Annotated in this window: 49 protein-coding genes and 1 riboswitch (1 of these 50 running past the window's edge); of the genes, 38 read left to right on the top strand and 11 right to left on the bottom strand. The window is 45.5% G+C overall.

The window, feature by feature from the left end:
* On the top strand, window positions 1–546 hold the final stretch of the coding sequence (locus AC58QO_RS28810; RefSeq protein ID WP_497271671.1) for an RtcB family protein. The gene continues 681 nt to the left of window position 1, outside the view; 546 of the gene's 1,227 nt are visible here — the last part of the coding sequence; its start codon lies beyond the left edge, outside the window; it ends in the stop codon at window positions 544–546.
* Between the two features lie 269 nt (window positions 547–815).
* Here AC58QO_RS28810 and AC58QO_RS28805 read toward each other — a convergent pair whose 3' ends face one another.
* Both AC58QO_RS28805 and AC58QO_RS28800 read right to left on the bottom strand, forming a co-directional pair.
* Complete coding sequence (locus AC58QO_RS28805) at window positions 816–1,238, bottom strand: hypothetical protein (protein ID WP_497271669.1); 423 nt, start codon at window positions 1,236–1,238, stop codon at window positions 816–818.
* A gap of 12 nt (window positions 1,239–1,250) precedes the next feature.
* Complete coding sequence (locus tag AC58QO_RS28800) at window positions 1,251–2,288, bottom strand: eCIS core domain-containing protein (RefSeq protein WP_497271667.1); 1,038 nt, start codon at window positions 2,286–2,288, stop codon at window positions 1,251–1,253.
* A gap of 316 nt (window positions 2,289–2,604) precedes the next feature.
* Here AC58QO_RS28800 and AC58QO_RS28795 point away from each other — a divergent pair, with 316 nt between their 5' ends.
* The 12 genes from AC58QO_RS28795 to AC58QO_RS28740 all read left to right on the top strand — a co-directional run bounded on the left by AC58QO_RS28795 (window position 2,605) and on the right by AC58QO_RS28740 (window position 21,362).
* The gene (locus tag AC58QO_RS28795) at window positions 2,605–4,182 is read left to right on the top strand and encodes an ABC transporter substrate-binding protein (protein ID WP_497271665.1); all 1,578 of its coding nucleotides are present in this window, start codon (window positions 2,605–2,607) and stop codon (window positions 4,180–4,182) included.
* Window positions 4,183–4,265: 83 nt separating this feature from the next.
* Window positions 4,266–5,222, top strand: a complete 957-nt coding sequence (locus AC58QO_RS28790) for an ABC transporter permease (protein WP_497271664.1) — start codon at window positions 4,266–4,268, stop codon at window positions 5,220–5,222.
* 23 nt (window positions 5,223–5,245) lie between these two features.
* Entirely contained in the window at window positions 5,246–6,127 is an 882-nt protein-coding gene (locus AC58QO_RS28785; RefSeq protein ID WP_497271662.1) for a carbohydrate ABC transporter permease, read from the top strand.
* 26 nt (window positions 6,128–6,153) lie between these two features.
* Window positions 6,154–8,502, top strand: a complete 2,349-nt coding sequence (locus tag AC58QO_RS28780) for a family 78 glycoside hydrolase catalytic domain (protein WP_497271660.1) — start codon at window positions 6,154–6,156, stop codon at window positions 8,500–8,502.
* Window positions 8,503–8,517: 15 nt separating this feature from the next.
* A complete protein-coding gene (locus AC58QO_RS28775; RefSeq protein ID WP_497271658.1) occupies window positions 8,518–9,648 on the top strand; it encodes a glycoside hydrolase family 88 protein in 1,131 nt (376 codons plus the stop codon).
* The gene (locus AC58QO_RS28770) at window positions 9,645–11,465 is read left to right on the top strand and encodes a heparinase II/III domain-containing protein (RefSeq protein WP_497271657.1); all 1,821 of its coding nucleotides are present in this window, start codon (window positions 9,645–9,647) and stop codon (window positions 11,463–11,465) included. Before AC58QO_RS28775 ends, AC58QO_RS28770 begins: the two co-directional genes overlap by 4 nt.
* A 192-nt stretch (window positions 11,466–11,657) precedes the next feature.
* On the top strand, window positions 11,658–13,235 hold the full coding sequence (locus tag AC58QO_RS28765) for a response regulator transcription factor (RefSeq protein ID WP_497271655.1): 1,578 nt from the start codon (window positions 11,658–11,660) through the stop codon (window positions 13,233–13,235).
* A gap of 1 nt (window position 13,236) precedes the next feature.
* Window positions 13,237–15,018 (top strand): sensor histidine kinase, encoded by a 1,782-nt coding sequence (locus AC58QO_RS28760; RefSeq protein WP_497271653.1) that lies wholly within the window; start codon window positions 13,237–13,239, stop codon window positions 15,016–15,018.
* Window positions 15,019–15,322: 304 nt separating this feature from the next.
* Entirely contained in the window at window positions 15,323–16,627 is a 1,305-nt protein-coding gene (locus AC58QO_RS28755) for a plastocyanin/azurin family copper-binding protein (RefSeq protein ID WP_497271651.1), read from the top strand.
* Window positions 16,628–16,688: 61 nt separating this feature from the next.
* A complete protein-coding gene (locus AC58QO_RS28750; RefSeq protein WP_497271649.1) occupies window positions 16,689–18,431 on the top strand; it encodes a stalk domain-containing protein in 1,743 nt (580 codons plus the stop codon).
* Between the two features lie 32 nt (window positions 18,432–18,463).
* Window positions 18,464–19,522: a DUF4198 domain-containing protein gene (locus tag AC58QO_RS28745; RefSeq protein ID WP_497271647.1), complete on the top strand. Its 1,059-nt coding sequence runs from the start codon at window positions 18,464–18,466 to the stop codon at window positions 19,520–19,522.
* A gap of 67 nt (window positions 19,523–19,589) precedes the next feature.
* Window positions 19,590–21,362 carry a copper resistance protein CopC gene (locus AC58QO_RS28740; protein WP_497271646.1) on the top strand — a complete coding sequence of 591 codons (1,773 nt, stop codon included), beginning with the start codon at window positions 19,590–19,592 and terminating at the stop codon, window positions 21,360–21,362.
* Between the two features lie 50 nt (window positions 21,363–21,412).
* Here AC58QO_RS28740 and AC58QO_RS28735 read toward each other — a convergent pair whose 3' ends face one another.
* Window positions 21,413–21,562: a hypothetical protein gene (locus AC58QO_RS28735; protein WP_497271644.1), complete on the bottom strand. Its 150-nt coding sequence runs from the start codon at window positions 21,560–21,562 to the stop codon at window positions 21,413–21,415.
* Window positions 21,563–21,897: 335 nt separating this feature from the next.
* Here AC58QO_RS28735 and AC58QO_RS28730 point away from each other — a divergent pair, with 335 nt between their 5' ends.
* The 8 genes from AC58QO_RS28730 (at window position 21,898) to ade (ending at window position 29,116) form a co-directional block, all read left to right on the top strand.
* Window positions 21,898–23,157 carry a glycosyltransferase family 39 protein gene (locus tag AC58QO_RS28730; RefSeq protein WP_497271642.1) on the top strand — a complete coding sequence of 420 codons (1,260 nt, stop codon included), beginning with the start codon at window positions 21,898–21,900 and terminating at the stop codon, window positions 23,155–23,157.
* Window positions 23,130–23,849: a glycosyltransferase family 2 protein gene (locus tag AC58QO_RS28725; protein WP_497271640.1), complete on the top strand. Its 720-nt coding sequence runs from the start codon at window positions 23,130–23,132 to the stop codon at window positions 23,847–23,849. Before AC58QO_RS28730 ends, AC58QO_RS28725 begins: the two co-directional genes overlap by 28 nt.
* A gap of 5 nt (window positions 23,850–23,854) precedes the next feature.
* Complete coding sequence (locus tag AC58QO_RS28720) at window positions 23,855–24,256, top strand: DUF2304 domain-containing protein (protein WP_497271638.1); 402 nt, start codon at window positions 23,855–23,857, stop codon at window positions 24,254–24,256.
* A gap of 35 nt (window positions 24,257–24,291) precedes the next feature.
* Window positions 24,292–24,588 carry an EamA family transporter gene (locus tag AC58QO_RS28715; RefSeq protein ID WP_497271636.1) on the top strand — a complete coding sequence of 99 codons (297 nt, stop codon included), beginning with the start codon at window positions 24,292–24,294 and terminating at the stop codon, window positions 24,586–24,588.
* Between the two features lie 5 nt (window positions 24,589–24,593).
* On the top strand, window positions 24,594–25,673 hold the full coding sequence (locus AC58QO_RS28710) for a GNAT family N-acetyltransferase (protein WP_497271634.1): 1,080 nt from the start codon (window positions 24,594–24,596) through the stop codon (window positions 25,671–25,673).
* 42 nt (window positions 25,674–25,715) lie between these two features.
* Window positions 25,716–26,381, top strand: coding sequence for a class I SAM-dependent methyltransferase (locus AC58QO_RS28705; protein ID WP_497271632.1), 666 nt, complete (start codon window positions 25,716–25,718; stop codon window positions 26,379–26,381).
* Window positions 26,374–27,222 carry a DUF3473 domain-containing protein gene (locus AC58QO_RS28700; RefSeq protein WP_497271631.1) on the top strand — a complete coding sequence of 283 codons (849 nt, stop codon included), beginning with the start codon at window positions 26,374–26,376 and terminating at the stop codon, window positions 27,220–27,222. The genes AC58QO_RS28705 and AC58QO_RS28700 overlap by 8 nt, the downstream gene beginning before the upstream one ends.
* A gap of 97 nt (window positions 27,223–27,319) precedes the next feature.
* Window positions 27,320–29,116 (top strand): adenine deaminase, encoded by a 1,797-nt coding sequence (ade, locus tag AC58QO_RS28695; RefSeq protein ID WP_497271630.1) that lies wholly within the window; start codon window positions 27,320–27,322, stop codon window positions 29,114–29,116.
* A gap of 310 nt (window positions 29,117–29,426) precedes the next feature.
* On the opposite strand, the gene AC58QO_RS28690 is transcribed toward ade, so the two are convergent.
* Complete coding sequence (locus AC58QO_RS28690; protein WP_497271628.1) at window positions 29,427–29,756, bottom strand: helix-turn-helix domain-containing protein; 330 nt, start codon at window positions 29,754–29,756, stop codon at window positions 29,427–29,429.
* Window positions 29,757–30,015: 259 nt separating this feature from the next.
* Here AC58QO_RS28690 and sinI point away from each other — a divergent pair, with 259 nt between their 5' ends.
* Window positions 30,016–30,222, top strand: a complete 207-nt coding sequence (sinI, locus tag AC58QO_RS28685) for a DNA-binding anti-repressor SinI (protein WP_497271800.1) — start codon at window positions 30,016–30,018, stop codon at window positions 30,220–30,222.
* A gap of 129 nt (window positions 30,223–30,351) precedes the next feature.
* Here sinI and AC58QO_RS28680 read toward each other — a convergent pair whose 3' ends face one another.
* From AC58QO_RS28680 to AC58QO_RS28660, 5 genes are all read right to left on the bottom strand, one after another.
* Window positions 30,352–30,681 carry a helix-turn-helix domain-containing protein gene (locus tag AC58QO_RS28680; protein WP_497271626.1) on the bottom strand — a complete coding sequence of 110 codons (330 nt, stop codon included), beginning with the start codon at window positions 30,679–30,681 and terminating at the stop codon, window positions 30,352–30,354.
* A gap of 79 nt (window positions 30,682–30,760) precedes the next feature.
* Complete coding sequence (locus tag AC58QO_RS28675) at window positions 30,761–31,759, bottom strand: TasA family protein (RefSeq protein WP_497271624.1); 999 nt, start codon at window positions 31,757–31,759, stop codon at window positions 30,761–30,763.
* Window positions 31,760–31,855: 96 nt separating this feature from the next.
* Window positions 31,856–32,419 carry a signal peptidase I SipW gene (gene sipW, locus AC58QO_RS28670; protein WP_497271622.1) on the bottom strand — a complete coding sequence of 188 codons (564 nt, stop codon included), beginning with the start codon at window positions 32,417–32,419 and terminating at the stop codon, window positions 31,856–31,858.
* The gene (locus AC58QO_RS28665; protein WP_497271620.1) at window positions 32,406–32,828 is read right to left on the bottom strand and encodes a hypothetical protein; all 423 of its coding nucleotides are present in this window, start codon (window positions 32,826–32,828) and stop codon (window positions 32,406–32,408) included. Before AC58QO_RS28665 ends, sipW begins: the two co-directional genes overlap by 14 nt.
* A gap of 433 nt (window positions 32,829–33,261) precedes the next feature.
* A complete protein-coding gene (locus AC58QO_RS28660) occupies window positions 33,262–35,142 on the bottom strand; it encodes a PP2C family protein-serine/threonine phosphatase (protein ID WP_497271618.1) in 1,881 nt (626 codons plus the stop codon).
* 170 nt (window positions 35,143–35,312) lie between these two features.
* Between AC58QO_RS28660 and AC58QO_RS28655 the strand changes: the two genes are divergently transcribed.
* The 6 genes from AC58QO_RS28655 to AC58QO_RS28630 all read left to right on the top strand — a co-directional run bounded on the left by AC58QO_RS28655 (window position 35,313) and on the right by AC58QO_RS28630 (window position 42,258).
* Complete coding sequence (locus tag AC58QO_RS28655; protein WP_497271616.1) at window positions 35,313–36,998, top strand: AfsR/SARP family transcriptional regulator; 1,686 nt, start codon at window positions 35,313–35,315, stop codon at window positions 36,996–36,998.
* A gap of 64 nt (window positions 36,999–37,062) precedes the next feature.
* The gene (locus AC58QO_RS28650) at window positions 37,063–37,557 is read left to right on the top strand and encodes an ATP-binding protein (RefSeq protein ID WP_497271614.1); all 495 of its coding nucleotides are present in this window, start codon (window positions 37,063–37,065) and stop codon (window positions 37,555–37,557) included.
* Window positions 37,517–37,885, top strand: a complete 369-nt coding sequence (locus AC58QO_RS28645; RefSeq protein ID WP_497271613.1) for an STAS domain-containing protein — start codon at window positions 37,517–37,519, stop codon at window positions 37,883–37,885. The genes AC58QO_RS28650 and AC58QO_RS28645 overlap by 41 nt, the downstream gene beginning before the upstream one ends.
* 163 nt (window positions 37,886–38,048) lie before the next feature.
* Window positions 38,049–38,309 carry a hypothetical protein gene (locus AC58QO_RS28640; protein ID WP_497271611.1) on the top strand — a complete coding sequence of 87 codons (261 nt, stop codon included), beginning with the start codon at window positions 38,049–38,051 and terminating at the stop codon, window positions 38,307–38,309.
* Window positions 38,310–38,452: 143 nt separating this feature from the next.
* Window positions 38,453–40,279 (top strand): APC family permease, encoded by a 1,827-nt coding sequence (locus AC58QO_RS28635; RefSeq protein WP_497271609.1) that lies wholly within the window; start codon window positions 38,453–38,455, stop codon window positions 40,277–40,279.
* Between the two features lie 152 nt (window positions 40,280–40,431).
* A complete protein-coding gene (locus tag AC58QO_RS28630; RefSeq protein ID WP_497271607.1) occupies window positions 40,432–42,258 on the top strand; it encodes an APC family permease in 1,827 nt (608 codons plus the stop codon).
* Window positions 42,259–42,272: 14 nt separating this feature from the next.
* On the opposite strand, the gene AC58QO_RS28625 is transcribed toward AC58QO_RS28630, so the two are convergent.
* Entirely contained in the window at window positions 42,273–42,797 is a 525-nt protein-coding gene (locus tag AC58QO_RS28625) for a hypothetical protein (RefSeq protein ID WP_497271606.1), read from the bottom strand.
* A gap of 345 nt (window positions 42,798–43,142) precedes the next feature.
* Window positions 43,143–43,312, top strand: a riboswitch (cyclic di-AMP (ydaO/yuaA leader).
* A 117-nt stretch (window positions 43,313–43,429) separates the two neighbouring features.
* Here AC58QO_RS28625 and AC58QO_RS28620 point away from each other — a divergent pair.
* Entirely contained in the window at window positions 43,430–43,900 is a 471-nt protein-coding gene (locus AC58QO_RS28620; RefSeq protein WP_497271604.1) for a hypothetical protein, read from the top strand.
* A 70-nt stretch (window positions 43,901–43,970) separates the two neighbouring features.
* Here the strand turns inward: AC58QO_RS28620 and AC58QO_RS28615 are convergent, their stop codons facing one another.
* Window positions 43,971–44,756 (bottom strand): alpha/beta fold hydrolase, encoded by a 786-nt coding sequence (locus tag AC58QO_RS28615; protein ID WP_497271798.1) that lies wholly within the window; start codon window positions 44,754–44,756, stop codon window positions 43,971–43,973.
* Between the two features lie 282 nt (window positions 44,757–45,038).
* On the opposite strand from AC58QO_RS28615, the gene AC58QO_RS28610 reads away from it, so the two are divergent.
* The 9 genes from AC58QO_RS28610 to AC58QO_RS28570 form a co-directional block, all read left to right on the top strand.
* On the top strand, window positions 45,039–45,464 hold the full coding sequence (locus AC58QO_RS28610; RefSeq protein WP_497271602.1) for a hypothetical protein: 426 nt from the start codon (window positions 45,039–45,041) through the stop codon (window positions 45,462–45,464).
* Window positions 45,465–45,628: 164 nt separating this feature from the next.
* Complete coding sequence (locus AC58QO_RS28605; protein WP_171631218.1) at window positions 45,629–45,706, top strand: potassium-transporting ATPase subunit F; 78 nt, start codon at window positions 45,629–45,631, stop codon at window positions 45,704–45,706.
* Window positions 45,707–45,753: 47 nt separating this feature from the next.
* Entirely contained in the window at window positions 45,754–47,424 is a 1,671-nt protein-coding gene (kdpA, locus tag AC58QO_RS28600; protein ID WP_497271796.1) for a potassium-transporting ATPase subunit KdpA, read from the top strand.
* A gap of 68 nt (window positions 47,425–47,492) precedes the next feature.
* Window positions 47,493–49,535, top strand: a complete 2,043-nt coding sequence (gene kdpB, locus AC58QO_RS28595) for a potassium-transporting ATPase subunit KdpB (RefSeq protein ID WP_497271600.1) — start codon at window positions 47,493–47,495, stop codon at window positions 49,533–49,535.
* Window positions 49,536–49,563: 28 nt separating this feature from the next.
* Window positions 49,564–50,127: a potassium-transporting ATPase subunit KdpC gene (gene kdpC, locus AC58QO_RS28590; RefSeq protein ID WP_497271598.1), complete on the top strand. Its 564-nt coding sequence runs from the start codon at window positions 49,564–49,566 to the stop codon at window positions 50,125–50,127.
* Between the two features lie 72 nt (window positions 50,128–50,199).
* Window positions 50,200–52,506, top strand: a complete 2,307-nt coding sequence (locus AC58QO_RS28585; protein WP_497271596.1) for a histidine kinase — start codon at window positions 50,200–50,202, stop codon at window positions 52,504–52,506.
* A 4-nt stretch (window positions 52,507–52,510) separates the two neighbouring features.
* Window positions 52,511–54,079, top strand: a complete 1,569-nt coding sequence (locus tag AC58QO_RS28580) for a DUF4118 domain-containing protein (protein ID WP_497271594.1) — start codon at window positions 52,511–52,513, stop codon at window positions 54,077–54,079.
* The gene (locus tag AC58QO_RS28575) at window positions 54,045–54,740 is read left to right on the top strand and encodes a response regulator (RefSeq protein ID WP_497271593.1); all 696 of its coding nucleotides are present in this window, start codon (window positions 54,045–54,047) and stop codon (window positions 54,738–54,740) included. The genes AC58QO_RS28580 and AC58QO_RS28575 overlap by 35 nt, the downstream gene beginning before the upstream one ends.
* 496 nt (window positions 54,741–55,236) lie before the next feature.
* Window positions 55,237–57,671 (top strand): immunoglobulin-like domain-containing protein (locus AC58QO_RS28570; RefSeq protein WP_497271591.1); only part of this gene is annotated, 2,435 nt, incomplete at its 3' end.

Genomic DNA, 57,671 nt, shown 5'->3' with positions numbered 1-57,671 from the left:
TATGCTTATGCAGGGCGAGATTATGTGATGGAGCAAGTGTTGACGATTTTAGGAGCAGAAGCGGACTTTGCGGTGCATAATCACCATAATTTTGCTTGGAAAGAAGAGCATGATGGTCATGAGACAATAGTAGTCCGTAAAGGGGCTACGCCTTCTGCGCCAGGACAACTAGGCTTTATCGGGGGCAGCATGTGCGATATTTCCGTGATTGTGAGAGGGAAAGATACCGACGAGAATCGAGACGCTTTCTACAGCACCGTGCATGGCGCCGGCAGGGTTATGAGTCGGACGCAGGCAGCAGGCAAAATGAACTGGAGAACCCGCACCCGAAGCGGCGGGCAAATCTCACCAGATCGCATGATAGATGCGGTCAAGGATTACGGCGTTGAGCTTCGCGGAGCAGGAACGGACGAAAGTCCTTTTGTCTATCGGAAGCTGGAAGATGTGCTGAATGCGCATGCGGAGACGATTGAGGTTCTGCATGTGTTGAAGCCGATCGGTGTTTGTATGGCTGGGGCGGATGAGTTTGATCCGTATAAGGATTAGGAGGGGGAGGCTGTAACGGTGAAAAACATCACTACAGCTGTGGAAAAGCGCAAAGTGATAGCTGTAGTGATGAAAAACACGCTTACAGAGGGAACTGAGGGCGGAATCGTCTGAAACGTAAGCTGTAACGGTGAAAAACATCACTACAGTGGCGGAAAAGCGAAAAGCGTTCTCTGTAGTGATGAAAAACATCACTACAGCAGCCACACAAACCAAAAAAGGCAATCCCCCAAGTAGAAATCTACTTCAGGGACTGCCTTTTCCTCTTTTTACTCATTCAACGCATCCTCTAATTCCCACGTATCACCAATGCCGCTCACCTTGTAGCATGAACCCTCCAATGAAATACAAGCTTCCAACTGGAGCTGCGGAAAGGTTAGCAGCCAGCTCTCTTCATTGTTCACGTATTGGATCGGGAGCACGTCATGCAAGTGACGGATGAAATCGAAAACATGCGTATCATCGCCGGAATCCCGCTTGAAATCGACCCAATGACCTGTGACCTTTCTATCGTTCACCGCGGTGAGGAGATCAATCAGCCAAGAAGGAGCAGCACCTGCTTCATCAAGCTCGTTCTCCGCAATGTGCTCCGCCAAAGCTTGTTTGTCAATCCTCTGCGACTGACCATCAGTTAGCGCAACTGCCAGCTCATCTAAGAGCAGACTCAATTTGTTCCGTTCAGATGAACCCATTCCCTTATCCTCCTAGCTTACTGGAAACATCGTATTGATCTTCAATTTGCCATTGTCAGGCTGGATATCTAATTGAACTTGATCGCAAGTGACCTCTGTGCCGTCGCGGAGATAGCCGACGCCTGCACCAGGTACACTGATCACGGTACCCATGCCGACGAGCTTTTGCTTCGGTGCATTTTTGGTCACCAAAGTGCTGTAAGCACTGGTGAAGGCTGCCTTATGCTTATCATCCGAAACGAATTTCGATGCGGCTTTGCCTGTTGGCACTTTACTCACCCGACCTGAGGGTGCGGTACCGCTTTTCAACCGCTCGCGTTGTTGCTCTTCCGTGGTATGCGCCCCGTGATCGGCATAAGAATGCCCACCACCAACATCATATGTACTTGGATCATTGGCATCCAATCCATCATACAGGGTGGCAGCCACCCTTTGAATCGTATCCGAAGAGGCTGATGTGTCTCCACTTACTAAACTATCGTTGTCCGATCGCTGCATTTGCATACGTTCTCCGCCCAAATCAGATGCTTTCGCTCCCATATGATCGGCTTCGGATTCTAATCCGTGATCATCATTAATGGCCACTCCGCCAGCTTGCAGCGTAGGTGCTACTCGGCCTTGACGCTGTTGGACTACGTGCCACGCTTCATGCGGCAAATGCTGCTCTTGCCCAGGTCCGACATGGATGTCATTCCCCTGCGCATAAGCTAAAGCCTGCAAGCCAGCAGGTTTGTCCGAATTATAATGCACCTTAACGGAATCCAAGGACATACCGGAGAGGCTTTCAACACCTGATTTGAGGTTATCGGGCATGCCTGTTTTGTTTTCTTTTTTCTGAATCGGCTTTTCGGCTTGTGATTGTGTTTGAGATCTAAATAATTGAGCGACGGCGCGATTTCCGATGGTTCTCTGTAGTTGTGCGATATGAGAAGTGGAAAAAGGGGACATGCGATCCGCTGTTCCAGTTTGTTTAGCTGAGTTGTTAGATTTGGTCTGTTTGTCGAGTTGATCTGATGAATGGTTGGTTCTCATTTGTGATTGATAACTCATGAATAAAATTCACCGCCAATAATAAATTGCCTAACTTTCAACAAATTCCCTTTAGTTTCCTTTTTATTGTAAGGTAAAAATTACCACTCGACAACAGTTCTAAAGTTGTGTTTATTCCTCCTGATTCACAAGGTAATATCAAGATAAGAGAACAAAACAAAAATTGTGATCCTTATCCAGTTTTCACAAGTGATGCAAATAAGTGAGCAAAGTCAATTATTTGGAGCGGAAAGCGCGAAGGCGAACGTTTACAATTAGTTCAAGGGATAGCGAAAGCGGCAATCTCAAATTTGGTAGATAAGCGGGGGCGATACAAATGATCAAAAGCAGAAAATGGCTAAACACAACGGCAGTACTCTGCATGACATCGCTTATGATGTTAAGCGCTTGCACCAGCGGGACGAAGGATACCCAGACTCCAGCAACCAACACACCAACCGCAGCGGCAGCCACGCCGGCGGCAACGGAAGCAGCGAAGCCAGTTACGCTGAAATGGGTCTTATACGCAGTGAATAAAACCGAAGAATTCGACAAGGTGTTTGCCGAGTTCAACAAGCAATTACAGAAGTATTTGCCGAATACGACGGTGGAGTTCAATGTAATTTTGAACACCGAGTATCAGCAAAAATGGAATTTAATCGCAGCATCAGGCGAACAAGTTGACCTCGCGTGGACGGGCTTCTACATCCCGTATGGGGATGAAGTCGCGAAAGGCTCTTACATTCAGCTTGATGAGCTGCTTAAGAAATATGGGCAGGATTACTTAAAGGAAGTTCCGTCATGGGTGCTTGATCTAGCGAAGGTAGATGGCAAGCTTTACTCCATTCCTTCCTATAAAGACATGATCGACTTGAAGCTTGGTATGCGCACACCGAAGGAATTGGCAGACAAATATATGGACCGTACGCAATTTGAGAATACGTTAACTTCCCGACCAGGCAAAGCACTCCGAACGGAAGATTACAAACTGATCGAAGATTACATGGCAAAATTGAAAGAGAACAATGTCCTCAATAAAGGGATTAGTGACGCGATTTTCTCAGCCGAAAATAAAGGGATCCAGCTTACGCCGAACTTCACGATTCCTTTCGATGACAAAACTTATACAGTTCAATTAACGCCTGAAATTCCGGCTATGAAGCAGTACTATGGCGTGATGGCGGATTGGTTCAAAAAAGGTTACATCCGCAAGGACGTGGCCAGCAACGCGAACCGCAGACAAGATGAAGCGAAGAAAGACGGCTATTCCCTCTGGTTCCACACGAACTGGATCGGTCAAGCGCAAGCAGAAACGGTCAAAGCGGGCTTCCCAGTGGATGTTGTGAATATGGACAAAAACTTCACGATCAGCGTGCTGGACAGCAGCTCAAGCACAGCAATCGCAAGAACGTCGAAAAACCCAGAACGCGCTATGCAGCTTATTGATCTTATGAATACGAAAAAAGGTAAAGATTTATACAACTTGCTCGTCTACGGTATTGAAGGTCAGCACTACAAGAAGGTTGGCGATAACCGCATCGAGGTTATTAATGGAGCTGACAACAAACCGAAGTACAGTATTGGTAAATTCGTTGTAGGCAATCAATTCAATGCATGGGAAACGACTGCAGATTCACCTGGTATCAATGAGTGGGTTGAAAAAGAAGCGAACGGCAAAGCGGTTATTCACCCAATCGTAGGCTTTAAACCGAACGTTTCAAGCATTAAAAATGAATTGGCACAAATCGCAGCGATCGCCAAAGAGTACACAGTTCTTGAGCTTGGCGCGATGGAGAACTGGGAGCAGCTTTACAACGATATGATCGCGAAGATGAAGACAGCAGGCTCTGAAAAAGTGAAAGCGGAGCTTCAGAAGCAAGTGGATGCTTATATGAAAGCCAAAGGCGCGAAATAAGTAAACGCTCTTGATGTAGATAAATGGCTGGGATTTTCCCAGCCATTTGCTCATAAAGGCAGAAATCAGAGGGAGGCAATGCGATGCTTGCAACGAATAGGCGTAAAGAATTGGCTGTAACTGTGCCTCGTAGACGCAGCAAAGCGTTTGTGAAGGATAACTGGATACTGCTAAGTCTAGCGCTTCCTGCCATCATTTATTTTATTCTATTTCAATATTGGCCGATGTTTGGGCTTGTCATTGCGTTCAAAGATTACTCTTACGCCAAAGGTATTCTAGGCAGCGACTGGGTCTGGTTCAAGAACTTTGAGTTTTTTTTCAAGTCGCAAGACTTTTGGAGATTAACCCGCAATACCTTGGGCTATGGGGTTGGCTTCATTGTTGTAGGAAATATCTTTTACATGGGGGCTGCGCTGCTGCTTTATGAGGTGCGAAATAAGTTTTCGCTCAAATATTATCAAACGACGATGATGTTCCCGTATTTCTTATCGTGGGTTCTGATTAGCTATATTACGTACACGCTATTTCAACCAGAGCAAGGCGCTATCACACAAATCACCGAGTTTTTTAGCGGAAAATCCATTGATTTATATGCCCATCCTTCCTATTGGCCTGTTATTCTGACGATCACGAACATTTGGCGCTACATTGGGTTTTACAGCTTAATTTATTACGCTGCATTGATCAGCATTGATCCGGAAATATTTGAGGCAGCCAAAATTGATGGGGCCAGCCGCTGGCAGCAATCTTGGCATATTTCGATTCCATCCCTAATGCCAGTGCTGTCCATTCTCGTCTTACTTGCGATCGGCGATATATTCCGAGGGGAATTCGGACTGTTCTACCAAATCCCACGCGATGTCGGTACGTTGTATCCAACGACAGATGTCATTGACACTTACGTATTCCGTGGGCTGCGCTCCGGTGATTTTAGTATCGGCACAGCAGTAGGCCTGATACAATCGGTTGTCGGATTGTTCTTCTTCCTTTTCGTCAATAAAATCATCAAGAAAATAAATAGTGATTCCGCATTGTTTTAATCCGGGAAAGGGGAGTATCCGCGATGACTCGAAGCAAAGACCCCATACTTGTCCATGTCCTGCTCGCACTCATCTCATTAGCATTCGTTTTACCGATCCTGCTCGTTATTTCCGTTTCGTTCTCCAATGAAGGTTTAATTCAAAGCCATGGCTACAAATTATTTCCCGAGCAATGGGATTTGACGGCGTACAAAATTGTGTTTTCAAACATGGAGAAAATCATGCGTGCCTACGGGGTTACGATACTCCAATCAGTTATCGGGACTTTACTGAGCGTCTTGATCATGTCGATGTGCGGCTATGCGATTGCTCGGCCGAATTTCACACTTCGTAAACCGGTCACGTTCTTGATCGTATTTACGACGATTTTTGGCGGCGGATTGATCCCTTCGTACATTATTAACACGCAATATTTACATCTAGGCGATACGATCTGGGTGTATATCCTACTTAATCTCTGTGCTCCGCTGTACATTGTCATTTTCCGCACTTTTTTTCAAGAACTTCCTGGTGCATTGATCGAATCGGCGAAGGTCGATGGTGCGAACGAATACCACATCTACTGGCGAATTATTATCCCGTTATCGACACCTGTCTTTGCAACGATGGCACTCATTAGCGTACTGGTAAAATGGAACGATTGGCAGACGGCATTATACTATATCCGCAACGAAAATTTGTACGTCCTGCAGTATTTCCTGCAACGGGTGTTGGCGCAAGCCGAATTCATCAGACAGATGGCGCAGGATTTCCCGAGTGAATTCGATCTGTCCGCTATGACGGTACCTACGGAAACGATGCGATTTGCCTTAGCGATTGTGGCTGCAGGCCCGTTGTTAGCTGTGTTTCCTTTTTTCCAGAAATACTTCGTTCGCGGACTCACGATTGGAAGCTTAAAAGGTTAATTTGAAGCGAAAGCAGGGAATGTGATATGTCAGCAACCTTTGAGTGGAAAGCCAAATGGATCGGGGCAGGTTCTCAGGTGGATGCAACAACAGCAGGTGATTCGGAAGGCGCTCTGCCGTTGTTCAGACGAGCATTTACGGTCGATCGACCTCTTGCAAGTGCGTGGGCGTACGTCTGTGGATTAGGCCACTTTGAGATGCGAGTGAATGGCAACAACGTAACGGATTGTGTTCTGGAACCCGGCTGGACGGATTATAACAAGACCATCTTGTACACGAAGTATGAGGTGACCTCCTATCTGCAGGAGGGAGAAAATGCAGTTGGTGTGATGCTGGGGAATGGGTTTTATCGCGTAAAGGGTGAGAGGTACGCCAAGTATGTTGGGGGTTTTGGGGATCCGAAGCTCATTCTGCAAATGGAACTGACCTATGCGGATGGAACGACTCAGACGCTTATGAGCGATGAGAATTGGGTCACGGCCAAGGGGCCGATAATCTTCTCCTGTATCTATGGTGGAGAAGACTATGATGCTACCAAGGAGCAGCAAGGGTGGGATTGCCCGGGATTTGCGGAGGCAGGATGGCAAAGGGCAGCGCTTGCCTCGGTCCCGACAGGCCAACTACGAGCCCAGAACTTCCGGCCCAATAAAGTGATGGAGCGGCTGTCAGCTGTCAGCATCGTGGCATGGAAAGCGGGCATGCTCGTTTGCGATTTCGGCAGCAACGTTTCCGGTTGGGCGCGGCTGCGCGTCCAGGGACCAGTTGGTTCGACCGTAAAATTAATCCCCGGCGAGCTGCTAAATCCCGATGGCACTGTCTCCCAGCAGTGGACAGGATCCCCTACCTCGTATTCGTATACGTTGAAAGGGGAAGGCGTGGAGGAATGGCATCCGCGATTTACGTACACGGGATTTCGATATGTGCAAGTGGAAGGTGCCGTCTGGCAGGCGACATCGACCCATCTTCCACAACTGCTAGATATACAAGCTGAAATGATTTATCCCGATATAAGTGTGACCGGGAGCTTCGCGTGTTCGAATACCCTACTGAATGGGATTCATGCCATCATCAATCGGGCCATTTTAAGCAACATGAAAAGTGTCATGACCGATTGTCCTCACCGGGAAAAGCTGGGTTGGCTGGAAGAGGTCCATCTGATGGGGCCTTCTATTATGTACAACTATGACGTAAGCGAGCTTTATAGCAAAATTACCGACGATATGGGGCACGCACAGTTGGACAACGGGCTTGTGCCCGATATTGCTCCCGAATACGTCGTATTCGAGAACGGGTTCCGAGATTCACCAGAATGGGGAAGCGCGTATATTCTGGCCACTTGGTATACCTACAAATGGTACCGCAATCCCTCCTTGTTGGAGCGGCATTACGAGGGCATGGGGCGATACGTAAACTATTTACGCGATCGAGCAGCTAACGGCCTCTTTACCGAAGGACTCGGTGACTGGTGCGATGTGGGGCCCAAATCAAGGGACGGCTTCCCGCAAAATACACCGATCTCCCTAACAGCGACTGCCATCTATTATTATGATGTCACCACCATGCAAGCCATCGCCAAAGTGCTTGGGCGTGAGGAAGACGCGAATGCTTTCGCGAAGCTCGCGACGACGATCCACGCGGATTTTAACAGCCAGTTCTATGATGCGTCTGCTGGCACCTACGCAACAGGCAGCCAAACCTCGCTCGCCATGCCGCTTGCGGTAGGGCTTGTGCCAGCGCATTTGCAGGAGCAAACGCTGAGTCAGCTCGTGCAAGATATTCGCGCACGCGGCAACAGCATGACCGGAGGCGATGTTGGCTTCCGCTTCTTATTAATGGCGCTGACCCGCTTCCATCGGTCAGAGGTTGTGATGGCGATGCTGTCGAGGGAAGAGCACCCAAGCTACGGATATCAGATCGCGCATGGCGCGACGACGCTGACAGAGCTGTGGAACGGCCCGACAGAAGGGCTGTCTCAGAACCATTTTATGCTAGGGCATGCGGAAGAGTGGTTATATGCAGGGCTGGCGGGCATTCGTATCCATTACGATTCGCCAGGTACAGATTGGCTGGAGCTTAGACCTGGGCCGGTAGATGGAGTGGACTGGGTGAAGGCGCATCATGATCTTCCAGAGGGACGGACAACGATCCATTGGAGGAAGACAGGACCTTATTTGCACGTGGATGTGACCGTACCCGCCAACCTATCCGCTACCCTTGCCTTACCTTCCGCCAGCAGACAGGATGTTTCAGAATCAGGTACAGCAGAATCGCATTGGACGGCCATCACATATCTGCGCGAGGACGAAGCTGGTTATCATCTCTATAAGGTCGGCTCGGGCTCGTATTCATTTACCATAAAGCTTCGAACTCCGTGAAAGGTGTGAACTTGTATGACGACGATATGGAAGCAAGCGATTGAAGATGCCATTGATAAAACAAGACGCAATATCCCCGCTTACGGTGGACTGTTCCCAGAAGTAACGGACGGCGGACCTCGCTTTAAGCTGATTCCAAATAACTGCTGGATCAATGGTTTTTGGTCAGGTATTCTTTGGCATTGCTACGAATACAGCGGTGACGAGACGTTTCGTACCGAAGCGGCACGCACTGTTGACTCTTTCCGTGAACGTTTGGATCAACATATCAAGCTCGATCATCACGATATCGGCTTCTTATATTCACTTTCGGCTAAAGCCCAATGGATCATCGAAAAGAATGAAAAAGCACGCCAATTAACGCTCGAAGCTGCGGACATACTCCTCAAGCGCTGGCGGCCCCAGACTCAGCTCATTCAAGCTTGGGGCTTGGAGAACGATCCGATCAACGGCGGGCGCATCATAATTGATTGCATGTTGAACTTACCGCTCCTTTACTGGGCCTATGAACAGACAGGAGATAGGAAATATTATGATGTTGCGGTCACGCATGCGGAGAAGAGTCGGCGATTCCTCGTTCGCGGTGATGGCTCCTCCTATCACACCTTCTTCTTCAACCAAGAGACGGGCGATGCGATCGGCGGAGGCACGCACCAAGGATATCGGGACGGTTCCACTTGGACGAGGGGACAGGCGTGGGGCATTTACGGGTTCGTACTTTCTTATACCTATACGAAAAATAAGGCCTATCTCGATACAGCCAAGCAACTGGCTGTCCATTTCATCGAGCGGCTGCCCGAGGACGCCGTCGCGTACTGGGACTTCGATGTGCCCGTTGAACCGGGCACTAAGCGTGACAGCTCCGCTTCAGCGATTGCTGCCTGCGGGATCTTGGAAATCCTCGAGCATCTGCCTGCGGATGACCCGCAGCGCGCGATGCTGAATGACGGAGTGATCCGCTCCATGCAGTCGTTGATCGAGAACTATCGACCAACGAACGAGGAGGTTCAAGGCTTCCTTGAACACGGCTCGTACGGCGTGTTAGGCAACTCATCACCCGATGATTGCATGATTTGGGGCGATTATTTTTACCTTGAAGCGCTGATCCGTTTGGAGCATGGACGCAAGGGGTACTGGTACGAATGATGGATAAAGAGCAGCTCTATCAAGCCTTAACATACGGAACAGAAGCGGGCGGAGAGCGCTTGTTGCTGCCAGAAGCTCGAAACGCCTTCCACTGGCATGAGAGGCAAGCATTGCCTTTTTATCAGTCGATGCTGGATGAAATAACCCAAGCAGAGAAGCTATTCCCGTCGTATACGCCCGCGATATCTTTTTCCAGCTATCGGCTTTATGACGACACGGGTACTCGCTTAGCCTATGAAAAGGAATACTTCCACCGAAGGCAGAAGCTTTCTGCTTATGCCATCTTATCGCTCGCCTATGGCGAAGAGCGGCATATTAGAGCGCTTGAAGATATCATCTGGGCGATCTGTGATGAGTTCACGTGGAGCTTGCCCGCGCATTTGGAGGGGAAATCGCTCGTAGGCGTCAATGTGGCAGAACATCGTTATATGGTGGAGCTGTTTGCGGCGGAAACGGCTTTCTATCTTGCGGAGATCGCGAGTTTACTGCAAGATAAATTGGCTGAAGCCGTCATTCATCGCATCTCGCATGAGGTGGAGGATCGTGTGTTTTCCGCCTATGCGAAGCGCTCCTATTACTGGGAGACGGAAGGCTCCAACTGGACGGCCGTCTGCTCAGGTGCGATTGGCATGGCGGCTATGTACTTGATCAAAGATGAGGCTAAACTGGCTGCGATCCTCCAACGGACCTCGGCTGGCATGGAATGCTTTATTAGCGGCTATCTCGATGATGGTGCCTGCTGCGAGGGTGTCATGTATTGGAATTACGGCTTCGGCTATTACGTCATGTATGCGGAACTGCTCAAAGAAAGATCAGCGGGTACAATCAACCTGATGCAGGCTGAGAAAATTCGCCGTATTGCCCTATTTCAGCAGAAAAGCTACTTAAGCCGCGATCAGGTCGTTAATTTTGCCGACTGCATACCGGGTTACAAATTCAGTCTTGGTTTGACACATCGCCTTCACCGCAGTTATCCAGAAGTCCAAACACCTTCTCCTCACTTCGCGATGCGTTTTCACGACGACCACTGTTATAGGTGGGGGCCAATCGTTCGCGCTTTTGTCTGGAGCCATCCGCAGCTCGGCGAAACGCTGGCTCAAGAAGCTTTCAGCTTTTTCCCAGAGACGCAGGTGATGGTAAGCAGGGCGGGAAGCGGTGTGGACACGGTTGGTTTTGCGGCTAAAGGCGGTCATAACGGGGAGTTTCATAATCATAATGATCTGGGGCATTTTGTCCTCCATGTAAATGGGGAAACGCTGCTTGCCGATCTCGGAGCAGGTGAATACACCAAAGAATACGGTGTGACGTCTCGTTATCAATTTATGGGAACCACGTCGCGTGGCCACTCGGTTCCGATCGTGAATGGCCAGTACCAGTCTGCTGGCAAGGGGTTTTCCGCGCAAGTAATAGAAGCCAAATCAACGGCTGAGCAGGACGTTTTCGAGCTAGAGCTTGCTGGCGCCTACGAGTTGCCTGAGCTGCTCAGCTTGCGGCGCCGATTCCTTTTTCATAAAGAGGGGGTAATCTCCCTTTGTATCAAGGATTCCTACTCCTGCACACAAGTACTCGAAAGTTTTGTTGAAAGATTCGTAACCTTCCATACACCGCTGGTGGTTGAGCATGGTAGAATTCGGGTCCAGGGTGCCCATACGCATGCCGATCTGATTTACGATGCTGCCCAGCTTGCTGCCACAATTTCCAAAGATGTGTTCGTGAATCATAAAGGCGAGTCGAAGGATGTTTACCTCATCGATCTGACCTTGCAGCATGCAGGCAGGGAAGGGGAAATAACGATCTGGCTTCTCACCTCCGAATAGGAAGTTAATTTTCGAAACTAAAAGTAAAGATTGTGATCTATAGTCCCCCCAGCAGTCATGATATAGTTGTTATAGGACAGAAGCTATCCTAGCTATCAATAGGGATGGCTTTTTTCATCTTCAGCAGAAGGGTTATGGCAGTTGCTGTTGAAACTACAATGTGTTAGAGATAGAGCCAGAGGGGGATGCGTCATGTACAAATTAATCATTCTGGACGATGAAGAAATCATACGCAAGGGGCTTGTGGACTTCATACCATGGCGAGAAATCGGATTTGAGATGATGGCTGATTTCGAGGACGGGCAGGATGGCATGGATTATTTGAAACACAATGACGTCGATGTTGTGCTGACAGATATCATCATGGCGGAGGTCACGGGGCTCCAATTAGCGCAATATATACACGAAAACAAGCCAAAGACAAAGGTCGTAATTGTAAGCGGATACAAAGAATTTGCTTTTGCTCAGCAGGCGATTCAATACAATGTTCAACATTATTTGCTGAAGCCCGCTCAATTGGAACAGATCCAAAACGTATTCGAAGGCATTAAGCAGAAGCTAGACGAAGAGCAAGCCGAAAAGCGCGAGCAAATGATGGATAAACAGCTGTCCCAGGCACTGATTCCGCTCTTCAGGGACCAATTCTGGACTGACCTGCTCATGGGGGCGCTTCGGAATCCAGATGAGATCAAACGTCGCATTGAGCTGCTCTCGCTGCCAATTACGTTATCTAACCACTGCGGTCTCATTGATATTGACATCAAGCTGCACGGTCAAACAGACTTTGGTTCGAATAGCAGCAAGGAGCGTGTTCAGCAAGCGATCGGCGGCATGTTCCTGAAACAGCAGCCTGTCATTCAGTACTTTCCTCTCAACATCGCTTCTCATGGCTTCAAGGTTGTAGCCGTATGGGATCAGGGTATGGAGGAGGAAGCCGTAACATGGTTGATTAGTCAGCAGTTGGGCAAAATCAAAGCCTCCATCGAGGCTATCTTTCATTTATCCTTTGATGCGAGCATCGAATCTAGATATGAGAACTTACTGGATTTAGCCGCCTACACGGGGCAAATGAAGCTAGTCCGTAAAGATGCGAATGGGAAGCTGCAGCTGGACAAAAATGAACAGGATCAGCTCGTTGAGCGGTATAAGCTGTTTATGTCCAATATTTTGGAGGGAAATGCGCTTGAGGCGGAGAGTCTGCTTGACCATTTTATGGAGGAATTCGAAGGATTACCGAGCAGCTTCACGCACCGATTAATCAAAGATTTATTCGCCGTCGTTGGACGTACCTTCGCGCAAGAAGGCATCGACGTGAAAGAACTCACAGGTAAAATTACTGGTCACGATATGAACAAGAGCGATATGGATGAAATCCTGAGTCTAAGCAAGAATACGTTGGATGAAGTCATGAAAACAACCGCGCCGCACAAAATCAGCTCATCGAACAGCATCATTGCCAAAGCGCAGCAATATATTCGTGACCACTACCATCAAGATTTGTCGTTGGATAGCGTGGCTGATTTCGTCTTTCTGAATCCGGTGTATTTCTGCCGTTTATTTAAGCAATATACCGGTCTTAACTTCACAGACTATTTGACTCAGATACGTGTGGAAGAAGCGATCGAACTTCTGCGTACGAACAAATATAAGATTTATGAGGTCGGCGAAAAGGTTGGTTACCCCAATAGCAAATATTTTAATCGTGTCTTTAAAAAAATGACAGGCAGCACGCCGAAAGAATATTGCCGTAATTTCCTGATAGGTACCTGACATGAGCAAGACGGGGCTTCTCTATTACATACGCAATTATAAATTTCAAAGCTTGTTTATTAAAAATCTCCTCCTGATCTTCATGCTGACAGTCGTTCCATTCGTCGGGATGGGGCTCGCGGTTTACCATCAAATGAACAGCATCGTTCGGGAGGAAATAAGCGCCGTGAACCTTAACTCGCTCTCCCGTTTGCGCGATGTGGTTGATACGGTGTTCGAACAAACCGACCGAATGGCCACCATGCTGACGCTGCAGGATGATGCGGTACAGTTCGTTTTTGCCGCTGATCCTGGGAAGATCGCCAATACTTTGTACACGCGACTGAATAACTACATTATCAATTTAAGCAGCACGTACAATTACATTGATTCGATCTATATTTACTCCGAACGCAACAAATATTTGATTTCGAATAATTATCAAACCGGGCCATTGGATACGATCGACGACAAGTCCTGGTATGCAAGCTATGTGAAAAGGTCAGACAACAATCCCTCTGTGATGGCGAGGAGAAGGGCGAACAGCTTTCCCTACTACATCTCACTCATAAGACCGATGTACATCTATTATCAAGAGAAATTCGGCGCGGTCGTCGTCAATATTGACGTGGAGAAGCTTGGGGAAGTGATTGGTCGCAAACGTTCCAATTTGGCAGAAAGACTGTTTATTGTTGATGAGTCTGGTCAAATTGTTTTCAGTGACAAGCGCGCGGAGCTCTTTACGGATGCGAAGAAGAATCAGCTTCTAGCCAACATTTCGCTGGAGAATTCGGCCCCGCAATCAACCATTCAGACCATTGAAGGCAGCCAGTATGTCGTCTCCATCGCCAAATCTGAGCAGTATGATTGGCGCTATGTGCTGTTGCTGCCGATCCATCATTACAATGAGAAGATGATCGCGTTGCGCAACTTTATGACGATTTTTGCTGCTGTCGGCATGGTTGTTATTACCGTTGTGTCTTTCCTGATTTCAAGGCGCACATTCTCCCCTGTGAAAGAGATTATGTCGGTCTTTGACGTCTCGTCAGCAGCTCTAGGCAATACGTTGCGAGATCGCAATGAGCTTCGATTCATTCTTTCCAACATCACGAAGAACATCAATTCTCAGCATGAGCTGGAGGGGGAGCTCGAGCGACGGATGGCGCTGCTCAGTAAAGCGAGGTCCTTGGCACTGCAGGCACAGATAAATCCTCATTTCTTATTCAATACGCTGGATACGATCAAATGGATGGCTATTCGATTAACAGGCGGCAGCAATGAAGTGTCGGACATGCTAGCTTCCCTATCAGATCTAATGCGGTTGAGTACGGATTCCGACAGTCATCTGATCCCCATTGAAAGTGAAATCGAGCATGCTCGCAAGTATCTGGCTATTATCGATTATCGGTACAAGAACAAAATCACTGTCGAATGGGACATAGATGACGAGCTCTACCCCTACAGAATCGTGCAGCTTTGTCTACAGCCATTGTTGGAGAATGCCGTCCTTCATGGTATGAAGCCTAAACGATATAACGGGACGATTCGGATTGTAGGCAGAAGCAACGGCGATGATTTGGTAATTGAGGTGAGCGATAACGGGGTTGGTATGGATGCTGATAAAATGAAGCAATTAAACGAAGGCTTTTCTCAGGAGCATGACCTTGTTGGCAAACATATTGGCTTACCGAATGTGAACCAGCGAATTAAGCTTATTTTCGGAAACGATTACGGCCTGCAAATCAGAAATGGAGAGATATCTGGGACGACAGTTACCATTCATTTGCCGAAGGTAAGCGAATGAGGTGTCAATTTTGGAGACGAATACGACGGCATGTATCTAACGAAAAGAGGCTTCTTCTATGGGTCGAAAAGACCTTTCGGAAAAGGTCTCTTTTTGTCGTAAAATAAGCTCATTTGTGGGCTAGCGATATGTCAAATGCTTAATAAAAATTTAATGGAGAAATTGTAAGTTTTACCATACAAAACTATTGATTGCGTTGCGCCTGGTTTGATACAATACGTATCGGATAGTGCTTGTAGGAGTTTAGTCGGTGTTGTCCGCTCATGGATTACATACAAATTCACTTGGCGAGGAGAATTGTTGAATGCGCAAAAAGGTATTGGCTTTGCTATTATCATCAGCTTTAATGCTCACTTCGTTCGGAACAGCTTTTGCGGCAGACACTGCCGCTCCACAATCGTGGAATGTTTCCGTAGGAAAGGAGCAAGATCAAACATCTCTGGATTCGATGTTTCCGAAAGTCATTTACATTCATGAAGGGGATACCGTTAAATTTACGGATGGTGCGCAGTTTACACCGCACACGGTAACTTTTCTTGCAGGGTCAGCCCCACTCAGCCCGCAAGATCCCAAAGCCTTCGCACCTTCTGTTACAAGCGGAAGTAAATGGGATGGAAAAAGCTTAATCAATTCTGGTTTGCTCCAGCCAGGGGACGCTTACTCGATTACGTTTACGGCAGCAGGGGCCTATTCTTATGCTTGTATTTTGCATCCGCTCATGACAGGGACGGTTGTTGTTCTCCCAGCAGGTGCAGCTATACCTAATCTTGTCGAACAAATGGCAGGGGTTAAGTCCGACGTAGATGATTTATTGGCGCAAGTGGAGGCACTTAAACATACCAGTATGGATGGAAATTACATGAAGAACGCAGATGGCAGTACCATGTACATGGTGGACGCAGGGATGGGGCATCGCGGTTTTACTTTGAATACAATGATGCCGGAAACGTTGTACATCAATGAAGGCGACTCCGTGGAATGGATGAATAATAATTTGTACGAACCCCATTTCATTACTTTCAATAAACCAGCTGATCTTAGCTTTTTCGGTCCGATGGGGGATATGAACCCGGCATTTTTGGCTCCTGCTGGAACAGATAAGTTCGATGGCAATGGGTTCACCAATTCGGGCATGCTCCTGGCGCAAAAGTCATACACACTGACATTTACCAAAGCGGGCAGCTATGTCTATGAATGTTACCTGCACTCTGGCAGCAAAATGACAGGGACAATTGTTGTTGCGCCCAAGGGTGCAGTTAAGCTTATGGTGAACGGCAAGCCATTCACCACGGCATCTGCACAGCTTTATCATAATCATGCGTATGCGGCAATTGTCCCCGTGATCGAAGCATTAGGCGGAACAACGGTATGGAACGATGCGCTGCATGCTGTGGTTGTTAACATTGGTGGCAAACATGACCTGCCTGCACAGCTATTACCTGCACCAGGCGTTAAGCTGATCATCAATGGCAAACAGTTCTTCTCCGATCTTGCGCCACAAATCATTGATGGCCGTAGCTATGCTGCGATTGAAGATATGGTTAGCCTGCTTGGCGGCAGCTATAGCTGGAACGAAGCTTTGAAATTGGCCACAGTTACAATTAATTAATGAGGACATGAGAGAAGCGTGGGTGCTTCTCTCATGCTTTTTACCAGGAGGACTGCACGCGATGAATACGATAGGTTCGAATAGATGGCTGCGCCTTGCGTGTCATCCCTTCCTTTTCGCAGCAATTATTATGTTAACTGGCATTCTATATGTTCAATCACAGTTCGCTAGAGCTGAGGGTGCTGTGACAGTCAAGAAGTTCCATTTGTATGCGACAGATGGCTATTTAACGTTACCTGATCAAACACAGGTGTATGTCTGGGGATACAGTCTAAAGAACGAACAAGGAACTGCCGTATATCCTGCGCCAACTTTAATTGTGAACGAAGGGGATCAAGTAGAAGTCACGTTAACGAACATCGGGCCGAAAAAAACGGGCATAAAACGGTTAGCCCATACGATCCACTTCCATGGACTCGACACGGATCAAGCCAATGACGGGGTACCGCATACCTCCACAGATATTTTGGTAGGTGATAGTTTTACTTATCATTTTACGGCAGACCATGCAGGTACATATTTTTATCACTGTCATGTGGATACCGTGGAACATTTGCAGATGGGCATGCATGGAGCATTTATTGTGAAGGCAAAAGACGGAGCCAATCAAGCATGGACGGGCGGTCCAGCCTATGACAAAGAGTATACGTATGTCATGAACGAAATTGATCCTGTGTGGCATAAAGCTGTTGAAACAGGCACGGCCTACGACCGTACTGATTTCCATCCTCGTTACTGGACAATTAACGGAAAAGCTTTTCCAGATACAGAAGCGGATCCAACAACCTTAATTGAGGGCAAAGTTGGCGAAACGATCCTAGTTCGTGTGATTAACTCGGGCTATCAGGCACATGCTTTGCATTTGCATGGTCATCATTTTCAGGTCATTGCTTCGGATGGGCGGCCGTTACCAGCTTATTTTGATAAGGATACGATTAATATCGGCCCAGCGGAAAGGTATGACTTGCTAGTTACCTTCACACAGGACGGGGATTTCCCCTTCCACAGTCATAACATCGTAGATAATACGAATAATGGCGTGTATCCTGGCGGATTGCATACGATGGTCAGCATCGCTTCTGCTGCGAGTACATCGATCGTTTTGCATGCTGGAGATACAAATGTTCAGGTGAACGGACAACGGATACCATTGGATGTTCCACCGCAGTTGATTGACGATACGACATATGTTCCGCTCCGCTTTATTGGGAATCAGCTGGGAGCCGAGATTCGCTGGATCGATGAGGAGAAATCGGTTGTCTATACGACCAAACATACCCAAATCCAGCTTTGGATTAATCGCACCAAAGTCATCATAAATGGTAAAGAATTTACCCTGGATCAGCCGCCAATAAACCAAAACGGATTCAGTATGGTTCCACTCAGATTTGTCTCTGAGAACCTTGGGGCTAAGGTTAGATATGATCCAACAACGGGAAATGTCACTCTCTTGTATGATCCGGATAAACATGAGATGAATATGCATGCGGGTATGAACATGGATATGGGGACAAAGACACCGACGACGGAGGATTCATCCTCTACGACACAAGCAGGGGAGCAACTCGTGACGATTAATCAAGCGGCTTTTTCGATCAAGGAGATTAAGATCAAAGCAGGCACCAAAGTGACCTGGATCAACAAGGATACGCAAATTCATACGGTTACAGATCTTAATGTTCAATTTGATAGCCGAAATATTTTTCCTGGTGATAAATGGAGTTTTACCTTTACTCGGGCCGGCACCTATACGTATTATTGTTCCACTCATCCAAGCATGCAAGCAACAGTGGTCGTTGAATAACACTTTCTAACGTAATGGAGGATATACTACGCATGCGTATGAAAAAAATAGGAGTCATCGCGCTTACCGCAGCGCTCACATTCATTTTGGCAGCACACGCGTATGCCCATGATGGTTGGTCTCAAACTAACGCTCCCATTATGGCTCAAGGCGAAGTATCTTATGTGGAGCTGCTGCTTGGCAATCACTCGAATGAGCATAAGAGTTATCGGATTGCTGGTCAGTGGAGCCCAGATACCTCCAAGGTTTATGTCACTACGCCTGCAGGTAAAAAGGTAGATATTACGGCTACACGCTTCTACACGGGCGAAGCAGCAACGGACAAAGAGCCTGCGGTTAACAATGGCTTTATCGCTACCTTCACGTCATCTGTGCCCGGTGCCTATATTGTTACGGCTGAAGCGGACAGCATCAACACGACAACGGCTAGTCGGTCCCTCCGCAGCGCCAAATCATTTGTGGCCATAAGCGACATTCCAACGCTCGACCGAGTGCAAGCATTGCGCGGATTCGCGAAGCCCGTCAATCTGGACCGTGCCGAATTCGTCCCCCAATTCAACCCGGCAGCTGTTACGCCGAATGAAAGGGTTGCCGTTCAGCTTCTTCTGAAGGGCAACCCTGTAGCGAATACGGAAGTATCTCTCATTCGTCGAAGCAATTCGGAGGCAGAAACTTTTCAATCAGATGCCAATGGTCTGATTACTTTCCAAACAGGGCCGGCAGATGACTATTTATTGAGAGCCTCCATGTCAACGGACGAGAGCAAGGCGGGCGAGTACGCCAAAGTCAATTATTCGTTAACGATGACATATAGGGTGCAGAAGGGTTCTGTTCATTTGCCCTTGGGTCAGGTAAATCCGATTCCGCATGTTTATGTAAATGGGAAATTAGTGGAAGGGGACAACGTTTTCACTCAAGACGGTGTAACCAATGTTGATGCGTCGTTTCTGCAAAAACATGTGGACTCAGCCTATAACAAAGTAGGATTAGTCGGACTTCGTACCGCTGCGGAGAGCTTGGGTGCGATCGTCGAGTATTTGCCTGCTGTTGGGGAATCGCGTGCAGCCGTCATGATTTATACCAAGCTGTAGAACCATACAAACAGGGCCCATTATTCCTATCCTGGGGCTCTGTTTGTTTTAAAAGGATGTGATTCTATTGAGGTTCCCCTGGATGGGACTTGCTGTATACCTGTTCGTTGTGTTATTTGGGCTGCCCTCTCAAGTAAGTGCTCATGCCAATATGGAGCGATCTACCCCGCTGCAGAATGCCGTTCTGAAGGAATCACCTCCTGAAATCCGTATTCAGTTTACGGAAGCGGTTGACTCGAAACTGAGCCGAATTACAGTTGAAGATCGGAATGCGAACATCATTGGCGGCAAGTTAAGTGCTGCAGATGATAGATGGTTGATCTATACAATTCCGAAGCTGGATGATGGTATTTATAAGGTGAAATGGCAGGTGCTGTCTGCCGATACGCATGTGACCGAAGGCTCATTCCGCTTCTCTGTTGCGATCCCAATAAGCAAAGAGAAGCCGAGTGAAACGATTTCACTTGAGGTGGTCGTGCCCTCATTAGAGCCAAGTGCAGCGCCTATTAAGGCGGAGTCAACGCCAGAGATAAAGCCTGAAACAAAGGCAGAAACAAAACCCGAAACGAAAGCCGAAGCAAAGCTTGAAACAAAACCAGAAACAAAACCAGAAACAAAGCCAGAAACAAAGTCCGAAACGAAATCCCAGATTGGAAAGACCGCTCTTCCATCACCTCAACCAGAATCGACGCCCAAACAATCGCCATCGCCTTTGCACAACGAAGATCAGGAAAAGAAAGAGGAGATCAATAACGGGACTACTGCTTCTAACACAGCGAATCCCACTCCATTAGACAATGGTCAGTATTCAAAGCCAATTATGGAGAAGTCACTGGAATCCGAAGCAGGAAAGATGAAGGAGACTCCAGTGAGTGAAGTAGTAGGGGAGTCAAACGTACAGCAACCTGAAAACTGGCGAACTAACAGCTATCATCTGCTGCGGATTGTAGAAGTACTGGCAACGATCGGGATATCTGGCGCACTTTTTTTTACATTTATTAGTTGGGATTTTCCTCAAATGGGAACAAGGGACTTGCGTTCACAAAGCAATGAGCGTCGAATATATGTCATCGCATTCGTCATTTTGATTTTGTCGGGGGCTTTGCATGATTGGATATTGGCGGATCAATTGAGCGGAGGCGGCTTGAAAAGTGTTTGGGATAACTTGCAAACCATCATCGCCTCAACGATGATCGGTATGACTTCGTGGATTCGACCTGCTTTAGTAGGTTGGATGCTTGTGTTAACCTTTGTCCCGACAAGGGATAAGCACAGAGTATTCTTTTTAAAAGCGACATTAGCCATTCTACTCATTGTCACATTTCCGTTAACTGGGCATGCTTATGCGTCTGTATCCGGTGTTTGGTACGGCGTTACGACACACGGACTACATATGATTGCCGCAGCAATTTGGTTTGGAGGATTAACGAAAGTATGGATAGCAACAAGTAAAAGAGAGCATACGCTCGAAAATTTAACATCATTGAACAGACTGATTGGCCGATTTTCCTCATTTGCATTGCCGGCCATGGGTCTTGTTTCCATTAGCGGAGTTATACTTTCTTTGTATCGGCTAAAAAGTTGGGAAGCACTATTTCAGAGCGAATATGGCCAATTCGTGCTGGCCAAATCATCGGCTTTTGTCGTCATTATAATGATTGCTGGATTCCACCGACGGGTACTGATGCCCCGAATGAAAGCTATGATACAGGGGAATACGGTTATTTTCACGATTGTATTTACAAGATTTGTATGGGGAGTTCGCCTGGAAATGGGGCTAGCTATCGTAACATTACTGCTTGCTGGCATGCTGTCAACAACAGCCCCGCCTGTCATGTGAAGGAGGGGCGCATGCTTATCCTTAAATATAGGGTGCTAAGCTAAATCTTTTTACTGGTAGGGAAAGTAAGGGATCTGAATGTGCTCGATTTTCACACCTACGGGTTTAATAATGATATCCTTGGAATCTGACGTTTTCTGGGGTAATTGAATCGTACCGCTTCCATTATAATACAAAGGTTTTTCTAGTTCATTTTTCATCCTTACACTCTCCTGTAAAGTATATCTTACAAAAACAAGCGTACCATTTTTCAGGAGGATTCACAATAAGTAAATAGCGGGTTTCTAGGCGCCAAATGAGACGCTTCAGCAATAATAGTTGCACTTTTGCATGCTTCATGCCTGCTAAAATAGGTGAGGACAACCCTTGAACAAGGGTTTTTTTCGCATTCTCAGAAATATATTTATTTATATTCGATATCAAGAAGGAATTTCAAGAAAAATGTCGAAAAATCTAAGGGGTTTCGCATTTTCACATTTAGATCACACTTTTTTTACAATTTCATCACAATTACAGATTTGGAGATGTAACCTGCGTGTATCAACTCTATCACAAATACAAAAATTGCGAATGGATTTATATTCTCCCCCTTTTATTACTTTCATTGAAGGAAGTTTTACAGTACTTTTTTTATAAATTGAACTCACCGAAGGGATTTCCGCAGTCTGAAGACTCGGAGTGGTATCTCAATTACGCATATAACCTGTTAGCCGATTTCAAAATTGGTTTACACATGAATGATCTTTTATATCTGGGCTATAACCTCATTCTCACGTTGTTGCTAGGTGTGTTTAAGAATCCTCATGCGGTTATTTTCATACAGGCGATCACGACAGCCGCGAGTGTTGTTCTAGTGTATCTCATCACACGTAAGCTATTTAACCGATTAGCGGCTATTATTGCCTCGTACTTCTATGCCACCTCATGGCATATTATGATTTGGTCCATGTACATTCTTTCCGATAGTTTTTTCATGAATTTAGTTCTGCTGAATGTTTTTCTCCTTCTTAAAATGCTAGAGAGCAACAAGAAAGTTTATATAACGTTGTTTGCCATTTCCTCGCTCATCATGCTGGTGTTCCGGCCAACGGGCGTGCTGACGCTAGTTTTTATTTTCATATATCTAGCCCTACATCTTAACAAATATAAAATAATAGACTTGCTGAAACGGTACAGGTATCTTATTATATGCGCTTCATTTATTGCGCTGGCAGCTGCTGTGTATCTATTGATGGGCCATAATCCGTTTATTGCCTCTTTGCAATATAACGCGAAGCTGGTTCTCTATAATATTTACGCTAAAGGATGGATCTATGATAACGCATCGAGTTATGACTATGCCTATCGTCCGGATTATCGTATCGATATTTTTGGCAGCTTGATCCTAAGCTTTCTCATTCACAACTGGGACCATGTCTTGATGCTATACGGCAGAAGGGTTATCGCCTTTCTTGGCTGGTGGGTATGGAAGACAGATTTGCGAAATGCGGCGGGGATTATCAAGTTTGCCAATGATCTCATCCCCTTGCTATTATTCTTAACCGGAACTTATGCCGCAATAAAGAACCGAATCTTCCGAAAAGCATCGATCATCTGGTTGGTCATTCTCTCGATATTTATTTTTTGCTTAGTGTTGTTCATGGATAGCATGTATCGATATAAACTGCCTGCGTTACCATTTATCTGCATCGTTTGTGGGTACGGGTTGGACAGATTGATCAGCTTCATCCTATTCATTATTAGGAAACTTAAGGAGAGGCTGCATCTATGGAAACGAAACAAACACTCATTGTAATTCCGGCCTACAACGAGCAAAACAATATCTTGAAAGTAATCAAGGATGTTCGTGAGAATCTTCCGAATTGCGATATTCTCGTCATTAATGATTGCTCGAAGGACAGCACCTCGGATATCGCCAAGCAAGCTGGAGGAGTCAAGGTGGTGGACCTTCCGTATAATTTAGGGATCGGCGGCGCGGTGCAAACTGGCTTCAAATATGCGAATGCTCACGGGTATTCCTACATGGTTCAAATTGACGGCGATGGTCAGCATCTTCCCCGTGAAGTAAGCAAGCTTCATGCCTCGATGACGCAAACCGGATGCGATATGGTCATCGGCTCTAGGTTTCTAGACATTAAGTCGTTTCAGACCACTTGGACAAGACGCTTGGGGATTAAAGTGTTCTATTATCTATTCCGATTATTGATCCAGACGAAAATTACGGACGGCACTTCAGGCTTTCGTTTGTACAATCGCAAGAGCATTGAGCTGTTAAGTCAATTCTATCCAGACGATTATCCAGAGCCTGATGCTATTATTCTGCTAAGCAAACATGGGCTTCGGATCGGTGAAATAGGTGTTGAAATGAGAGAACGTGAACATGGCGTCTCCTCCATTACGCCGATCAAAAGTCCCTACTATATGACGAAAGTGATCATGTCAATCTTATTCTCCTATTCAAGGACAAGAACAAGGACAAGGTGGTAGGAAAGATGCCGAGCGAAAATCATCTGTATAGTGTGCAATTAATGGGTGTGGTTTTCAGTTTAATTCTAATTAGTACCGTATTTATGATGGTTAGAGCAAGAAGACTTAGAGAGAAATATGCCATTGTATGGTTTGTCATCGGCATATTTACGCTAATCATGTCCATGTTCACGAATCTGATGGAGTGGTTCTCCGGTCTACTTGGCGTCGACTATGCGCCTTCCGCTTTTTTCGCGATTCTCATCGCATCTGCTTACCTGCTTCTACTGAATACGAGTATCAGTATTTCGGGCTTAAAGCTGCATAACAAAACGCTGACACAGGAATTAGGTTTGACGAAGCTTAGACTAGAAGAGCTGGAGAAGAAGTATAGCAAGGAGGAAAAGTCATCAAATATTTCATGCTAGTTGCCAGTGTACTTATGACTGTTGTGGCCAGTACTTTGCTTAAATTAGGTGGCCGAGCGGTCAATTTTGAAGGCGGAATCATGGCGATAGCTATTGGCTACATGACGACACCATTGATTGTGACAGGCTTTGCCTTTTATGCGCTGGCTGCGTTTATTTGGATTTATTGCTTGTCCCAATTTGATCTGAGCTATGTGACCTTTGTGTCGAGTATTCAATATATTTTTATGATCCTCGTTTCGATTATGATTTTCCATGAACAAATTAGCGCTATGAAGTGGGCTGGATGTGTGTTTATCATGATTGGCGTTATTTTATGGCTGAGAGGATAGTTCGTATGTACCGTTGTTTGCCATTTACAGAAGATATGAGGGAAGAATGGGACCGGCTTGCGTGGACTCAGGGGACGGTTTTTCATACGTTGGCTTTTAGAAAGATTCTGCTCGATTCGTTCGGTTATCGTTGTTTATATCATGCTGTTGTTGATCAAAACGATCATATTTACGCCATAATTCCATTGACATGCGGTCGAAACTTAGGGCTTAAAAAGGTAGGCGTTTCACTTCCTTTCGTCAATTATACCGACATTTGTGCCGTAAATAAGATGGCTGCTCACTTTGCTATTGCTGCCCTTGCTGAACTTAAGGCGAAATATCGTCTTAGCTACGTTGAGTTGAGGCTTAAGGATGGGACGAGCTCTAACGTAGATATGCAAATGTCGCAGTTGCTTACTGGGCTGGATACATGTCATGGCAAGCTGAACCTTACTAATCACACATTTGTGTTGCCATTAACCGAGGAAGATGAGGTATTATCCCTCTCCACTCGAAGCAATAGAAATCATGTTCGGAAGGTCTACAAGAACAATTGGTTTCAGGTTTCCTTTGATAAGGAGAATCTGGAACCCTTTCATAAGGTGTATGTCCGGCGCATGAAGCAGCTCGGTTCACCAGCTCAGGATATCCGATTTTTCCAGCGATTCTTCGAATACTTACCTCATCATTCCGTTCTGTTAACGGTCATGGATGCGGAGAGCGGCGAGGTAGCAGGCGGTATGCTGCTGCTCATGAGCCCTGGAGATTCAACGCTTTATTATCCGTATGGCGCTAATTTGACCGAGTACAATCACAAATACTTGAATAACTTTATGTACTGGGAAGCTGTGAAGTTTGGCATAAAGAGCGGGCTAAAGCAGCTTGATCTCGGCCGCTCACAAACAGGATCGGGTACGTACACGTACAAAGAACAATGGGGAGCCAAGGCGGAGCAGCTGAAGTATTTCGTTATGGGTGCTGATGAGAAGGAAGGTCCTCCAGACAAAGAAAAGCTTCGCTTATTCATAGAGCTCTGGAAAGTGATACCTAACTTCGTGACAGAACCGGTTGGCAAGCAACTCATTAAATATCTAATGCCGTAACGCTCAAACTATAATTGTCATCTAAATCGGGGGAAATAAATCATGTCTAATCTTAGCTGGAAGCAGTATTTTGACAAGAGAGCGGAAGTTCATGGAGCGTCTGTACAATCCTCGGATTACTATAACGAAGAGAGCTTCTTTTTGCAGCGAAATCATACGCTCAGTTGGCTGGGAGAGCTCCAAGGGAAAGAAGTTTTGGATGCTGGCTGTGGCGTAGGCGCCTTTAGTGAACCGCTCGTTGGGGCCAACACGGTGTATGGTGTGGATTTTTCGGAGCGCAGCCTCGCTTTCGCGGCGGAAAGAGGTCTCCGGACCTCCTCGGATGATCTGACGGCTCTTCATTTTGAGCATGGGAAATTTGATCTCGTCCTATGCATTGGCGTCATTCAGCTTATCGAGCAATATCGCGCGGTGATTGGGGAGCTGGCTAGAGTGACGAAGCCCGGTGGGACACTGCTGATTGAAACTCTGCATCGCAGGTCATGGCAGCGCAAAATGCTGCGTCTATTCGAGAAATCCAAGAAGTTCGATCGCATGTACGCCATGGATGAACTGAAGAAAGTGTTCATCGAGCACGGATTTGAGCATATCGAGTTCTTAAAGATCTATCATCCCTTCCCATACGTTTCCAAGGGAAGCGCAGAATGGAAAGTGTATGATCGTTTATGCACCTCATTCGCCATTAAGGGGATCAAGAAGCATGTCTAATTCCGCGAAGCCCATGACCAACATCCTCACGTTTGATATTGAGGAATGGTTTCATGCGAACTATGACAACGTAAGACCGGATCGCAGCAAGGGCTCTAGCTTTCGAGCGCACATGGATACATTGCTTTTGATGTGCAGCGATGCGGGATGTAAAGCGACCTTTTTTACACTTGGCTGTATTGGTGAGGATTATCCAGATATCGTGAAGGCAATCGCGAATGAAGGTCATGATGTTGCATCTCATGGTTATGCCCATGAATTAGCGTATAAACAAACTAGAGAAGAGTTTCGTATGGATGTCCAAAAATCAGTCGATATTCTCGAAAATTTAACCGGAACGAAAGTGATGGGGTACCGCGCCCCGTCCTGGTCCATCGTTGAGAAAAATCTACACTATCTCGAAGTTTTGGAAGAGATGGGCTTGACGTATGACGCAAGTATTTTTCCTGTAAAAACCTTCTTGTACGGTATTCCGACAGCTCCGACAGGTATACATAAGCCTGTGGTGAATGGCAGAGAGCTTAACTTATTCGAAATTCCGATGTCTGTGATGAAGGTGGCTGGTCGAAATATCGGTTACACCGGCGGATTTTATTTCAGATTTTTCCCTGAATTTATCATTAGAAAAGCTATTCAATCAGCTAATCGCCAAGGGAAGAGCTCCATTGTTTACTTGCATCCACGGGAGATTGATGTGAAGGAGCATAAGCTGGATCTGCCATTCAAAGAGCGTTTCATTCATTACTATAACGTAAATGGGACGAAGGCCAAGCTGGAAAATATATTGAAGGACTTCTCTTTTACGTCGATTTCGGAGCATTTGAAAAAGGCATACAACTGAGTCTCCCGTCCGATATTCTTTACAAGTTGCTCACATATACATTAAAGTGTACATTTTAATAGGCACGATAATGTAAGGGTAAAGGAGTACGGGAACTATGAGCTATACCGCTAATCGAAATCAACTAACAGATGTAAGTCGAACACTGGCTAAGGTGGCCATGGGAGAAGCTGCTGCAGATCTCGTTATTCAAAATGGTACTTTAGTGAATGTGTATTCAGGTGAACTTCTTGCAGATATGGATGTCGCGATTGCTGCAGGACGCATCGCCTACATAGGAAAAGCAGATCATACCATCGGTGCACAAACGCATGTCATCGATGCCGCTGGGAAATACATGGTGCCTGGTTTGCTGGACGGCCACATGCATGTCGAAAGTACGATGCTTTCCGTTACGGAATTTGCCAAGGCGGCTATTGTTAAAGGGACAACGGGGATCTTCATGGACCCGCATGAGATCGCGAATGTATTTGGTGCGGAAGGCGTTCGTCTTATGCATGAAGAGGGGCAGGGGCTGCCGCTCAAAGTGTTTACGACTTTTCCATCCTGCGTACCCGCGACGAATGATTTGGAAGATGCGGGCGCTACGCTGGAGGTTGCGGATATTCAAGCTGGTCTGCAGTGGGACAACGTGGTCGGACTGGGCGAAGTCATGAATTTCCCAGGTGTTGTGTACGGTGATCCAAAGATGTGCGGAGAAATCGAAGCGACGCTCCATAACGGGAAGACGGTCACTGGGCATTTCCCAAGTGACGATGATCGTATGCTGCAAGCTTACCTCGCAACCGGCGTAACGTCCGATCACGAGACGGTAACTCGGGAGCAAGGTCTGCATAAGGTTCGCATGGGGATGCATCTCATGATTCGGGAAGGCTCTGCTTGGCACGATGTCAAAGAGGTGATTAAGATTGTCACCGAGGATGGCGTCAACACGTCCAATATTTCTCTCGTTACGGATGACGTGAATCCGCAAACGCTGGTGGAGAAAGGGCATCTCAATCATGTGGCACGACGCGCTATGGAAGAGGGCGTGAATTCGGTCACCGCGATCCAAATGGTGACGATCAATGTAGCGCGCTACTTCAAGCTGGAGAATGATTTGGGTTCGATCACACCAGGCAAATGCGCCGATATTCTGTTGATGGAAGATCTGCAGAAGATGGAGCCGTCCACCGTGATTACGGATGGTCAAGTGATTGCTGAGCAAGGGAAGCTTGTCGTGGAATTCCCTGTGTTCACCTATCCAGCGCATATCCGCAATTCAATGAATGTGAAGCGGGAGCTTCAGGCGGAAGATTTCAAGCTCGCAACGGCTACTGCGCAAGATCTAACGAAGGTCAATGTGATCAGTGTCATCGAGAACAGTGCCCGAACAGAGAAGATGACAGCAGAGCTCGCTATCCGGCAGGGCATCATTCAACCCGATGCGGAGCAAGATATTGTTCGTCTAGCGAGTATCGAGCGGCACCGAGGTACAGGTCAGATTTCACTTGCTTTTGCCCATGGCTTCGGCGTGAAGTCTGGCGCAGTTGCCTCAACAGTGGCGCATGACAGTCACAATCTCCTCGTGATGGGGATCGATGAAGCAGATATGGCTTTTGCTGCGAATGAGCTTGTGAAGATGGGCGGCGGCATGATTGTGGTTGAAAATGGCAAGGTGCTGGCGCAAGTCCAGATGACCATCGCGGGTCTGATGTCGGAGAAGGGCTTGCCAGAAGTGGTAGCGGAAGTTGCGCAGATGGATCAAGCTTGGAAACAAATCGGCTGTTCGATGAATGCGCCGTACATGACGTTCTCCCTGATCGCTCTGCCTGTGATCCCGGAGATTCGCATCTCCAACCGGGGGCTTGTCGATGTGACCCAGTTCAAGCTGATTGATGTGGAGATTGTCTAGCGAAATTAATACGATTACTGAACACTAGAGCATGATGCTAGTGTTCTTTTTTTTATTTCAACTACAGCCTAGACTTTCCTGCCTTCAACAACTGAAGATACGGAACGTGGTTCCCCTATTTAGGAAATAAAAGGGTGAATTCGCATAGATACGGAACGAGAGGACGCTATTTCGTCGAAAAAGGCTAAATTAGCTGCGCGTATGACTGATTAGCGGAACCACGTTCCGTAACTTTCTGATTTGTTGCGTTTTGAAGGAAATAGTGGAACGAGGTTCCGTCACTTTTACTGCATTAGAATATCGCGGCGCGCTACTCTTTCGGTACATTATTCGTCTTCCATTTGTGAAACTCCAAAAGCTCGCGAAATTGCTCTTTGTTCACACCAGAAGCCATGGCATCCAAGACGAGTTGGTACCAGCCAGCGTCTAAATCTCCACCTTCAGTCGTTTCAACTAAAATGGATTCAATCGAGACATCTAAAGCCGTCGCAATTTTTTCAACAACCTGAATAGAGGGGTTGGATTGAATCCCCCGTTCGACATTGCTTAAATAGGACTTGGCGATGGATGCCTTTTCAGCTAGTTCAGATAAGGAGAGACCTCTTTCATTGCGAATTTGTTGAATGCGTCGACCGATCATAATAAACTTCCTTTTTAGAGTTAATTTTAATACTCTTATTATAGCAAATCTTAACTCAAAAACGAATAAAATTGATAAAATATGTAAATGTGACTAGAGACGTTATGATTCCTTTTCAAAATTCTACAAAATGCTTCAAGAAATAATGGAATATATATACGACAACCGACAAACAATTTAAAAGAATCTATTTATAATAGGACTATAGCCATGAATGATGTGATACTAACTTCTTTAGGAGGCAACTGTTTTGGAAGAGATGGGGTTGTCAATGGGTTTAAGCGAGGAAGAGGAATGGGTTCAGTTAATCAAGAGTGCGCGTGATCAAGGCCTTAAATTGGAGCAGGTAAGAGAGATGCTGCAGCAAATAACGATGACAGAAATAGTGGTAAAAATGGTGGATGCCCGTGTTATCGTGAATCAGTCAGGACTATTGTTTTGGGGGAAAGAATCAGTAAAGGATTAGCCTTTTTGTAATATAAATGATACAATACGCAACAAATTCAAGGTGTTGAAAAACACCCTCGCTATTCCTAATGAGAACGACGAGGGTGTTCTGATACAAAATGTTTCGATCAGTGTGGTGTTGCCTGCCTTATTCGTTCTGCTGATGAATGGACTTCCATTTGTGAAACGCTAGAAGTTCACGAAATTGTGCTTTATCCACACCGAGCTCCATGGCCTCTAAGATAAGTTGATTCCAGTCTGCAACCTCTTCTTCGTCATTTGTTGGTTCAATGACAATGGAATCAATTGCAACATCAAGTGCGGCAGCGATTTTCTCAATCACATGAAGGGAGGGATTCGTCTGAATGCCTCTTTCCACGTTACTCAGATAGGACTTTGCAATGGATGCCTTCTCTGCTAGTTCAGATAATGTGAACCCTCTTTCCATTCGAATGTGTTGTATGCGTTGACCAATCATAGCAAACTTCCTTTTAAAAAAGCTCCGGAGAGAGAGTTCTCTGCGGAGCTAATTATTAGTATAGAAAACTACATGTCAATTAGTGTGTAAGCGGAATGTATTGTACAGACGTATTGCCATAGTTATCTTTCAGTTCGAGACGAATATAAGGAGCATCACCAGCTAGTGCCGCTAACCAGGCATCATCTGCCATAGATGGAACAACAACTGTACTAATTTCTTTACCAGCAGGTAAAGTATTTACAAAGCCTACTGTTCCTAGAGCGCCTGTGCTGTACTTCGTTTCCACACCGGCGGTATAGCTATTTAAGTAGCCATCCCACAGTTTGTTTTTGACAATAGGGAGGTTGTTGCCTCGAAGGGCGTCATGGAAGTTATTTCCAAATCCATTTCCGTAGCGGATAATAACGTTGCCAACGCTTGTTGGGCTCAAGTCGATGGCTTCATTAGATTTAAAGGCGACCAGAACGCGATTAGGTCCATCGTAAACTGCACGCGCATCTGAGATGACAGGCGCAGTTGTATCTGAAATGCTAGTGCTAACGACAGGAATATCATTGGAAGGGAAGTAGTACGGAACGGTGTGTGCACTATTCTCATTATTGCGAGCTTGAACAGCATCGATGACAAAACTAACGCTACCTGATTTACGGGAATAATCATTATTTGCATTTAAAGGCATTTTATAATACACATATAAGGATGCTGGTTGGCCAGATGCTACGCGAACGGGTTGCTTATCGAATGTAATTTCTAATGGTGTGGTACCACTAAATAAATCGCCGCTTCGACTTGCTTGTGTAGCTACTCCATTTACACCAATCCAAGCATCTAAAGAGCCTGTATTTTTAACTGTAATTAATTTTTTACCCTCATCCCCAGGTGCAAGGTCCTCAAAAGTGAGCATGGTGGATTGAATCGCGCTGCCCGTGAAATCTTCGATTTTCACAATACCTGATGCAAACGTATTGCTATTTGTTGCACTTCCAGTAAATAAGGCGAATGATCCTCCGGCTACCATAGTGGCCCCTAAAGCTGATACGGCTGTTAGCATAACTAATTTTGTTTTCATACTCATTGACATATTCCTCCCATGAATTGTTTTTTCCCTTTAAGGGTTGTATTTGAAACCTTCCTTCAGATGAGCCGGAAAGGTGACAAAGCAGGTTAATACCTAGTTGGTGACTGTGCTTTCTTTTGATTTAGCGGCTTTTTCAAGCTTTAATATTTCGCGAAACAGACCGACGACAGAACTAACAATTAGAAGTAACCCAGGGATGATAAGCAGCAGGGAAAGCCCGAGTTTGGTTTTCAAAAACTCGAAGTAGTAACCTAGATAAGGGATCGTGATGTTCGAGTATTGAGCAACGACGTTAGTCGCGGAGACATGTGCGGGATCTTCTGCATCATTGGCGTCCCCTTTGGTAACAAATTCAAGAACGCCAGATGCGGAGCTAATTTCTTGAATCCGGTGGGTAATCAGCATGTCAGGAGCTTCGGTCGATTTGAACGTAATCACATCGCCAACCTTAAGTTGGTCAACTGGAATATTTGGCTTCGTAAAAATAACCGATCCAGTATGAATATGAGGCTCCATAGATCCGGATAAAACGGCGAACATTTGCAAGCCGAATATTTTAGGAGATCCTCCTGAGAGCTTTGACGAGGTGGCGAAGAACAAAGTAATAATTAAAAGAAAGCCCAAGAGACAAGTAATGCTGTTGCTAATCCATTTCATTTTCCAACCCATTGAGGTTAATCACTTCCATTTCCTTAGATTCATGTGCCTGATAGACATCCTCGGTTACTGTTGCTGATCTTGGTGGGGGATTAGGTGGTGCGCATGCAGAAGGAGTGGGCTGCACGGCGACGGAAGAGCTATAGACACTATTCGTTACAGTACCTTCCGAACTATATACAAGCTCGGTGACAGTCCCAATCGGTGAAGGATTCACAGGTGATGGGCAAAACACGCTTGCGGATGTATAAGTCATGGAGATTGACGTGCTCGCGGTTAGGAGTGAATAGGTAGGGATGGTTTGCATGCCGGCTAAGACTGAGATACAAATAGCATGACAAAGCCAGATCGTGACTAGCTGTGTGGGCTTCTTGTTATGTGCGTGTTTGGAACAACGTCTATACCGCATCACCATCGTTCACTCCATTCGTTCGTGTTGTTCTTTATTGAGAACCACAAGATCGACTATATAGAAAAAATGAAGGGAAGTAAAAGCCTGAATATCGCCATTTTCTCGCACTTTGTTCACTAAAAGAAACAATATTGTTCTTTATAGTGTTATTTTCTTTGATTTTCTCTTGTTTTCGTTCTTTATTAAGAAATGACAAACAAAAAAAGAACCGTTAGCATATCTAACAGTTCTTTTGCTACGATTCTACAAAAACCTACAGAACATTCTGTTAAACTACATACGTCATCTGACAAACTTTTTGATGAATTCTCGTTATTATAGGACTAGAAGAATATGGAGATAGGACAAGAGTAACGTAGCGATTTGCAAAATAAAAACCACAACTACGTATAGGAGTTGTGGTTTGTTCGCTTTGAACACAATGTTGTTCTTATCCGACAAGTTTAACAACCAGTAGGGTCATATCATCTTTATAAATACCGTTCTCAGCGAACGAATGGACGTTGGAGAGGATCTTCGATTTAATGTCGTTTGGTGAGGCGGCTACGGAGGGCTGCGAACTTAACAAGTATTCAAATCGGTCGAAGCCATACATTTCTTTCTCTTGATTCTCGAGTTCGATCATGCCATCCGTATACAAGACCAGGATATCGCCTTGCTTAATCGGCATTTGTATGAGGTAAGGCTCGATCTCAGCATCGACTCCGATGGGAAATGAGCATGAATCGATGGACTCTAGGACGTCTTCTTTGATGAGATAAGGTGCGACATGCCCTGCGCTGGCATAAGTTAATGTTTGTGTTTCTGTATCGACTAAAGCCAGACCTAGCGTAACAATCATACTTGTGGAATTGTGAGAGTATATGACACGATTGAGCTGTGTAATCATTTCGGATAAGGAATGCTTATGGTAGGCTTCTGAACGGATCAGGCCGACGACGGTTGACATGACTAATGCGGCAGGTGAGCCTTTATCGGTAACGTCACCAATGACGAATAAGACACGGTTCGCATCTAGGGAGATGACATCGTAGAAATCACCGCCGACTTCCTTAGCTGGAGCTAAGAAAGCGGCAACCTCAACGCCTTCCGGGAGCTCAAAGCGGCTCGGCAGCATTTGTTGTTGGATTTTGGCAGCAAGCTTTAATTCAGCGTCTTTCTCGTTGTAGTAATGAGAGAGCTCGCCTAATTGCACAGTTTTCTCCACTTCGCGCGGCTCCACATCCCTTAACCAATGGACGAGAAGGAAGCAGATCATCAGGATGGCGAGCGCTAAGAGGTAGGTCATTTGGTAATTTCCTTGGGAAATCGGAACGATCATGGCATTCAGGTTTAGCCCCACGCGAATCGACAGGATGTAGACAGCTAGTCCCGCTCCCATAAAGAGAAAAGGTCGATTGTTGCTTTTCCATACGGCTAAGGAGTAAAGAACAAATACATCGAGAAACGCAAAGCCAATTTCAATAAATGTACTTCCCACGATCGCTGTACCGAAGGAAGCAGGCAGTGCAAACGTCGTATAAGCAATGCCCAAGCAGGCCATTCCGTAGACGACTGCTTTAAAGCCATGGCGATCGATGATCCAGCCGATAACGGGTATCAATAGCACATAGGGTAATTTTTCGAAATAGTTCATGAAAATGGTGTGACTGGCCATAAAGGGAGCAATGACCTCATACATGATCCCTCCGAGCAAGTAAATGATGAAAAAGAAGAGGAACAAGGGGGTTGCGTTGCCACTATGTTTTCTTTTCACAGCATGATCGATGTCTGTATTCGGCTTCAGCTTGGAGATCAAAGGGAGCATGAGCAGGGCTAGTAAGATTGGCGCGCATGAAAGGAATACACCTGCCATAGCGGGTAAATCGGCAGCTCTAAAACCATAGTTGAAAAGACTAACCAACGTACCGTTGATGCCAAAGATCAGTCCGAGGCGATGGCTAGGCACTAATTTCGTTAACATATAAATCCAAGCCAAGGAGGGCAATGTGGCAAATAGTCCTATGAGGCTAAAAATGAGGGGCCAAGCTTCGGCATTCACCACTAACAAGGAAAGGTTGAGCAGCAGGCAAATAACGATATTCATATACATAAGATGCTGAATACGTCTTAAATCAGGTTTTAAGTAGTGTAAAATAAGTCCCCAGAGAAAAAAAGATAGGGCATAAAAGCTTAAGAACAAGGTTGCCATTTTCACAGGGTCGGCTCCATGCTCAGCCGCAAGTGGTCCTAATAAAGGACCAAACAATGGTAATGAGAGAACCCAGCCTTGAATACCTGCCATAAAGAAGAGTAATGGAATGATTGCCATAAACGCCCACCTTTGAAAGAGTTTGATAAATGATTTCTACAATATATGGAAAATACCTTTCTCTATTTATATGAATTTGCATACAAAGATAGAGCAAGTTTATAGCGATTTTTACTATCATTTTTAGTGGCGTATTTATATGACAAAATACCGAGAGAGGGGGGCTTACTTTGACGATAATCGTTGATCCGTGGGATTCTCATGGCCTGGAATGGCTAGAAAGCAACATCGGCCGATATTGGTCAGAAGAGCAGGAGTGCAGCATAGAGAAAGCTTGGTATGAAAGGGAAGAATGGCTTCTGAACTGTTACCCGAGTAGTGCGTATTTGCTGTTATTGAGACAGTATTTATGTAAACCTGAACCTTTAGTTGAAAAAAGATTACGCAAACTCATCCCCATTCTCGGTCAAATTGGCGATACGAACAGGCTTACGGCTGGATTTTCGCTGCTCGGACTTCTCATTCTGGACATGCGCGGATGGGAGCCTGACCTGGACGTGTTGATGAAGCAAATCAAGGAAGAGACACCTGAAAAATATTCCTTCGAGTGGGTGATCCACCACTTTTTCCTTACACAATGTGCGGTGATGAATGGGCATTATCAGGAAGTGAATACCCGCTATTCCGGTTTATTGCAGCTCAATCCAGCAAATGACGATATAACGAGCTGGCTGTATGTAAGAATTTATGAAAAGATGGCGTTGTATCTACTTCGGGAGCCTGAGCAGTCACATCCGCTAGAGACAAGTTGGCAGGCCGCCGTACAGAATTGGTGCAAGTGGCATGCGGACAGTATGTTTTGTAAACGTCTCAAGCTTCTTCTTCCAGATGGCGGAACTGATTATACGGAACAGCACCCTATTGTCAGGTGGAGACGCAAGGATGCAGCAACAGTCCCCATCACGAGCGCTGGATATATGGATATGGAGACCGAGCTTATCCACCATCTGTTAGTAGTTGGAAACGATCAAGCCTCGATCTTGCAAAAAGCACGGCAATATGGGGATCCCTTTTGGATTCACCAAGCAGAACAACGACAACTAACCCACAAACAGTTAGATCCTGATGTCGTTCATGTACAAAGTGACCCCCTAACGTATCAGTTTACGTTTTTTGAAGCCTTTCAAGGATACGCTAGTACTGGATCGGTATTGCTGGATAACAATCAAGGACGGAAGAAAACGAAGCAGCTCTTGGCCATGCTGTTGCTCCAACCTAGGTATCGCGCGGTCAAAGAAATTGTGCTTCATCAACTATTTAATGATGAACAGGAAGAACAAGCAGGCAATTATTTGCATGTTGTGGTACACCGCTTGCGGAATCTTTTTAAGAAGAAAACAGGTTCCTCAGAAGGTTGGATTACGTTTCAGAATGGCTTGTTAATGCTCAATGAGGAACGAATACGAGGGGTTGATGTTCAGGATTACAGAAAGTTGGCATCCGTAGGTCATCAATTATGGTACGACGATCGAGCGGCAGCGTTGGAGCTTTACGAGAGAGCTGAACGGATGTTCCGCCCCGTCATTGCTCCAGAATTTGAATACGAGGATTGGATGGCCTTCTTCCGAACCGATCTGGTACAGAGCCAACAGCGGATGTTGAAACGATTGTGGGAGCACGCCAAAACAACTGGCGAGTTCGAATCAGCTATCTTTTATGGGGAAGCGCTATTGGGAACAGATGAATGGAACTTATCGACGGTTCGACAGCTGTATCTCGATTACGAAAATATGGGAGATCATCATGCGTCAGCCAAGCTATGTGAAAGATATATTGCCAAGCTGGAACGGGAGAAGGAAGAAGTTCCAATGTGGATGTATAGAACGAAATCAAGTGGATCTGTAAGTAAGCGGTAAGATTAGGTCTGTATACTAGGTCTAGATCTACGATGAGGTGGAAATGAGATAGGGGGTGAACGCGTTGTTTGAACAGCGACATCAAAGCATGGAAATCCTGCTGCCATGTCTACCGAGATCGGAGCGAATTGCTATGGCTGCAGTGGAACCTTTTATGGATTCGCTTGGACTGTTAAAGGATAGGCTGGAGGATATTAAAACTTTGGTTTCTGAGGCATGCCTCAATGCCATTGAACATGGGAATCGTTCGGATGTGGAAAAGACATGTGTGATGGTGTTTCATTTTGAACATGGCATCTTCATTATTCGTGTGTATGATGAGGGTGGTGGGCATAGTTGGAAGGGAATTCCTAAACTTCAAGATATCATGAGCGTCATGGAAAGTGAACGTAATCCGCGCGGCTGGGGGCTTCAGATTATCGATCAGTTAGCGGATTCGTGGCGATTTCATACAGGTAATGGTCTTTCGTATATTGAAATGAGGTTAAATATGCATGTAAGCGTGGGGGATGATAAGGATGGAGCAGGATCTGAAGTTAACATCCGGGCAAATTCATGATATTTGGTGTGTGATGTTGAGTGGCGAGCTCAATAGGGATGGGGAGAATCTCATTCTGCAAGCGTTCCCTTGGCTTCATGGCGCCGATAATGTTCATTATATTTTGTTTCATATGGGGAAGCTCCATTATTTGAACAGTGCGGGGATCGCTGTCTTGATTCGTTTCGTAAGAGAGGCGCGGAAGCGGGAGTATACGATTTGCGCTTGCGGTGTTTCGAAGCATTATCAGAAGATATTTCGAATCGTTGGACTAACCAGTTTTATGGAATTATTTGAGGATGAGTATACCGCGTTAGAAACACTTCAGACCAGAAGTTTAAATAAATAAGGAGAAATTGAAAGGTAATGATTTGGTAAGTGCGCGCTAAAAAGATGCTCAAAAAAATGGAATATAAATACGACAAACGACAAACTTTTTATTAGAGCTTCGTTATAATAGGTCCATGATCGTATATGAATCGAAACGGACTTCTTGGGAGGACGAATCTACCTTGGATAAGAAAGTGTGGTCAAACGATTTGAACGAGGAAGAGGCATGGATTCAATTAATGAAGACGGCTCGTGAATACGGATTGGACATGGATCAAGTAAGAGGGATGTTGACACAATTAACTGAGAAGAAAATGGATCCAAGTGCAGCCACGGATCCTTTGTCTAATCCAGGAATGTTGCGAATTTCTAAGCATCGTGCACCAGAGTATCGGAGAAATGAGAAAAGCGGTTTTTTGTATGATGTCCGATACAATTTGTAGCGTAAAGAGAGGCGGCTGATCAAAGTGATCGGTCGCTTTTTGCGTTACCATACAAGCTAATTTCCCAATATTTATAATTTTTTCTGGAAAATAGGGCAAACTGAAACGATCATAGCACATATTACATCTGGGTGGTGTACACATTGTTATCTGATCTGAAGCGATTGTTAATTGGCCAACCCCTGAAGTCACACGAATTGGGGGAGCAGAAGCTTAATAAGAAGAAGGCCCTGGCCATACTTTCATCGGATGCACTTTCCTCAGTAGCGTACGGACCTGAGCAGATTCTGCTCGTGTTAATAACGGTTAGTGCAGCCGCATTTTGGTATACAATTCCTATCGCTTTCGGTGTTCTGTTTCTCTTACTAGCTCTTATTTTGTCATATCGACAAATCATCTTTGCGTATCCGCAAGGAGGGGGGGCGTATGTCGTTTCGAAGGAAAACCTCGGAATGAACGCAGGACTATTCGCTGGCGGCTCCCTATTAGTGGATTACATCTTGACCGTAGCAGTAAGTATATCCGCGGGTACTGATGCGGTCACGTCAGCCTTTCCGAGTCTGCACGCATATACGGTACCTATTGCACTCGCGCTTGTGCTTTTTATTACGATTCTCAATCTTCGCGGAATAACAGAGTCGGCTTCTATTTTAGCCTATCCCGTGTATTTGTTTGTGGTTGCGCTATTTATTCTCATTTGTGTCGGTATGTATAAGATATTTACAGGTCAAATTTCTCCTGATTTGCATGCTCCCTTAGGGACATCGGTTACGGGGATTTCCTTATTCATCTTGTTAAGAGCCTTCTCATCGGGCAGCTCGGCTTTAACGGGGGTTGAGGCCATATCCAATGCCATTCCCAACTTTAAGGAGCCTGCCCCGCGAAATGCTTCCAAAACATTGATCGCCATGGGTTTGCTATTGGCTATTCTATTCGCGGGCATTATTTACTTAGCGTACTACTATGGCATTTCGCCAATGGAAAAGGAAACAGTTGTTTCCCAAATCGCAACGGTCACGTTTGGTCGCAACATCATGTATTATGTCGTTCAAGGTACAACCGCGATGATTCTAGTTCTCGCGGCGAATACAGGATATTCCGCGTTTCCCTTGTTAGCGGTTAATCTGGCCAAGGACAAATTTATAGCCAGAATGTTTACGATGCGTGGAGACCGTTTGGGGTATTCGAACGGGATTATTTTTCTGGCAGTTTCCTCAATGCTGCTCATCATCGTATTTAAAGGGCAAACGGAGCAGCTAATCCCTCTCTACGCCGTGGGTGTATTCATTCCATTTACGCTGTCACAAACCGGCATGTTGATGAAATGGATACGGGAGAAGCCAGGAGGTTGGCTGCTTAAATTAACCGTAAATTTGGTCGGTGCGCTCATGTGCTTCATTGTCATGATGATTTTCTTTATCACCAAGTTTGGACAAGTGTGGAGTGTGCTTATCTTCCTGCCACTGATTGTTTTCATTTTTCATCAAATCAAAAAGCATTACGATGCCGTCGGCGAACAATTACGATTATCATCTTGTGAACCAGCAATCCCGATTGAAGGAAATGTCATGATCGTGCCTGTTGCGGGCTTTACTCATGTGGTCGAGAATTCGCTTAACTATGCCAAATCGCTGTCCCCAGATCAGATTATCGCGGTATATGTGGCTTTTGAGCGGGATGTTGAAAAGCAGTTTGAGCAGAAGTGGAATAAATGGCAGCCAGATGTACGGTTAGTCACCCTGCACTCCCATTATCGGAGCATTGTGCATCCCTTAACGAAATTTATTGATACGGTTGAACATAAAGCGGCGGAATCGAATTTCCGGGTAACGGTGATCATCCCTCAGTTTATCCCGAAGCGAAATTGGCACAACATTCTCCACAATCAATCGAGTTTGTTGATCAGGGCATTCCTGCTGTATAAGCGAAATCTGATCGTGACGACGGTGCCATATCATTTAAAAAAATAGGGAGGAATCGGTAGCAGACGTATAAAAACAGGATATATACGTTTTACAAAATAAGCCAGTAGGCGTAATATACTAGTGAGAATATCTGAGCTTGTACCTGATAAAGGGCTGCAAGGAATTCTACTATAAAGTTATGGCGGTGGAACGATTTAGTGCTATCTTCTCTGAAAAGATTTTTAATTGGTCGACCGTTAAAGTCAACGGAATTAGGGGAACAGAAACTTAATAAAACGAAGGCATTAGCCATTCTCTCCTCAGATGCCTTGTCCTCTGTTGCCTATGGCCCCGAGCAAATATTAATCGTCTTAATGACAGTTGGTGCTGCTGCGATTTGGTATTCGATACCGATTGCAATTGGTGTTTTAATTCTACTCTTGGCACTCATCTTGTCCTATAGACAAATTATATTTTCGTATCCTCATGGCGGTGGAGCGTATGTCGTGTCCAAGGAAAATCTGGGTAAGTATCCTGGACTCATTGCTGGAGGCTCCTTATTAGTCGATTATATCCTAACAGTGGCAGTAAGTGTGTCTGCAGGCACGGATGCGATTACCTCTGCATTCCCAAGCTTACATTCGTATAATGTCATCATCGCAGTCGCCTTTGTACTTTTTATAACGACCTTGAATTTAAGAGGCGTAACGGAATCTGCTTCTATTTTAGCGTATCCGGTTTATTTATTTGTTGTGGCATTATTCATTTTAATTGGCGTTGGCATTTACAATATCTTAACAGGCCAGGTTTCTCCGAATGTACATACATCCTTAGGTACACCCGTTGCCGGGATTAGTTTATTTCTACTTTTAAAAGCATTTGCCTCAGGGAGTTCTGCTTTAACAGGTGTTGAAGCGATCTCGAATGCGATTCCGAATTTCAAAGAATCTGCTCCTCATAATGCCGCTAAAACATTAGCCGCGATGGGCACATTATTGGCGCTGTTATTTGCTGGAATCGTATATTTGGCCTTTGAATATGGCATAGTTCCTGCTGCTGATGTAACTGTTGTTTCGCAAATTGCGGAACAGACCTTTGGACGAAACTTTATGTATTTCTTCATTCAAGGAACAACCGCATTGATCTTAATCCTTGCTGCTAACACAGGATACTCGGCATTCCCGCTGCTCGCAGTTAATCTTGCGAAAGATAAATTCATTCCTAGAATGTTTACCATTCGCGGTGACCGATTAGGCTATTCCAACGGGATCATCATTCTTGGGGTATTATCCATTGTGCTGATTATTGCTTTTAAAGGAAAGACAGAGCATCTTATCCCACTTTATGCCGTCGGCGTATTTATCCCATTTACCCTTTCTCAGACGGGGATGGTGGTCAAATGGGTGCGAGAAAAACCCGAAGGATGGATGTCCAAGCTCATCATTAATACAACTGGGGCTGTGATCAGCCTGATCGTTTCGATGATGTTCTTTTTAACCAAGTTCTCGCAGGTCTGGCCAGTTCTAGTTTTCTTGCCTATGATTATCTATCTCTTTCATCGCATTAAACAGCATTATGAGGCCGTTGGTGACCAATTAAGACTTACAAACCGTAAGCCTGCTATCCCCATTGAGGGGAATGTCATTATTGTTCCTGTTGCCGGTATCACGCATGTGGTTGAGAACTCATTAAACTATGCCAAATCGCTTTCACCTCACCAGATTATTGCCGTGTACGTCCCCTTTGAACGAGAAGATGAAGCTTTGTTTGAAGAAAAATGGGAGAACTGGCAGCCTGATGTGAGACTAGTGACACTGCATTCGCCTTATCGAAGTATCATAAACCCATTAACGAAATTTATTGACACGGTTCAGCGTAAAGCCGGTGAATCCAACTATCAGGTTACCGTTATTATCCCCCAATTTATTCCTAAAAAAGGCTGGCACAATATCCTGCATAACCAATCAAGCTTACTCATTCGTGCACATCTGCTGTATCGGAGAAATGTGATTGTAACAACAGTGCCGTACCACTTAACGAAATAAAAAATGGGTAGCCCTTACTTCACAGTGGGGCTACCTTTTCTCATTAAGATTTCCATCTGATGCTCTTCACTCACCCGTTTCATGAACCCATGAAACTCTTCCTCTGTTTCACATACGGCAGTATGTTCCAGCCAAACAAAGAATCTCTTCTTAAGAATGGCTGAAGCATGAAGAGGGTATGTCAGCCGAGATTTTATGATATACAACCCAGGTGAAACTTCATTCCACGGTGAGTTGAAAATCGTACGGATAGATAATCGAGTCCGATTCTCCCAATCCTGCTTTTTTTGCTTGTTTCTTATCGACTGATACATTCTCATAATCATGTGATGATCGGATATTTCAGTCCATGATGAAAATCCTGACAGGATAGCATCTTGTGTGATCTCGGACTTTTCTTTAGAAAACCAATAACCAACAATAATAGGGAAATGATTTTCTTCTTCTAGCCATAAGACACCGAACCACTCGTAATTTAAATCAATCGGATTCAACAAATGAGATGCAATACCTAAATAATAGTGGGGAAAGGAAGTCATGACATTACTCCTTCTTGACTTAGTCTCAAAGTCGGTAGTGAATGAATATGCCATAATTGTATGTTTGAAACGTATAAAAAGGGGGTAAAGAATGGATAGCAAACGTATAAAAATAGAATAAAAACGCAAATCCGTTGGTTTTCTAAACGTCGCTGGGCTAATGGTCGACTACTGCAAAATGGTAAAAACGGGAGTAAGCCGAAGCATTTCTATCGAAAATGCATGTGATTTATAATTGGACGCGCTTTCATAAACAGTGAAGGTCACAGATTGCAAAATAATTGTCTCCAGCGTATTTTACATTCTAGAGCAATCGGCGTAACATTCGTTTCAGCAACAACATAAAGATGCAAAACGCTGAGTTCCCGCAAGGGAAACGGGGGAACCAACCGAAGCCGATCGGAAGTAGAATCGGTTTCTCGGGGTGAATCTAAAGCAAGCGCAGCTTGCCAAAGTAGGGCACTTCCAAGCCCGAATCCGACAGCTAACCTCGTAAGCGAATTGGGAGAGAACAACCTTCTTTTCGTGGTGTCCACAGCGCGTAATTTCACGCTGCTTCGAGCCCGAGAGTAGAGATTCTCTGCTCTTTGGCTTCTTTGTGTTGTTCACAAAATGAGGAGAGTGACTCTATTATGTATCCCGAACCCCTGACTCTAGTAAGAGAATCAGACGAACGTACCAAACTTACGAAGGAATGCAAGATTACCCGTATTGAATGTTTTCAATTTGATTGTGAACTATCGGATAAGCTGCTGCCTGGACATGGCACGGACTGTCATTGCGGTTTATTGACGATTTCAACGAATCTTGGAACATGCGGATTAGGGCAATATGAAATTCCATGCGGCAACTTAAAGGGAGATTTCGTACGATGGGCTGTGGTCTTTCAAAAGCTCAAAGGTCTTACCCTGAAGGATGGTTTGGATTATGTTCATCAGAGACAAGAGGCATGGGGAGAAGTGCGAACACATTTAATTGTATCTGCATTAACGAATTTATCTGAAAAGCTAGAGAACTCATCAACTGCAACAGTACAAGAACTACCTTGCCTATCTGATCGCACTTATTTATTTGAGCATTCTGGGGCTTATATCACTTTCTAAATACTCGATATCATTGTAAAGAGCACCTCTACCCACTTATGGATTCTAGTGGATGGAGGTGCTCTTTGTCTTAACTAGGATTGGCCGGAATGAGGATTTCTGGCAATGGATGCCCTGCGATCCATGAAGATACTGTTTTAGAAAAGAGAGCTGGTTTCTCCAAGGGCCAGTTATGCTTAGCTCTTCTTACAAAGTAACTCTTGGAGCTTGGGTAGGAAGCGCATAGGTGAAGCAGAGATTGCTGGATAGAAGCCCCTTCTTTCTCGCCTGCCATCGCGAGCATTGGCGGAAGCTTTTGATGAGAAGCAATGTCGGGTAACTGAAATTCAAGATTTTCTCTGGTAATTCTTCCTGATGTGCGCCAATCCTGCATAATGAAATCTTTCCGAACCTCTTCAAAATGCTTCATCGGGATACCCCATTGATTCATTTTAGCGCGAATGAGCCAGTCCTGATGTTTAATTGGCAAAATGAATTTATGCATAAAAGAGATCCATTGCAGCGAAATAGATGGCTTGGTACAAACGCCGCTGACCAGAACGCTAGTCACCAACTCAGGTGCTATAGCACTCAATTGAAGTGCCACTTGTCCTCCAACATCTAACCCAATAACATGCGCACGATTCCCACGAGCCTTTTTCTGAATGAGTTCAGCCATGTGCTCAGCCGCATTCGGAATGGAGAAAATACCTCTGTGTATGCTTCCTCTGTGTTCAGGGAGGTCAGGTATGAGGCAATGGAATTTAGTTAAATGATCGACGTGAGGTCGCCACATCCAGCCTCCTAAACTGCTTCCGTGCAAGAAAACGATCGTTGTAGGGTTCTGGGTGCCTGTTTCAAAATGATGTAAAAACATAGTCAAGTTATTCCTCCTGAGGTTTTTTCATCTCTCGAACGCTTAGAGACGTATATTACTCTTGAGAAATTAGCTTTGTAAAACGAGTCAAGTTTGATTTTAGTGGGAAAACGATGGAAAAGAGCCAGAACTCGCCATAATGTTGACAAAACCCTACTCATTCATCATCAATCAAGAATAAAAATATTTTTATATTTTTTTTATACGGATGCTATAGATTCTTTACCCCCTTTTTATAAGGATCGGCGTTACAATGTTTCAGGAAAGGGGGCGGTGGTCGTCATGCAAAGTGACTTGTTGCTGATAGCTGCGCCAACCAAGGCAGGCGAGGAGTTTATGAAACATACGAAATTGGTTGGTTTTCCTTATGTTGCATTAACTAACAACAAGATGGAGAGAATCAAGTTAGAAGGTCAAGGAGTGAAGCAAATTATCCAAGTGGATACGACGGATCCAGCGGCGTCCATCATTCCCGACTATCCGATTGGGAATGTCGTTCTGTTTGAGGAGAGCTTGCCGCTATGCTGCCGGTATATTCAAATTTGTCGCAGTTGGACTTCAAGACCCATTTATGTTATCACCCAAAGCGTAAATCCTAGATTAATTTACAAAGGACTAGGCGCGGACTATGTCATTTATTCTAAAAATGGTGATGTTAAGTTTCTACTATCATCCCTTAAACCAAATAAAAACATAAGTTCTGTCTGATTTGAAGGAGGTGTGTCATGTACAACGATGTAACGATGATTTTATTATTTGCAGTCACTTTTCTAGGGTTTTGGGGATTTGCGAAATATTGTGAGAAAGCTTGAGGTTTACGTTTGTATATTCAAAAAGGATATTTGGAATAAAAATGTATAGGAGGTAACCATATGATTGTTATCGGACTCATTGGATGTGCCATTATGGTATATCTCGGTTTTGTTTTAGTAAAGCCTGAGAAATTTTAATTGCAGAATATGAGCTTATGTAAGCAGGGGGAGAACCTACTATGGGTATGGGATTGTTACAAGTAGTCATCACACTAGGGATTATCATGCTTTTGGTAAAGCCTGTGGGAAGTTACTTGGTCAAAGTGTTCGGCTATGAAAAAAGTGGACTTGATCGTGTGTTTGGTCCTTTCGAGCGTGTATCTTATCGTATCATGGGCGTTAAAGAAGACGAAGCCATGGGTTGGAAAAAGTATTTAGGAGCCGTATTGTTAGTTAACTTTGTTATGATGCTGCTCATTTATGCCGTATTTCGGCTTCAAAAATATTTGCCGCTAAACCCTGACGGCATTGGTAATATGCCTCCGGCATTAGCATTCAATACAGCCGTTTCTTTTATTACAAATACGAACTGGCAAGCGTATAGCGGTGAGAATACACTGTCGTATTTCTCTCAAATGGTGGCCATTACATTCCCAATGTTTACATCGGCGGCAACTGGATTCGCGATAGCAGTCGCTTTCATCCGCGGCCTCATTGGCCGTCAAGATAATCTTGGGAATTTCTATGTAGATATGACAAGAGCGATTACACGCGTATTTCTACCGCTAAGCTTCCTTGTTGCTTTAGTGTTAGTTTTTCAAGGTATTCCGCAAACCTTACTTGGAGCCGTACAAGCTACAACAATTGAAGGCGCTGAGCAAACGATTACTCGCGGTTTAGTTGCTTCTCTGGAATCGATTAAACATATTGGCACCAATGGTGGTGGTTGGTTCGGCACGAACGCCGCGCATCCATTTGAAAATCCGACGCCTGTAGCCAACTTGATCCACATTATTTGTATGATGCTGCTGCCTACTGCACTGGTGTACGCATTCGGACTCATGATCAAGAACAAGAAGCAAGGCTGGACGATTTTTGCTGCGATGGGGATCATCTTTATCGTAATGTTGTCCACTGTATTCTATGCTGAGTATAAAGGCATTGCTGCAGTAGATGCATTAGGTGTGCATGGCAACATGGAAGGCAAAGAGGTTCGATTAGGGATATCCGAAACAGCTTTGTTTACAGCGGTAACCACGGCTGCAACAACAGGTAGCGTCAACGCGATGCATGAGTCGCTTACGCCGCTCGGAAGCATTGCCCCATTTGCAGAGATGATGCTGAACAATGTGTTCGGGGGTAAAGGAGTAGGCTTGTTAAACGGATTGCTTTACTTGATCTTATCCGTCTTTATCTGTGGACTCATGGTTGGTCGTACGCCTGAGTTTTTAGGTAAAAAGATTGAAGGTAAAGAGGTCAAGTTAGCGGCTATTGCTATTCTGATCCATCCGCTCATCATTCTGGCACCAACAGCTTGGGCGCTGATTCGCCCTGAATCGGTTACTTCTATAGCGAATCAAGGCATGCATGGTCTTTCGGAAGTGTTGTATGCCTTCACGTCAGGTGCGGCAAATAACGGGTCTGCCTTTGGCGGCTTGACCGCAAATACGAACTTCTACAACTTGGGCATTGGTATGGTCATGCTGTTTGGCCGTTACATTTCAATCATTGCGATGCTCGCAATTGCGGGCTCACTTGCTACGAAGCGTGTCGTTCCTGTTACGACAGGTACTTTGCGGACAAATACACCCTTATTTATGGGGATTTTAATCATGATTATTCTAGTTATTGGTGCTCTAACGTTCTTCCCGGCGCTGGCATTGGGGCCGATTGCTGAACACTTGGCGGCGCGTTAAAAGGAAAGACGTAGAATCTGAGAGACTTTGAGCTACGCTCAAAGGTCCCTATATATGGAGTGATTTACATGGCTGCGGAACGTAAAAAAACAATGACAAAAGACATTATGAATCAAGCTATCTTTGATTCGTTCAAAAAATTAAATCCGTGGGTGATGATCAAAAACCCGGTTATGTTTGTAGTAGAGATTGGTACTATAATTACTTTACTGCTTTCACTCGCACCAGAGTTATTCGGCAGTACAGAAGTAGGGCGGGGTTATAACATCGCAGTGTTCTTGATCTTGCTGTTCACCTTGCTTTTCGCTAACTTCGCAGAAGCTTTGGCAGAAGGCCGCGGTAAGGCGCAGGCCGATTCTTTACGGAAGACGAAATCAGATACAATGGCTCGCCTGGTTCAAAAGGATGGTTCTTATAAGCAAGTGTCTTCGACTTCTCTCCGTAAGGGGGATGTGGTCCGTATTGAAATGGGAGAGATCATCCCGTCCGATGGCGAAATCATTGAAGGCTTAGCTTCCATTGATGAGTCAGCTATTACAGGGGAATCTGCTCCGGTAATTAAGGAAGCTGGCGGCGATTTCTCATCAGTGACAGGCGGTACGCGGGTAGCTTCTGACTACATCGTAGTCAAAGTGTTGACGGATCCAGGCGAATCATTCTTGGATCGCATGATTGCACTTGTGGAAGGTGCCAAACGTCAGAAAACACCAAACGAAATTGCGTTAACTACGCTGCTTGCTGTATTAACACTGATCTTCTTAATCGTCATTATGACGATGGTTCCGATGGCATCGTATTTAAACGTTAAATTAGAAATTTCCACGTTGATTGCGCTGCTTGTATGTCTCATTCCAACAACGATTGGCGGCCTCTTGTCAGCGATCGGTATCGCCGGCATGGATAGAGTAACCCAGTTTAACGTGCTTGCCATGTCAGGTAAAGCAGTTGAAGCGGCAGGCGATATCGATACGATGATTCTGGATAAAACAGGGACGATTACGTTCGGTAATCGGATGGCTTCCGAGTTTGTGCCTGTGAACGGTGTAGCTGCGAAAGAAATCACCTTTGCATCGCTGCAAGCCTCTGTGAAGGATGAAACACCAGAAGGACGATCCGTTGTAGAGCTTGCCAATAAACTTGGTGAGTCTTGGCAAGCAAGTGGCTATGAAGCTGCAGAAGTGGTCGAGTTTACCGCTGAAACGCGTATGTCTGGGCTTGATTTGGCAAACGGCGTGAAAATCCGCAAAGGTGCGGTAGATGCGATCAAAAAATATGTCATTGCGCTTGGCGGGAAAATTCCAGCAGACCTAGAAACGATAACGAACAGAATCGCGAAAGCCGGAGGCACTCCTTTGGCTGTTGCGATTAACGAGCGGATCTATGGCGTTATTTACCTCAAGGACACGGTAAAACCGGGCTTGAAGGAACGTTTTGCGGAACTTCGCGCAATGGGCATCAAAACCGTCATGTGTACAGGCGATAACCCATTAACAGCTGCAACGATTGCACTCGAGGCCGGTGTTGATGAGTTTATAGCTGAAGCGAAGCCGGAAGATAAAATTGCTGCGATCAAGAAAGAACAGCAAGAAGGTAAACTCGTTGCCATGACAGGCGACGGAACGAATGACGCTCCTGCGCTTGCTCAAGCGGATGTAGGACTTGCGATGAATTCGGGGACGATGGCTGCCAAAGAAGCTGCCAACATGATCGATCTGGATTCTGATCCGACCAAGCTGCTTTCAGTCATTTCCATTGGTAAGCAACTATTGATCACTCGCGGAGCTTTGACGACGTTCTCTATCGCCAACGACATTGCGAAATACTTCGCAATCATCCCTGCGATGTTTATTCTAGCTATGCCGCAGCTGCAGGCCTTGAATATTATGAATCTGGCCTCGCCAGAATCGGCCATTCTATCCGCCTTAATTTTCAATGCCATCATCATCCCGCTGTTGATTCCAATAGCAATGAAGGGTGTTAAGTACCGGGCGATGTCGGCTGATAGATTGTTATCACGTAATGTTTTGATCTACGGTATCGGCGGTGTCGTTGTGCCATTTATTGGGATTAAAATTATTGATATGGTACTTCACGGCTTAAACATCGTGTAAAGAGAAAGAGAAACGAGGAGATCGCGTTATGAAATCGGTTATGATAGCTGTTCGTGTGTCGTTATTGTTCATGATCGTCTGTGGGCTCATCTATCCACTTGCTACGACAGGTGTGGCTCAAGTTTTATTTCCCAAACAAGCAAATGGCAGTCTTATAGAATCAAGCGGTACGGTCATTGGATCGGAATTATTGGCTCAAAGCTTCGAGTCTCCAAAGCTTTTCCATCCAAGAGCTTCTGCAGCCAAATATGATCCTAAAGCATCATCAGGTTCAAATACAGCGGTAGCATCAAGCGATTATGCTGCGGCAATGGCAGAGAAGATTGATGCCTGGAAGAAAGAAAATCCGAAGCTAACGGAAGTTCCGGCTGACTTGGTTACTGTCTCTGGTTCCGGTTTTGACCCTGACTTGTCCCCAGATGGGGCAAAAGCCCAAGTCCCTAGAATTAGTAAAGAAACGGGGATTGCTGAGAGCAAACTGAATGACCTAGTTGATCAATTTACAAAAACAAGGCAGCTTGGAATATTCGGTGAACCTAGAGTCAATGTGACTGAATTGAATATGGAACTGCTCAAGCAAGTGAAATTGTGATCGCAGGCAACCACTCTCGATATGTGAGAGTGGTTTCTGCACGTTTAGAGAAAGGGGGAGGAAGTGACTAGTATGGATGGTTTCAAAAGAAAAACACCAGAAGAGATCCTATTATCCATCTCCAAACTGCACCGCGGTACCTTTAAAATTTATATCGGGGCGGTCAGCGGATCTGGTAAAACGTATCACATGCTGCGAGAAGGACATAATCTCAAGGGACAAGGAATCGATGTGGTGATCTGTGCGGTTTCGACGCTCCAACGACCGGAAACCGTGGAACAATTGGGGGATTTGGAGAGGATACCAAGCATTCATTGGATGAAAGACGGCGTGGAACAAAAGGATCTGAACATGGATGCCTTACTCGAGAGAAACCCTGAAGTTGTTCTCGTTGATGGGCTTGCTCATCAGAACCGGGAGGGCGCCAAATTTCCAACCAGGCTCGAAGATATTAAATATTTACTCTCCCACGATATTAGCGTGATCAGCACGGCGAATGTCTATGAGCTAGAAGGGACGATGGAAGTTGCCCATAAGCTGACAGGCATTGAAGTAAGGCACTGCGTTCCCTCAGATACACTGGAACTGGCCGATGAGGTGAGACTCATCGATGCAACGCCGGAAACGATTTTAACGCGGCTAGAAGAGGGGCATTTAAAGGGGAACAAAGATGCAGCCTTATTTAAACGCGGTAATTTAGGTGTGCTGCGAGAATTGGCCCTCCGTCTTGTTGCCGAAGATGTAAATGATTCATTGGAAGAGCATCGTGAACAAATGGGGATTCAGGGGCCATCCGGAGCGACGGAACGCATTCTGGTTACAACGCAATATCACTGGAATGGTTCCATTTATGTACGCCGTGGTCAACAAATCGCGAAGCGATTGAATGGCGATCTGCATGTGGTCACGCTGCGTAAAAAAGGTAAAACGCTTACCAAAGAAGCGGCTGCTTTTCGAAGGTCAATTATGAAGCTTGTAGAGAAAGTAGGCGGTAAATTTGAAGAGTTGCCGCTTTCTTTTCGCCGCTGCATTCCTAAGATCTTAGTGAACTATGCTAATGCAAATCATGTTACACGCATTGTATTAGGGCATTCCAAACAAACGAGATGGCAAACTTTTATACAAGGGTCGGTAATCAATGGCGTGTTAAAAAGAACCAAAAACATTGATGTGTTCTTGGTAGCCGATCGTGCATCTCAAGAGGGAGAGCGTATTCTGCCTGCTCATATTCACACGCCCAAGGAGCCATACAAATATAGACGTCTGAGCAAACAAGAAGTGGAGGCGAAAATCGATAAAATCAGACGAGGCAGATTTAAGGTGTACATTGGTGCTGCGCCTGGTGTCGGTAAAACGTACACGATGCTGCGGGAGGGCAATGATCTGCTCAAAAAGGGGATCGATGTGAAGATTGGTTTGCTTGAAACCCATGGAAGAAAAGAGACGATTGGGCAAGTGGGTGATCTTGACGTTGTGCCACGCGCAGTGAACCAATATCAAGGTGTAAGGCTGGAGGAGATGGATACAGAAGCCATTATTCGTCTTCGGCCTGAAGTGGTATTAGTGGATGAACTTGCACATTCCAACGTACCAGGAAGTAAGAATAAAAAACGCTATGAAGATGTTCTTGAGATTCTGGAAGCTGGCATTTCGGTTATCTCGACTGTAAACGTTCAGCATTTGGAGAGCCTGAATGATGCCGTCGAGCAAATAACGGGGATTCGCGTGCGGGAAACCGTACCAGATAGTATTCTACGTACAGCAGATGAAGTTCAGTTGATTGACGTTGCTCCAGAAGCGCTGCAGCTTCGTATGAGAGACGGCAAGATTTATGCGATGGTCAAAGTAGATCAAGCGTTAAACAACTTTTTTAAGACGGGAAATCTAATCGCCTTGCGTGAATTAGCGCTGCGTGAAATCGCGGATGATGTCGATGAACGTTTGGAATCGATGGAGCGTAAGAGCTCTCTGCGTGGTCCATGGCGGCGGAAAGAAGTCATTTACGTGTGTGTGACGGAAATCTCGCAGGCTGATCGCTTAATTCGACGGGGGTTTCGCATTGCGCATCGGCTTAAAGCAGCTTGGCATGTTAGCTTTATTGCAGCTGCTCGGCATACGGATGATGAGTGGAAGCCAAAGCTAGATGTGCTAGAGAAGCTGACGATTCGATTAGGAGGCGAATTTTCCTATCAAGAGGTAGTGAATCGCAACCAAATTCCACGTGTTCTTGTAGCTAAAGCAAGTAACGCCGGAGCTACACAAATCATCGTTTGGAAAGACGCTATCGTCAAAAAGCTCTTGCCGCATGTCAGTCAAATGGATGTGCTCATTGTCGCTGATTATGATTCGTGGCAAACTGCAAGAAATAAGGTAAAATAAGCTTATGGAAACTCAAAAAAATGAACATGTAAGCTGGAAATCATATGGTGTGACGGCACTTTTTATCGTCGTTTTGACATTCGTTCTAAAAGGTTTTGATCCATTCTTTGATCTCGTCAACATTTCTCTCCTTTACTTATTTCCCGTTTTGTTTAGTGCTGTTCGATGGGGGAGGGGACCCTCTTTTTTTGCTGCGGGATTAGGTGTGTTGGCTTTTGATTTCTTTTTCGTGCCGCCTACCCTGAGCCTTACGGTTGCAGATTTGCGTTATATCTTAACCTTTGTTGTGTTCTTATGTGTGGCAGGGCTTACAGCAAGCCTTGCTTCAAAGCTAAGAAATCAAATCCAGCAAGCGCAGCAGAAAGAGGCGAGTACCGCTGCTCTATATGCGCTAAGCCGCAAGATTACGGCTATTGCTGACCTTGACGTATTGCTAAACCAGATTGTTCAGCATGTTTCCGATACGTTGGATGCTAAAGCTGCTATCATTTTACCAAACCAGGAGGGTGAACAGCGGTTAGAAGCCTATTCGAAGGATGGCGGGGATTGGGCCAGCGATGAAGCCCACCTAACTATCGCCGGATGGGTGAATAGTAACAATACGATTGCTGGTCGAGGGACTCGAACATTGAGTGGATCATCAGATCTGCATGTCCCCTTAGCTACAGACCAGCAAGTACATGGTGTGCTCGCTGTACAAGTTAGCGATAGATTAATGTCCGAAATGCCAGAGCTTATTCGGATCATCGAAGCGCTTTCGGATCTAGTGGCCGTTGCAATATCTCGCGTTAAGTTAGCTAATGAAGCGAAGATCGCGCAATTGACCGCGGAGTCTGAAAAGCTGCGGACTGCGCTATTGGACTCGCTTTCCCACGAATTGCGAACACCTTTGGCAACAATCATTGGTTCAGTAACCGGACTTCTGGAAGGGGAAAACGTCTTTAGTCCTGAAGATCGACGAGAGCTGCTGCTGACGATTCGTGAGGGTTCCACACGGATGAACAGACTCGTTGGGAATTTGCTCGGTATGGTTCGGATTGAAAGCGGTATGTTACGTTTAAATAAAATGTGGTGCGGAATCGAGGATGTGCTAGGCGTTGCCTTAACGCAGTTGAAGGATTCTCTGCAGAATAGAGTAGTCAGCATAGCTCTTGATCCGGAACTTCCATCCGTTCCGTTGGATGAAGTTCTTATTGAGCAAGTGCTGATTAATGTGATTAGTAATGCCATCAAGTATTCACCGGAAGGAAGCGCAATCCTTATCCATGCGGTGGAAGAGCATGGTATGTTGAATTTATCTATTGCAGATGAAGGTGCAGGCATTCTTCCAGCCGATAGAGAACGGATATTCGAGAAATTCTATCGTGGAAATCGTACGAAGCATATTCCTGGCACAGGGCTTGGACTCGCGATCTGCAAGAGCATCGTAGAAGCGCATGGCGGTTCGATTACTGCTGGTGCGAGGATAGACGGCAAGCAGGGTACCGTTATCCAACTAAGCTTGCCTTTACAATTCGCTGAGAAAGACGGGGAAAACCATGACAACCACAGGAGCGAAAATTTTAGTCATTGATGACGAGGCACAAATACGGAAATTACTGCGGGTTACCTTAACCGCACATGGGTTTGAAACGTCGGAGGCCGCAACAGGCCAGGAAGGCCTGCTGCAGGCTACGATGGTTCGACCTGATCTCATTGTGTTAGATTTGGGGTTGCCGGATATAACCGGCATGGAGGTGCTGGATGGGATTCGGGAGTGGTCTCAGGTTCCCATCATCATCTTAACTGCACAGGATCAAGAGACTGACAAAGTCGCCGCCCTTGATCGCGGTGCGGACGATTATGTAACGAAGCCTTTCGGAATGGGCGAATTCATGGCCCGGATGCGTGTTGCCCTTCGGCATATCGCCAAAGCACCTGATGAGCCCGTGCTGAGGCTTGGGCAATTGGTCATTGATTTGGCGAAACGCAGTGTCGAGCTCCATGGTGAGAAGCTAAAGCTAACGCCAACCGAGTATGATTTACTCAAGGTGCTTGGCGTTAATGCAGGGCGCGTCATGACACATAAGCAGCTGCTCAAACAAGTATGGGGCGGTCAGCAGTATGAATCAGACAGCCAGTACCTTCGGGTATATGTTGGGCACTTGAGGAAGAAGATCGAGACAGATCCGACGAGACCGCAATATATTTTGACAGAGCCGGGGATTGGGTATCGGTTTGCTTGGCAGGAATGAGAAGAGGGCTGTAATTCGCTTATACGAATTACAGCCTTTTTTGTGTTTACCATTTTTAGCGAGTGAAGGCTTGGGAGGCGAAGTTAATTCCAAAATATAGGACGAAAGGGGGATCTCTCGGTATGAAAACCATTGATTTGTAACGAGTGGATAAAAAGTCCTTTGAATGAATTGCTTTTAAGATCGGATGGTGTTACTTTTTCTGGAATTTTCGGTGTACTACGGGATTAGCAAGAATGCGGTAGGTACAATGGATTACTGATTTTATATAAAATTATTTCAAACATGTATACATATCGTATCTTATGTGATACGATATGTATCGTAAAGAATGTGACTAATTACCTAGGCGACGAGGAGGAATACGCATGATTGGATCCTGATTGTCAGGAAGTGACATCGAGACAACTTAGATTGCGGATCCTGAAAAGCTGATTTTAATAAAGGAATTACTCAGTAAAATAAACTGTGCTCACATTAACGAAGGAGAAATGTCATGAACAAGAAAATGAAAAAGCAATTATATACCTTTGCTATTACTTGTAGTTTACTGGCTGGAGTGCCGGCAGCATTGACTTTGTACAGTCCTTTAGCAGTAGCTGCATCGCCAGGAGTAATTTTTAATGAAGACTTTAACACAGGAAGCGCGTTATCGAATTGGACCACGAAAAGCGGGACATGGGCAAAAACAGGTAGTTCGAATAAATCCGTACGAGGAAGTAATGGTCCTGGGCTATTGCTAAGAACTTCAGAAACTGGCGGCGATTTTACCTACGAAGCAGATTTGACATTGAGCTCGGATGCGTTGGGATATCTGGTTTTTAGAAGTAACGCAGATGGAACTAATAATTATTACATAGAACTAGATAGAGGAAATGATACGGTAAGATTAATGAAGACGGTATCAGGGGCTAAATCTTCAAAAGCTTCATCTGCTGCTGAAATTAGTTCGGACACATACCATGTTAAAGTAGTTACTTCAGGAAATAATATCAAATTTTATTTTGATAACTCTACCACTGCAAGTATTAATTACTCGGATACATCTTCTCCGTTCACAACCGGTCTGTTTGGTCTAGGTACAGGTAATGGCAATTCAGTTACATTTGACAATGTATTAGCATACGATTCTCCATTTGAATTCAGCGTTAATGGGAAATCTGTACCAGCGAAAAGCGCTTCTACCGTCGTTACAAGAATTGATAGCGGTGCAACGGGGCTTAAGTATCAATGGACGCAAAGTAGCACGCCACCAGCGGCTATTGCTGCAGGATGGACTACATTTACAAGCGGAAGTACGCTTACTAAAAGCAGCGGTACTGGTGTTAATGGGAATTGGTATTTACATATTAATTTCTCGGATTTTACAGGAACTAATAAAACGGTGACCTCGAGTCCTTTCGTTTTGGACAATACGGCTCCCGTGATTACACTTAACGGCAGTACACCGATGGAAGTTGAGCTAGGTGGAACTTATACCGAGCTAAGCGCATCTGCAACGGATAACATCGATGCGAGCCTACCCGCAGTAACAGCAAGCGGTACTGTCAACACGAATGCGACAGGGTCCAACACTATTACGTACACTGTAACCGATACAGCGGGGAATACAGCGTCGTTGCCGCGTACAGTGACTGTGGCGGATCATGCAGATTCCTACAACTTTAGTCAAAATGGAAGCATTACACCGATTAAGAATGCGTCTACGGTAGTAACGGTTTCGGGGACTGGGGTGGATACTTCAAGCTTGCAGTATCAATGGTCAACAAGTAGTACAACTCCTACAGGAGGAACATGGACTTCATTTACAAGCGGTACTACGATATCGAAAAGCAGCGGAGACGGCACTTGGTATCTTCATGTGAAATATAAAAAGGGTACCACTGTAGTAAAAAATATTAAATCCAACAGCTTCTTGTTCGATAATACAGCACCTGTTATTAACTTGATTGGTAACACTTCAATAAATGTTGAGCTTGGCGACACTTTCACTGATCCGGGAGTTACTGCGACGGACACAAATAGTCTACCTGCAGTAACAGTAGGCAGCAATGTAAACATGAATGCTGTAGGAAGCTATACCATTCAATACAACGTATCAGATGCTGCGGGGAATGCAGCTATTACAAAGCAGCGAACGGTGAATGTGGTGGATAGCGGTGATGGAAGCAGCTTTAGCATCAATGGAAGCAGCCTGCCTTCGAAAAACGCGTCAACGAAAGTAACTTTTACTGGCAGCAGGGTCGTACCTTCAAGCTTGAAATATCAATGGTCGCAAAGCAGCACCTCGCCAACGGGTACATGGACAAGCTTTGCAAACGGTGATATTTTAACGAAAAGCAGTGGGGACGGCGTCTGGTACCTGCATGTGAAGTATCTGAGAGGTACAGCTGAGAAGACGATCGTTTCGGGTAGCTTCCTGCTCGACAACACCTTGCCCGTACTGAATTTGACAGGTGACGCCATTGTAGAAGTCGAGCTTGGCGGAACATTTAGTGATCCAGGAGCAACGACGGAAGCGGGTCTCGCAGTCACCCAAACAGGTACTGTAAACACGAATGTGGAAGGCGCGTATACGATTGTGTACCACACGGCGGATGCAGCTGGCAATGAAGCGTCTGTATCACGTACAGTGAACGTGTTCGATCAAGCCGACGCACACAGCTTCATCGCCAACGGAAGCGCTGCGCCTGCGAAGAGCGCATCAACCAAAGTGACGGTCGATGGAACAACGGTGACAGGCCTGCAGTATCAATGGACGCAAAGTACGGATGCACCAACTAGCACATGGACGCCATTTGCAAGTGGCGACACCCTAATCAAAACCGGTGGAGACGGCGAATGGTACCTGCACGTGAAGTATATGAAGGGCAGCAAAGCGAAAAGCTTCGTTTCTGAAAGCTTCCTGCTCGACAACAGCGTGCCTGAACT

It is taken from the genome of Paenibacillus sp. J31R30 (assembly GCF_059692115.1).
This window is presented reverse-complemented; position numbering and strand designations above follow the sequence as displayed.

What these genes read in the sequence shown, in the direction of transcription:
- AC58QO_RS28675 (WP_497271624.1), bottom strand. Translation starts at nt 31,759, where the DNA reads ATGAGTATGAAAACAAAATTAGTTATGCTAACAGCCGTATCAGCTTTA.
- AC58QO_RS28660 (WP_497271618.1), bottom strand. Translation starts at nt 35,142, where the DNA reads ATGGCAATCATTCCATTACTCTTCTTTATGGCAGGTATTCAAGGCTGG.
- AC58QO_RS28580 (WP_497271594.1), top strand. Translation starts at nt 52,511, where the DNA reads ATGGAAACTCAAAAAAATGAACATGTAAGCTGGAAATCATATGGTGTG.
- AC58QO_RS28700 (WP_497271631.1), top strand. Translation starts at nt 26,374, where the DNA reads ATGTCTAATTCCGCGAAGCCCATGACCAACATCCTCACGTTTGATATT.
- AC58QO_RS28615 (WP_497271798.1), bottom strand. Translation starts at nt 44,756, where the DNA reads ATGTTTTTACATCATTTTGAAACAGGCACCCAGAACCCTACAACGATC.
- AC58QO_RS28620 (WP_497271604.1), top strand. Translation starts at nt 43,430, where the DNA reads ATGTATCCCGAACCCCTGACTCTAGTAAGAGAATCAGACGAACGTACC.
- AC58QO_RS28610 (WP_497271602.1), top strand. Translation starts at nt 45,039, where the DNA reads ATGCAAAGTGACTTGTTGCTGATAGCTGCGCCAACCAAGGCAGGCGAG.
- AC58QO_RS28800 (WP_497271667.1), bottom strand. Translation starts at nt 2,288, where the DNA reads ATGAGTTATCAATCACAAATGAGAACCAACCATTCATCAGATCAACTC.
- AC58QO_RS28795 (WP_497271665.1), top strand. Translation starts at nt 2,605, where the DNA reads ATGATCAAAAGCAGAAAATGGCTAAACACAACGGCAGTACTCTGCATG.
- AC58QO_RS28575 (WP_497271593.1), top strand. Translation starts at nt 54,045, where the DNA reads ATGACAACCACAGGAGCGAAAATTTTAGTCATTGATGACGAGGCACAA.
- AC58QO_RS28735 (WP_497271644.1), bottom strand. Translation starts at nt 21,562, where the DNA reads ATGAAAAATGAACTAGAAAAACCTTTGTATTATAATGGAAGCGGTACG.
- ade (WP_497271630.1), top strand. Translation starts at nt 27,320, where the DNA reads ATGAGCTATACCGCTAATCGAAATCAACTAACAGATGTAAGTCGAACA.
- AC58QO_RS28785 (WP_497271662.1), top strand. Translation starts at nt 5,246, where the DNA reads ATGACTCGAAGCAAAGACCCCATACTTGTCCATGTCCTGCTCGCACTC.
- AC58QO_RS28720 (WP_497271638.1), top strand. Translation starts at nt 23,855, where the DNA reads ATGCCGAGCGAAAATCATCTGTATAGTGTGCAATTAATGGGTGTGGTT.
- AC58QO_RS28765 (WP_497271655.1), top strand. Translation starts at nt 11,658, where the DNA reads ATGTACAAATTAATCATTCTGGACGATGAAGAAATCATACGCAAGGGG.
- sinI (WP_497271800.1), top strand. Translation starts at nt 30,016, where the DNA reads ATGGGGTTGTCAATGGGTTTAAGCGAGGAAGAGGAATGGGTTCAGTTA.
- AC58QO_RS28710 (WP_497271634.1), top strand. Translation starts at nt 24,594, where the DNA reads ATGTACCGTTGTTTGCCATTTACAGAAGATATGAGGGAAGAATGGGAC.
- AC58QO_RS28605 (WP_171631218.1), top strand. Translation starts at nt 45,629, where the DNA reads ATGATTGTTATCGGACTCATTGGATGTGCCATTATGGTATATCTCGGT.
- AC58QO_RS28680 (WP_497271626.1), bottom strand. Translation starts at nt 30,681, where the DNA reads ATGATTGGTCAACGCATACAACACATTCGAATGGAAAGAGGGTTCACA.
- kdpA (WP_497271796.1), top strand. Translation starts at nt 45,754, where the DNA reads ATGGGATTGTTACAAGTAGTCATCACACTAGGGATTATCATGCTTTTG.
- AC58QO_RS28585 (WP_497271596.1), top strand. Translation starts at nt 50,200, where the DNA reads ATGGATGGTTTCAAAAGAAAAACACCAGAAGAGATCCTATTATCCATC.
- AC58QO_RS28705 (WP_497271632.1), top strand. Translation starts at nt 25,716, where the DNA reads ATGTCTAATCTTAGCTGGAAGCAGTATTTTGACAAGAGAGCGGAAGTT.
- AC58QO_RS28790 (WP_497271664.1), top strand. Translation starts at nt 4,266, where the DNA reads ATGCTTGCAACGAATAGGCGTAAAGAATTGGCTGTAACTGTGCCTCGT.
- AC58QO_RS28690 (WP_497271628.1), bottom strand. Translation starts at nt 29,756, where the DNA reads ATGATCGGTCGACGCATTCAACAAATTCGCAATGAAAGAGGTCTCTCC.
- AC58QO_RS28645 (WP_497271613.1), top strand. Translation starts at nt 37,517, where the DNA reads ATGGAGCAGGATCTGAAGTTAACATCCGGGCAAATTCATGATATTTGG.
- AC58QO_RS28625 (WP_497271606.1), bottom strand. Translation starts at nt 42,797, where the DNA reads ATGACTTCCTTTCCCCACTATTATTTAGGTATTGCATCTCATTTGTTG.
- AC58QO_RS28775 (WP_497271658.1), top strand. Translation starts at nt 8,518, where the DNA reads ATGACGACGATATGGAAGCAAGCGATTGAAGATGCCATTGATAAAACA.
- AC58QO_RS28745 (WP_497271647.1), top strand. Translation starts at nt 18,464, where the DNA reads ATGCGTATGAAAAAAATAGGAGTCATCGCGCTTACCGCAGCGCTCACA.
- kdpB (WP_497271600.1), top strand. Translation starts at nt 47,493, where the DNA reads ATGGCTGCGGAACGTAAAAAAACAATGACAAAAGACATTATGAATCAA.
- kdpC (WP_497271598.1), top strand. Translation starts at nt 49,564, where the DNA reads ATGAAATCGGTTATGATAGCTGTTCGTGTGTCGTTATTGTTCATGATC.
- sipW (WP_497271622.1), bottom strand. Translation starts at nt 32,419, where the DNA reads ATGAAATGGATTAGCAACAGCATTACTTGTCTCTTGGGCTTTCTTTTA.
- AC58QO_RS28750 (WP_497271649.1), top strand. Translation starts at nt 16,689, where the DNA reads ATGAATACGATAGGTTCGAATAGATGGCTGCGCCTTGCGTGTCATCCC.
- AC58QO_RS28805 (WP_497271669.1), bottom strand. Translation starts at nt 1,238, where the DNA reads ATGGGTTCATCTGAACGGAACAAATTGAGTCTGCTCTTAGATGAGCTG.
- AC58QO_RS28665 (WP_497271620.1), bottom strand. Translation starts at nt 32,828, where the DNA reads ATGCGGTATAGACGTTGTTCCAAACACGCACATAACAAGAAGCCCACA.
- AC58QO_RS28770 (WP_497271657.1), top strand. Translation starts at nt 9,645, where the DNA reads ATGATGGATAAAGAGCAGCTCTATCAAGCCTTAACATACGGAACAGAA.
- AC58QO_RS28725 (WP_497271640.1), top strand. Translation starts at nt 23,130, where the DNA reads ATGGAAACGAAACAAACACTCATTGTAATTCCGGCCTACAACGAGCAA.
- AC58QO_RS28755 (WP_497271651.1), top strand. Translation starts at nt 15,323, where the DNA reads ATGCGCAAAAAGGTATTGGCTTTGCTATTATCATCAGCTTTAATGCTC.
- AC58QO_RS28780 (WP_497271660.1), top strand. Translation starts at nt 6,154, where the DNA reads ATGTCAGCAACCTTTGAGTGGAAAGCCAAATGGATCGGGGCAGGTTCT.
- AC58QO_RS28760 (WP_497271653.1), top strand. Translation starts at nt 13,237, where the DNA reads ATGAGCAAGACGGGGCTTCTCTATTACATACGCAATTATAAATTTCAA.